At 48.4% G+C, this 57,671-nt stretch carries 56 protein-coding genes, 2 pseudogenes and 2 riboswitches (1 of these 60 running past the window's edge); of the genes and pseudogenes, 43 read left to right on the top strand and 15 right to left on the bottom strand.

What is annotated here, in order from left to right:
- Window positions 1–103 precede the first annotated feature (103 nt).
- The 3 genes from BLT35_RS07710 (at window position 104) to BLT35_RS07700 (ending at window position 1,539) form a co-directional block, all read left to right on the top strand.
- Window positions 104–172, top strand: coding sequence for a ParA family protein (locus tag BLT35_RS07710; RefSeq protein WP_074727469.1), 69 nt, complete (start codon window positions 104–106; stop codon window positions 170–172).
- 273 nt (window positions 173–445) lie between these two features.
- Window positions 446–808, top strand: a complete 363-nt coding sequence (locus tag BLT35_RS07705; protein ID WP_054820355.1) for a PadR family transcriptional regulator — start codon at window positions 446–448, stop codon at window positions 806–808.
- Window positions 769–1,539: a VanZ family protein gene (locus BLT35_RS07700; RefSeq protein ID WP_062410540.1), complete on the top strand. Its 771-nt coding sequence runs from the start codon at window positions 769–771 to the stop codon at window positions 1,537–1,539. Before BLT35_RS07705 ends, BLT35_RS07700 begins: the two co-directional genes overlap by 40 nt.
- Before the next feature lie 2 nt (window positions 1,540–1,541).
- Here BLT35_RS07700 and BLT35_RS26420 read toward each other — a convergent pair.
- The 3 genes and pseudogenes from BLT35_RS26420 to BLT35_RS07685 form a co-directional block, all read right to left on the bottom strand.
- Window positions 1,542–1,682: pseudogene (locus tag BLT35_RS26420) on the bottom strand (transposase); the annotation flags it as partial.
- A gap of 246 nt (window positions 1,683–1,928) precedes the next feature.
- Window positions 1,929–2,738, bottom strand: coding sequence for a pentapeptide repeat-containing protein (locus BLT35_RS07690; RefSeq protein ID WP_054820286.1), 810 nt, complete (start codon window positions 2,736–2,738; stop codon window positions 1,929–1,931).
- Window positions 2,739–3,047: 309 nt separating this feature from the next.
- Window positions 3,048–3,132: riboswitch (cyclic di-GMP riboswitch) on the bottom strand.
- A gap of 139 nt (window positions 3,133–3,271) precedes the next feature.
- Complete coding sequence (locus BLT35_RS07685; protein ID WP_074727450.1) at window positions 3,272–4,210, bottom strand: tyrosine-type recombinase/integrase; 939 nt, start codon at window positions 4,208–4,210, stop codon at window positions 3,272–3,274.
- Between the two features lie 103 nt (window positions 4,211–4,313).
- On the opposite strand from BLT35_RS07685, the gene BLT35_RS07680 reads away from it, so the two are divergent.
- The 9 genes from BLT35_RS07680 (at window position 4,314) to BLT35_RS27790 (ending at window position 13,083) form a co-directional block, all read left to right on the top strand.
- The gene (locus tag BLT35_RS07680; RefSeq protein WP_074727449.1) at window positions 4,314–4,967 is read left to right on the top strand and encodes an HD-GYP domain-containing protein; all 654 of its coding nucleotides are present in this window, start codon (window positions 4,314–4,316) and stop codon (window positions 4,965–4,967) included.
- Between the two features lie 23 nt (window positions 4,968–4,990).
- Complete coding sequence (locus BLT35_RS07675; RefSeq protein ID WP_171005960.1) at window positions 4,991–5,416, top strand: chemotaxis protein CheW; 426 nt, start codon at window positions 4,991–4,993, stop codon at window positions 5,414–5,416.
- A gap of 13 nt (window positions 5,417–5,429) precedes the next feature.
- The gene (locus BLT35_RS07670; RefSeq protein ID WP_062410542.1) at window positions 5,430–7,442 is read left to right on the top strand and encodes a chemotaxis protein CheA; all 2,013 of its coding nucleotides are present in this window, start codon (window positions 5,430–5,432) and stop codon (window positions 7,440–7,442) included.
- A gap of 36 nt (window positions 7,443–7,478) precedes the next feature.
- Window positions 7,479–7,964, top strand: coding sequence for a chemotaxis protein CheW (locus BLT35_RS07665; RefSeq protein WP_062410543.1), 486 nt, complete (start codon window positions 7,479–7,481; stop codon window positions 7,962–7,964).
- On the top strand, window positions 7,961–10,711 hold the full coding sequence (locus tag BLT35_RS07660) for a methyl-accepting chemotaxis protein (RefSeq protein WP_254777523.1): 2,751 nt from the start codon (window positions 7,961–7,963) through the stop codon (window positions 10,709–10,711). Before BLT35_RS07665 ends, BLT35_RS07660 begins: the two co-directional genes overlap by 4 nt.
- A gap of 90 nt (window positions 10,712–10,801) precedes the next feature.
- Window positions 10,802–11,650: a CheR family methyltransferase gene (locus BLT35_RS07655; protein WP_254777522.1), complete on the top strand. Its 849-nt coding sequence runs from the start codon at window positions 10,802–10,804 to the stop codon at window positions 11,648–11,650.
- On the top strand, window positions 11,647–12,750 hold the full coding sequence (locus BLT35_RS07650) for a protein-glutamate methylesterase/protein-glutamine glutaminase (protein WP_254777521.1): 1,104 nt from the start codon (window positions 11,647–11,649) through the stop codon (window positions 12,748–12,750). Before BLT35_RS07655 ends, BLT35_RS07650 begins: the two co-directional genes overlap by 4 nt.
- A complete protein-coding gene (locus BLT35_RS27315) occupies window positions 12,751–12,936 on the top strand; it encodes a hypothetical protein (RefSeq protein WP_074727447.1) in 186 nt (61 codons plus the stop codon).
- Between the two features lie 18 nt (window positions 12,937–12,954).
- Window positions 12,955–13,083 (top strand): hypothetical protein, encoded by a 129-nt coding sequence (locus BLT35_RS27790; protein ID WP_256380576.1) that lies wholly within the window; start codon window positions 12,955–12,957, stop codon window positions 13,081–13,083.
- An 8-nt stretch (window positions 13,084–13,091) separates the two neighbouring features.
- Here BLT35_RS27790 and BLT35_RS07640 read toward each other — a convergent pair.
- The 4 genes and pseudogenes from BLT35_RS07640 to BLT35_RS07625 form a co-directional block, all read right to left on the bottom strand.
- Window positions 13,092–13,274: pseudogene (locus BLT35_RS07640) on the bottom strand (IS256 family transposase); the annotation flags it as partial.
- Window positions 13,275–13,360: 86 nt separating this feature from the next.
- Window positions 13,361–14,716, bottom strand: a complete 1,356-nt coding sequence (locus tag BLT35_RS07635) for an extracellular solute-binding protein (RefSeq protein ID WP_074727446.1) — start codon at window positions 14,714–14,716, stop codon at window positions 13,361–13,363.
- Window positions 14,717–14,924: 208 nt separating this feature from the next.
- On the bottom strand, window positions 14,925–16,022 hold the full coding sequence (locus BLT35_RS07630) for an alcohol dehydrogenase catalytic domain-containing protein (RefSeq protein WP_074727445.1): 1,098 nt from the start codon (window positions 16,020–16,022) through the stop codon (window positions 14,925–14,927).
- Window positions 16,023–16,134: 112 nt separating this feature from the next.
- Complete coding sequence (locus BLT35_RS07625) at window positions 16,135–16,896, bottom strand: DeoR/GlpR family DNA-binding transcription regulator (protein WP_062410547.1); 762 nt, start codon at window positions 16,894–16,896, stop codon at window positions 16,135–16,137.
- 377 nt (window positions 16,897–17,273) lie between these two features.
- Here BLT35_RS07625 and BLT35_RS07620 point away from each other — a divergent pair, with 377 nt between their 5' ends.
- The 20 genes from BLT35_RS07620 to cysI all read left to right on the top strand — a co-directional run bounded on the left by BLT35_RS07620 (window position 17,274) and on the right by cysI (window position 41,072).
- Entirely contained in the window at window positions 17,274–18,203 is a 930-nt protein-coding gene (locus BLT35_RS07620; RefSeq protein WP_074727444.1) for a carbohydrate ABC transporter permease, read from the top strand.
- Window positions 18,200–19,018: a carbohydrate ABC transporter permease gene (locus BLT35_RS07615; RefSeq protein ID WP_054819817.1), complete on the top strand. Its 819-nt coding sequence runs from the start codon at window positions 18,200–18,202 to the stop codon at window positions 19,016–19,018. The genes BLT35_RS07620 and BLT35_RS07615 overlap by 4 nt, the downstream gene beginning before the upstream one ends.
- A 17-nt stretch (window positions 19,019–19,035) precedes the next feature.
- The gene (locus tag BLT35_RS07610) at window positions 19,036–20,703 is read left to right on the top strand and encodes a ribulokinase (protein ID WP_074727443.1); all 1,668 of its coding nucleotides are present in this window, start codon (window positions 19,036–19,038) and stop codon (window positions 20,701–20,703) included.
- Window positions 20,704–21,052: 349 nt separating this feature from the next.
- On the top strand, window positions 21,053–22,255 hold the full coding sequence (locus BLT35_RS07605) for an acyl-CoA dehydrogenase family protein (protein WP_074727442.1): 1,203 nt from the start codon (window positions 21,053–21,055) through the stop codon (window positions 22,253–22,255).
- A 59-nt stretch (window positions 22,256–22,314) separates the two neighbouring features.
- Window positions 22,315–23,298 carry a catechol 2,3-dioxygenase gene (locus BLT35_RS07600; RefSeq protein WP_062410551.1) on the top strand — a complete coding sequence of 328 codons (984 nt, stop codon included), beginning with the start codon at window positions 22,315–22,317 and terminating at the stop codon, window positions 23,296–23,298.
- Between the two features lie 82 nt (window positions 23,299–23,380).
- Window positions 23,381–23,869, top strand: a complete 489-nt coding sequence (locus tag BLT35_RS07595; protein WP_074727441.1) for a flavin reductase family protein — start codon at window positions 23,381–23,383, stop codon at window positions 23,867–23,869.
- 12 nt (window positions 23,870–23,881) lie between these two features.
- Window positions 23,882–24,526, top strand: coding sequence for an alpha/beta hydrolase (locus BLT35_RS07590; RefSeq protein WP_062410553.1), 645 nt, complete (start codon window positions 23,882–23,884; stop codon window positions 24,524–24,526).
- Between the two features lie 294 nt (window positions 24,527–24,820).
- Window positions 24,821–26,677 carry a XylR N-terminal domain-containing protein gene (locus BLT35_RS07585; protein WP_062410554.1) on the top strand — a complete coding sequence of 619 codons (1,857 nt, stop codon included), beginning with the start codon at window positions 24,821–24,823 and terminating at the stop codon, window positions 26,675–26,677.
- Between the two features lie 198 nt (window positions 26,678–26,875).
- On the top strand, window positions 26,876–27,664 hold the full coding sequence (locus BLT35_RS07580; RefSeq protein WP_062410555.1) for a 2-keto-4-pentenoate hydratase: 789 nt from the start codon (window positions 26,876–26,878) through the stop codon (window positions 27,662–27,664).
- Between the two features lie 14 nt (window positions 27,665–27,678).
- On the top strand, window positions 27,679–28,566 hold the full coding sequence (locus tag BLT35_RS07575; protein ID WP_054819824.1) for an acetaldehyde dehydrogenase (acetylating): 888 nt from the start codon (window positions 27,679–27,681) through the stop codon (window positions 28,564–28,566).
- Window positions 28,567–28,592: 26 nt separating this feature from the next.
- Window positions 28,593–29,618, top strand: a complete 1,026-nt coding sequence (dmpG, locus tag BLT35_RS07570) for a 4-hydroxy-2-oxovalerate aldolase (RefSeq protein WP_235594211.1) — start codon at window positions 28,593–28,595, stop codon at window positions 29,616–29,618.
- A gap of 15 nt (window positions 29,619–29,633) precedes the next feature.
- Entirely contained in the window at window positions 29,634–30,416 is a 783-nt protein-coding gene (locus BLT35_RS07565; protein WP_054819826.1) for a 2-keto-4-pentenoate hydratase, read from the top strand.
- A gap of 43 nt (window positions 30,417–30,459) precedes the next feature.
- Window positions 30,460–31,278, top strand: a complete 819-nt coding sequence (locus BLT35_RS07560; protein WP_062410558.1) for an alpha/beta fold hydrolase — start codon at window positions 30,460–30,462, stop codon at window positions 31,276–31,278.
- Between the two features lie 345 nt (window positions 31,279–31,623).
- A riboswitch (cyclic di-GMP riboswitch) is annotated at window positions 31,624–31,707 on the top strand.
- Between the two features lie 91 nt (window positions 31,708–31,798).
- A complete protein-coding gene (locus BLT35_RS07555; protein ID WP_074727440.1) occupies window positions 31,799–33,949 on the top strand; it encodes a sensor domain-containing protein in 2,151 nt (716 codons plus the stop codon).
- 170 nt (window positions 33,950–34,119) lie between these two features.
- Entirely contained in the window at window positions 34,120–34,650 is a 531-nt protein-coding gene (locus tag BLT35_RS07550; protein ID WP_074727439.1) for a sigma-70 family RNA polymerase sigma factor, read from the top strand.
- Window positions 34,640–35,365 (top strand): hypothetical protein, encoded by a 726-nt coding sequence (locus BLT35_RS07545; protein ID WP_074727438.1) that lies wholly within the window; start codon window positions 34,640–34,642, stop codon window positions 35,363–35,365. Before BLT35_RS07550 ends, BLT35_RS07545 begins: the two co-directional genes overlap by 11 nt.
- 373 nt (window positions 35,366–35,738) lie before the next feature.
- Window positions 35,739–35,837 (top strand): integrase core domain-containing protein, encoded by a 99-nt coding sequence (locus tag BLT35_RS26825; protein WP_160327404.1) that lies wholly within the window; start codon window positions 35,739–35,741, stop codon window positions 35,835–35,837.
- Window positions 35,834–37,147, top strand: coding sequence for an MFS transporter (locus BLT35_RS07535; protein ID WP_074727437.1), 1,314 nt, complete (start codon window positions 35,834–35,836; stop codon window positions 37,145–37,147). Before BLT35_RS26825 ends, BLT35_RS07535 begins: the two co-directional genes overlap by 4 nt.
- A 338-nt stretch (window positions 37,148–37,485) precedes the next feature.
- Window positions 37,486–39,309, top strand: a complete 1,824-nt coding sequence (locus BLT35_RS07525) for an assimilatory sulfite reductase (NADPH) flavoprotein subunit (RefSeq protein ID WP_074727435.1) — start codon at window positions 37,486–37,488, stop codon at window positions 39,307–39,309.
- 38 nt (window positions 39,310–39,347) lie between these two features.
- Entirely contained in the window at window positions 39,348–41,072 is a 1,725-nt protein-coding gene (gene cysI / locus BLT35_RS07520) for an assimilatory sulfite reductase (NADPH) hemoprotein subunit (protein WP_074727434.1), read from the top strand.
- A gap of 114 nt (window positions 41,073–41,186) precedes the next feature.
- On the opposite strand, the gene BLT35_RS07515 is transcribed toward cysI, so the two are convergent.
- Window positions 41,187–43,172: a TolB family protein gene (locus BLT35_RS07515; RefSeq protein WP_074727433.1), complete on the bottom strand. Its 1,986-nt coding sequence runs from the start codon at window positions 43,170–43,172 to the stop codon at window positions 41,187–41,189.
- Window positions 43,165–43,674 (bottom strand): RNA polymerase sigma factor, encoded by a 510-nt coding sequence (locus tag BLT35_RS07510; RefSeq protein WP_074727432.1) that lies wholly within the window; start codon window positions 43,672–43,674, stop codon window positions 43,165–43,167. The genes BLT35_RS07515 and BLT35_RS07510 overlap by 8 nt, the downstream gene beginning before the upstream one ends.
- A gap of 358 nt (window positions 43,675–44,032) precedes the next feature.
- On the opposite strand from BLT35_RS07510, the gene BLT35_RS07505 reads away from it, so the two are divergent.
- On the top strand, window positions 44,033–44,524 hold the full coding sequence (locus BLT35_RS07505) for a hypothetical protein (protein WP_074727431.1): 492 nt from the start codon (window positions 44,033–44,035) through the stop codon (window positions 44,522–44,524).
- A 274-nt stretch (window positions 44,525–44,798) separates the two neighbouring features.
- Entirely contained in the window at window positions 44,799–46,346 is a 1,548-nt protein-coding gene (gene ggt, locus BLT35_RS07500) for a gamma-glutamyltransferase (RefSeq protein ID WP_083351227.1), read from the top strand.
- Window positions 46,347–46,419: 73 nt separating this feature from the next.
- Here the strand turns inward: ggt and BLT35_RS07495 are convergent, their stop codons facing one another.
- From BLT35_RS07495 to BLT35_RS07485, 3 genes are read right to left on the bottom strand one after another with little or no spacing between them, the layout of a single operon-like run.
- Window positions 46,420–46,851: a VOC family protein gene (locus BLT35_RS07495; RefSeq protein ID WP_074727429.1), complete on the bottom strand. Its 432-nt coding sequence runs from the start codon at window positions 46,849–46,851 to the stop codon at window positions 46,420–46,422.
- Window positions 46,852–46,873: 22 nt separating this feature from the next.
- The gene (locus BLT35_RS07490) at window positions 46,874–47,326 is read right to left on the bottom strand and encodes a pyridoxamine 5'-phosphate oxidase family protein (RefSeq protein WP_074727428.1); all 453 of its coding nucleotides are present in this window, start codon (window positions 47,324–47,326) and stop codon (window positions 46,874–46,876) included.
- A 19-nt stretch (window positions 47,327–47,345) separates the two neighbouring features.
- On the bottom strand, window positions 47,346–48,530 hold the full coding sequence (locus tag BLT35_RS07485; RefSeq protein WP_074727427.1) for an acyl-CoA dehydrogenase family protein: 1,185 nt from the start codon (window positions 48,528–48,530) through the stop codon (window positions 47,346–47,348).
- Window positions 48,531–48,646: 116 nt separating this feature from the next.
- On the opposite strand from BLT35_RS07485, the gene BLT35_RS26820 reads away from it, so the two are divergent.
- The 4 genes from BLT35_RS26820 (at window position 48,647) to BLT35_RS07470 (ending at window position 51,319) form a co-directional block, all read left to right on the top strand.
- A complete protein-coding gene (locus tag BLT35_RS26820; RefSeq protein WP_175471949.1) occupies window positions 48,647–48,823 on the top strand; it encodes a hypothetical protein in 177 nt (58 codons plus the stop codon).
- 78 nt (window positions 48,824–48,901) lie between these two features.
- Window positions 48,902–49,345: a DMT family transporter gene (locus BLT35_RS07480; protein WP_074727426.1), complete on the top strand. Its 444-nt coding sequence runs from the start codon at window positions 48,902–48,904 to the stop codon at window positions 49,343–49,345.
- Between the two features lie 38 nt (window positions 49,346–49,383).
- On the top strand, window positions 49,384–49,770 hold the full coding sequence (locus tag BLT35_RS07475; protein ID WP_074727425.1) for a VOC family protein: 387 nt from the start codon (window positions 49,384–49,386) through the stop codon (window positions 49,768–49,770).
- Between the two features lie 136 nt (window positions 49,771–49,906).
- Complete coding sequence (locus BLT35_RS07470; RefSeq protein ID WP_074727424.1) at window positions 49,907–51,319, top strand: sigma-54 interaction domain-containing protein; 1,413 nt, start codon at window positions 49,907–49,909, stop codon at window positions 51,317–51,319.
- A 119-nt stretch (window positions 51,320–51,438) separates the two neighbouring features.
- Here the strand turns inward: BLT35_RS07470 and BLT35_RS07465 are convergent, their stop codons facing one another.
- The 3 genes from BLT35_RS07465 to BLT35_RS07455 all read right to left on the bottom strand — a co-directional run bounded on the left by BLT35_RS07465 (window position 51,439) and on the right by BLT35_RS07455 (window position 54,117).
- Window positions 51,439–52,542 carry a PAS domain-containing sensor histidine kinase gene (locus BLT35_RS07465; RefSeq protein WP_235594213.1) on the bottom strand — a complete coding sequence of 368 codons (1,104 nt, stop codon included), beginning with the start codon at window positions 52,540–52,542 and terminating at the stop codon, window positions 51,439–51,441.
- Window positions 52,543–52,684: 142 nt separating this feature from the next.
- Complete coding sequence (locus BLT35_RS07460; protein ID WP_074727423.1) at window positions 52,685–53,230, bottom strand: DoxX family protein; 546 nt, start codon at window positions 53,228–53,230, stop codon at window positions 52,685–52,687.
- 146 nt (window positions 53,231–53,376) lie between these two features.
- On the bottom strand, window positions 53,377–54,117 hold the full coding sequence (locus tag BLT35_RS07455) for a Crp/Fnr family transcriptional regulator (protein WP_083351225.1): 741 nt from the start codon (window positions 54,115–54,117) through the stop codon (window positions 53,377–53,379).
- A gap of 239 nt (window positions 54,118–54,356) precedes the next feature.
- On the opposite strand from BLT35_RS07455, the gene BLT35_RS07450 reads away from it, so the two are divergent.
- The 5 genes from BLT35_RS07450 to BLT35_RS07430 form a co-directional block, all read left to right on the top strand.
- On the top strand, window positions 54,357–54,800 hold the full coding sequence (locus BLT35_RS07450) for a GAF domain-containing protein (RefSeq protein ID WP_074727422.1): 444 nt from the start codon (window positions 54,357–54,359) through the stop codon (window positions 54,798–54,800).
- 31 nt (window positions 54,801–54,831) lie between these two features.
- A complete protein-coding gene (locus BLT35_RS07445; RefSeq protein WP_074727421.1) occupies window positions 54,832–55,485 on the top strand; it encodes a response regulator in 654 nt (217 codons plus the stop codon).
- A 150-nt stretch (window positions 55,486–55,635) separates the two neighbouring features.
- A complete protein-coding gene (locus tag BLT35_RS07440; protein ID WP_074727420.1) occupies window positions 55,636–56,181 on the top strand; it encodes a hemerythrin domain-containing protein in 546 nt (181 codons plus the stop codon).
- A 20-nt stretch (window positions 56,182–56,201) separates the two neighbouring features.
- Window positions 56,202–56,795, top strand: coding sequence for a molybdenum cofactor guanylyltransferase (gene mobA, locus BLT35_RS07435; protein ID WP_074727419.1), 594 nt, complete (start codon window positions 56,202–56,204; stop codon window positions 56,793–56,795).
- 59 nt (window positions 56,796–56,854) lie between these two features.
- A protein-coding gene (locus tag BLT35_RS07430) for a globin-coupled sensor protein (protein WP_062410577.1) crosses the window boundary here: on the top strand, window positions 56,855–57,671 show its 5' portion. It continues 185 nt past the right edge of the window; the window shows 817 of its 1,002 coding nt (coding positions 1–817); the start codon lies at window positions 56,855–56,857; its stop codon lies beyond the right edge, outside the window.

Below are 57,671 nucleotides of genomic sequence, written 5' to 3'. Positions count from 1 at the left end.
CTACATAAAACATGGATTTGAATACAAAGAGCATATTTTTCAAAGAGCCGGTTGCCTCAAATATAAAGGTAACCGGCTTTTTGCATGAAGGTAGGAAAGTCAAGTGCCGAAGGTGATTGCTCTGGCCAACCAGAAAGGTGGAGTGGGAAAGACCACAACGGCGATCAATTAAGAAATCGGACTGGCTACTGAAGCGTGCATGTCCTGCAGGGCAACGCTCAGTCATTTTATAAAAATTCCCTTATAATTGGTAAGTCAGGAGGACGGGCTTCACGAGCACGGCCGCGAGGGATACCGGTTCCGCAAATTGCAAACCATCCAAAAAGACGATCAAACGGATTCAGTTCATTCGGGTGCTTAGATCGAATTTCTTTACTCAACCTTGTAATGCGATGTATTATTGTGATACGATGTAATCGGTTGATTTTGAAGGTGAGGTGCAGGTATGGACAAAGAGATCATGAAAGGCAGTATTGATATTTTGCTTTTGTCACTCCTAGATAAACGGGACATGTACGGTTATGAAATCGTAAAGATATTGAAGGAAAATAGTAATGAACTGTACAACATGAGTGAGGGAACGCTGTATCCCGCCTTAAAAAGATTAGAGAATAAAGAATGGCTGCAATCGTATTGGGGAAATTCCGAGAGCGGCGGGAGAAGAAAATATTACAGAATTACACAAGATGGAAAGAAAGAATTGGAAAAGAAATTAAAAGAATGGAATCAAATCAATCATTTAATAAAAGTATGTTCGGAGGGAATCGCGTGGATAAAAAAATCGAAACCTATATTGATAAAATTGTAAGCGAATTAAATTGCGGCGAGGAACAAAAAAGGGAAATCATTGATGAAATGAGGGATCATCTATACTTATTGAAAAATGAATATATAGAACAAGGTTTTACAAATGAAGAAGCGACGCAAAAAGCACTGGAAAATTTCGGGGAACAAAAACAATTGATAAATGGTTTACAAGAGTCGTTATTTCCCTTTTATAAGGTATTCAAGATGGGAACATGGATTTTATTTGGTCTGTACTCCTTGATCATTCTGTTTAAGCTGCTATTTCAGAGAATGATTATACGTATTACAGATTATGCAAACGGTTTTGCGAACCCCTATTATGTTTTTATTCCACCGAATTCAGAAGGATATTTTGATTTGGAAGCTTTAAAGTTTAATTCGAATATCATCCCTTTTAAAAATACGATGGAATACATAACTGGATATGACCGGTTTAACTTAGATATAATCATCAATAACACATTAGGGAATATTTTAATTTTTCTACCATTAGGAATTTTTCTTCCTCTGTTATTTAAAAAATACCAAACCTTCACGAAAGTATTTGCTGCGTCAATTCTAATCAGCTTTTCAATCGAATTCTTACAACTTGTTCTTAAAATTGGACAGTTTGATATCGATGATATCATTTTAAATGTCACCGGTAGTATCATCGGTTTTTTACTTATAGGGACAATAAAGAGTATGATCCATTTACCGAAAGGAAGTATATTCCGAAAAACAACAAATTAATTGCTTTTTCCCTTGGTTGCCTTCCGCAGCTGCTGGTGGTAGCTCTCGATCATATTGGTCGTGTAGATCAGCTTGCACAGATCAGGTGGATACTTAAAGAAGGTAGCGAGCTCGTCCCAGTTGCTGCACCATGAACGGATAATGTTGTGGAGTGCTGCTCACTGTTAGTCAGGAAAGACTAAGAGTTGAGATGTATTGGCGGATATCGTAACGGAGCGGGAGAATGCCCGCTTCTTTTTTTGAACTTATTATGATAGGGGCGGCTAAGGAAGACGCTCTTCTTCTACATACCCCCTCAGTGCCGAATGATTGACTTTTTTGTCGTTGTAACCCTTAACTTAAGCATAATTTTCCTTCGTTTGTTTAAAACCATTTCCATTATTTAATTACTAATGTTTTAACCAATGAGCAGGAACTTTTAAGTAACGAGGTAATCTGGTCTCTTTATTACCTTTAGCCGAGTTAACCTGAGCTTGAGTAAGAAAAATACTTCCGGTAAGATTTGCACCTGATAAATCAGCATCTCTTAAGTCTGAACCAATAAAATCCACTTTTCTTAAGTCAGCGCCCCTCAAATTAGATGCAATCAACAATGCCCCTCTTAAATTCATACCTCGTAGGTTAGCACCTTTTAAATTCGCACCTATAAAATCCTTGCGTATCTTGCTTTCCTTATTACTTTGAATGAATTCTTTTCGAATGAATTCACTTGTTTTGAGTAATAAATGATTCACGATTTCTCTATGAGCCGGTACATCTAAATTAAGAATATCTTTCGGATTAAGATTAGTTAGAGATAAAGTTTTATCGAAAACGCTTTGCAATTCATTCCGGATGGGTTGAGTTTCTTCTAAATCTAAAGCTTGACTTAAGTAGCAAAGCATCTCATGCAACTGTTGAACAATAGGAAATACTGCAAACATTTCCTTTGATAACTCTGGATTCTTTCTCCAATCTTTACCTTTAAAAATTTCTTGTGAAACATGTTGTCCAGCACCAAAACATTCATAGGAAACACACCCATGAAAACCTTGATCTCTTAGATGTTCATGTATGCTGCAACGATGATCTGGACACAAGTTACGACAAGGGACTCCGCCTTCTTTATTAAAAGCAAAATCTGCTGATTTTGTATAGGGTAAGGCCACACAACATAACCCAAAGCAATTTTCACAGTCAGACTGCAATTTACTATTCAAAAAATCACTTCCTAAATTAATTTGACCCGCTTGCCCGTCGCCAGCGGCGAAAAGCCAAGGTAAGCGTTCCATTTGGTTCATCGAATCATTCTTCTTGATACGTGACCATATAACATCATAATGGATGCTGTTCCATTTGTCACGCCGGCACAAATGTAGGGGCTCTCAACAATGAAACGTCTATATTGTCTAATCTATGAGATCTATCCCCAGCCCCTGGGGGACTACCCCAAGCTTGCGACTATCATAGTGCATAGATAGACAGGCAAAACAAAAAAACTACCCATTGCAGTAAGGTAGGTCTTATTTCTCAGCAACCTGGCGATCATATCACTGGGTATTTAGACCCATGGATTTGCGTCCCTATTTTTCGATAGGTTTGCCTTGTGTATAAATTTTATTGAAAAAAAATGTGCAACCTTCCATACTGGTCGTACAATGTTGATTATTCGACAATTTATTTATTGTACAATTATAGTCCTAAGGAACTCCATTTGCAACCATTTCCAATAAAATTCCTTATGCCAATAGGCCTATAAAATGTCCGCGAAACATTCCTCTACGTAATCAGGAGCAGCTTTGTTCAATTGTTCAATCGTATGTAAATACCTTTGAGTCGTATTAATGTGAGCGTGACCCAGATTTTCCTGAACTTGCTGCAAAGAGGCACCGTTAAGAAGAGCAAGCGTTGCATTCGTGTGTCGAAGCCAATGTGGGGTTGGTTCCTTTCTCAGATCGCTTTGTTTACGAACTTTCTGCATAATTCTTTCGACCTGCCTGACCGTTAGGGGAAACAGACGTTGTTCCGGTCGATAGTGGGAAAAACGTTCTGCATAGATCATCCAGAGTTTTTTGGGAACCTTCACTTCTCTTTGTTTACCCCCTTTGCCGTCAACGACGGTTAACCACATGGAAATGCCAGCGGGATCCGAGTGGAAATGCCCCCATTCGATTGCAACCAGTTCCGATACTCGTAATCCCATTAATATTAAAGATAGGCCAATCAAATAGTTGCGTTCACCTGATTTTTTTAGCTCGATTAGGAGATGTATTGCTTCCTTTTTCGTCAGATAATGATTTTTGCTGGTTACCGGTACTTTGGGGGAGCGGATGCAAGTTGTTGGATTTACCGTAAATAGACCAATATTCGGATCACTCCCCCATTTGTATAGCGAACGAATAGGAGCAAGGAAATTTGCTACTGAAGCAGGGGATAAGGGCTTTTTACTAGGACTGCAAAGCCCCTCAGATAAACTGATCTTGAATACCTCGACCTCTTTCCATGTTACTTCACGAAGCGGCTTGAAGGATAGAAATTGACGAAATAATTGGATCGCTCTGCTGTAATTTCTCAAGGTGAATTCAGATTCCGTGCAAGTCATTTTTAGGAACATAGACACGATTTGGTCATCTGTGTACGTTCGATTTTTCTGCTCTGTTTGTTGTTCCGGTAATACCATAACTTGATTCATCTTGGTTGTTTCTCCTCCATGATGTCGAATAATCAACATTGTGCGACATTGTACATCGTGTTTCGCATTATTTGCAATATGTTCTAAACGGAGGGACACCACATTGAATCAACGAATCGCAAGTTGGCTGTCCAAATTGCGGTTACACGATTCGTCTACCTATCATCACAGTATTCGCGTTAGTAATATGGCAAGACGAATAGCCGCAGAATTAAATTTAAATCAAGAGCAAACCCAAAAACTTGTGCTGGGATGCATTTTACACGACATCGGTAAAATTTTCGTTCCAAAATCGATTTTAGGAAAATCCTCCGTACTGACCCACAATGAATGGGTCTTGATGAAGCAACATCCGATCTGGGGAAACGATTTTTTACGGAATGAGGGCATTACCGATCAGGATGTTACCGGCGCGGTTCTCTATCATCATGAACGTCCGGATGGAACGGGCTATCCATTCGGTTTGGCTGCCGGTGACATTCCATTCTGCGCCAGAATTTGTGCCATATTGGATGCGTTCGACTGCATGGTTTCGGGCCGACCCTACCGTAAAAGCATCACGTTCGCGGATGCCAAAATCGAGCTATGGGAAAATAGAAACAAACAATTTGATCCGTATGTTTTGACCGTATTTTTACAGATGAGTGAATCGTACTTTATTGAACTGCACCATACCATGAATTCAGAATATGACAGACAGTATCTTTCCCAGAACGATCCGCCGTATCTTTTATCCGAATCCGCATTCCTTGGTTGAGTGAATATCTAGGGGGTGAAATAGTGGAAGTTTTACAGCAAGACCAGTATATCGTGATTGAACTGGGCACAGAAGAATACGCTCTAAAGATTTCTGAAGTTTATGAAATTATCAAAATGCAAAAAATAACAGCAATACCTAACAGTAGGGCTTTTTTGGAAGGTGTTACGAACATTCGGGGTAAAATTGTGCCGATCATCAGTTTGCGTAAAAGATTTCAATTGGGAGAGACGTCCGTAATTCATAAAGCGAGAATCGTAGTGGTGAATCATAACGAAGAAATGATCGGCATCGTTGTAGATGGAGTTAATCAAGTGATCAAATTTTCCGATATACAGCCCTCTACCGAAATTGTTTCTGGAGTTGATGGCAGTTATTTTCAAGGGATTGGCCAGTCGGAAGAAGGACTTATCGGCATTTTAAATCTAGAACATGTTCTTGTAGGGTAAGGGGGAAACCCATATGAATCGTTCGGAATTGATGGGAGTTTTCTTGTCTGAAGCGGAAGAATTGCTTCAATTACTGGAAATAGAGATCCTGAATTTGGAACAGCAAGGCGATTCCCCGCAAATCATACATAATATTTTTCGGATTGCTCATACATTAAAAGGTTCATCCGCTGCGATGGGTTTCGAGGAAATAAAACAATTGACCCACGAAATGGAAAATATTTTTGACAAGATTCGAAATCAACTTCTACCGGTGACGCAGCAGGTTGTAGATATCCTATTTCAATGTTTGGATCATTTAAACTGGTTGAAAAGAGAAATTGAACAAGAAGGTGTTACAAAAACAAATATCGATTCCATCGTGCATCAATTGCGGCAATTGGAAAAGAGGACGGAAGAGAACTTCGAATCGAATAGTAAGTTGTTTGAAGACAAAAAACAGAAATTAAAAAAGTGGAGATGTAAAGTTCGTTTATCCGAACATTGTGAGATGAAGCTTCCTCGGGCCCATATTGTGTTAAATCATCTTAAGAAGTGGGGATCCGTTATGTCGTCGGAACCGGAATTGGACAGCGTCATCGAAGAAACAAACCTCAATGAAATTTCCTATATCGTCAAGACGAACGCGGATTCCGATGCCCTTCAACATTTGCTGAGCCAGCTTATTGATGTTGAAGATGCCGAAGTGGTGCCTTTTTCAAACGACAATTTGGTTGATGCTTTCGTGCCATTGACAGATGCCAATAAGGACTCGGAGCCGGACAACCCGATCCCAAACCAGGGCAGAAAAGAAGAAAAGAAAATAGGACAAACGATTCGCGTCGATGTGGAACACTTGGACAGCATTATGAATTTGGTTGGTGAATTGGTCATCGACCAGACAAGAATCGCCCAAGTCGGAAATTTGTTGCGCGATCGTTACTCTACGGATGAAACGATCGATGATTTGGAGCGAATTTCCAATCATTTCAGCCGAATCATTGGGGAACTTCAAGAATCCGTGATGAAGACGCGAATGCTTCCCGTCGAGCGATTATTCAACCGATTTCCAAGAATGGTACGAGATTTAGCCCGGACGTTAAACAAGGAAGTCAATCTGCTGCTTGAAGGGAAAGAAACTGAACTGGATCGGACAGTCATAGAGGAAATTAGCGATCCGTTGATTCATCTGATCCGGAATGCCATAGACCACGGTATAGAAGAAGTAGAAGTTAGAAAAAAACGGGGAAAATCCCTTAAAGGTACGATAAAGATTAGGGCGTCCCATCAAGAAAATCAAGTGGTGCTGACGGTAGAGGATGACGGGGCGGGAATTAACGCGGAGAAAGTAAAAGAATCCGCCATACGCAAACAATTGATTACTGCGCAAGATGCCGAAATGATGTCGGAACAGGAATGGATTCAACTTATTTTTCTTCCTGGTTTTTCGACAGCCCAATCCGTAAGTGATATATCGGGACGCGGAGTCGGGATGGACATTGTCCGAAATCATATCGAGAAATTAAACGGATTGATCGATGTAGAAACCCGTTTGGGCGAAGGGACGAAGTTCACGATTAAATTGCCTTTAACTTTAGCTATTCTTCGAGGACTTCTGATCAAGTTGCAGGAAACAACTTATGCCTTGCCCATGAACAGTGTGATCGAAATCGTCCGTATATCGAAAAAAGAAATCCACTCCGTTAAGGGACAAGCTGTTGTAAAAATCAGAGAAAAAATTCTTCCACTCATCGGTCTTCACGATCTTTTTAGAATGTCCTGCGGCAAAAGAAAAACAAAGCATGTATTTATCGTGGTTGTCGGACTGGCAGAAAAACGGCTCGGTTTGGTTGTCGATGAATTGATCGGCAGCCAAGAAATTGTAGTAAAATCCATCGGTTCCTATATCGGACAGGTCGAAGGCGTTTCGGGGGCCACGATTCTGGGCGATGGAAGCGTAGCGCTGATCTTGGATGTAACCGGAGTATTCAAATTGGCAAATAACCTTAAGTCTATCGAATCCGAAGTAATGGATGATGTGGTCTAACCATATCCATTTTTCACAGTAAGGAGGGACTCATCGTTGACATCTGCCCAAGCCATCAAGCAGTTGGTTACCTTTCGGATAGAAACGGAGGAATTCGGGCTTCCCATTACAGATGTATATGAAATTATATTTGTTCCTCAAGTCACATCGATCGCAAAAGCACCCGAATCCATAGTCGGAGTTATCAATCTTCGCGGGGAAATCATACCGGTAATCGATCTTAGAATTCAATTTTTGAAAGAACCGATTAAGTCCAAAAAACAGCGCATTATTATAACCCGCTCCCAAGGAAGAGTTATCGGATTATTGGTCGACGAAGTGAAAGAAGTGCTGCGAATCGATGAAAACAGCTTGGAACCGGTTCCTGATACGATCGTTACTACACAAACGGCTTATATGGGAGCAATCTGTAAAATGGACAATCGTCTCATTATATTGCTTCATCTCGATCACTTGTTAAACAAGCTGGAAATAAATTTCATCATCAACGAAGTTGAAAAAAGGGAGGAAAACATTCCATGAGCACTTTGACGAAAAAACTTGCTCACAAATTTATGAAAGCTGCAGGAGTTTCCGAAACCATTGAAGCGGCTATAACCGATTCAAAAAGATTAGAGCAAAATCTGAAGGAACTTGCCGTCATGACGGAACAGATTTCTCATGGGACCAGCCAGCAGTCTTCAGCCATTGAATCCACATCCGACATTGTTGAAGAGATATCGAAATCCATTGAAGGGGTAAGCAAAAATTCAGATCGTCTGGCTGCTTCCGCCAGTGAAATATCGGAAGTCATCCAAGAAATGGTCGCTTCCGTTCAACAGGTTGCTGGCAATAGCCAAAGTACGGCAAGTTCTGTGGAGCAGATTTCCGCTTCCATTGAAGAAATAGGGCAATCGATCCAAGGCGTAGCCGATAATGCGGCGAGCCTGACCGCCTCGGCGGAAGAAGCTTCGAATGCCATCCAGGAGATGGTGGCTTCCATTCAACAGGTTGCCGGAAATAGCCAAAGTACGGCAAGTTCTGTGGAGCAGATCTCCGCTTCCATTGAAGAAATGGGGAAGTCGATCCAAGGCGTAGCCGATAATGCGGCGAGCTTGACCGCCTCGGCGGAAGAAACTTCGAATGCCATCCAGGAGATGGTGGCTTCCATTCAGCAGGTTGCCGGTAATAGCCAAAGTACGGCAAGTTCTGTGGAGCAGATTTCCGCTTCCATTGAAGAAATGGGGCAATCGATCAAAGGCGTAGCCGATAATGCGGCGAGCTTGACCGCCTCGGCGGAAGAAACTTCGAATGCCATCCAGGAGATGGTGGCTTCCATTCAACAGGTTGCCGGAAATAGCCAAAGTACAGCGAGTTCTGTGGAGCAGATTTCCGCTTCCATTGAAGAAATGGGGCAATCGATCCAAGGCGTAGCCGATAATGCGGCGAGCTTGACCGCCTCGGCGGAAGAAACTTTGAATGCTATCCAGGAGATGGTGGCTTCCATTCAACAGGTTGCCGGAAATGCTGAAAGCACAGCCAGTTCGGTTGAACAAATCTCCGCATCCATTGAGCAGATGGGAAAATCGATTCGCGGCATTGCTGCCAATGCAGACCAATTGCAGAAAATCGCCGGCGATACCTCTGCTTCGATTCAGCAAATAGCGGCTTCGATTGAACAGGTGGCTAAAAATGCGCAAAATGTGAATTCACTTGCGGACCAGGTTCAAACGGATGCCAAAGATGGACAAAAGGCGGTTAGTCAGTCCCTCACGGGAATGAAAGAAATTGCGGATGTCGTAAAACAGGCCTCTGGCGTCATAACTAATCTGGGGAAAAGCTCGGAAGAAATCGGAAGCATTATTGAAGTCATCGACGACATTGCCGAGCAAACCAACCTTTTGGCACTTAACGCCGCAATTGAAGCTGCAAGGGCTGGTGAACACGGAAAAGGGTTCGCCGTTGTTGCCGATGAAGTGAGGAAGCTCGCCGAAAGAAGCGCAAAAGCCACCAAAGAAATTGCCCAATTAATTAAAGGGATCCAAAGCGAAACAACTGATGCCATCAAAGCCATCGAGATCGGTATGGTAAAAGTCGAACAAGGAAACAAATTGGCGGATGAAACAGGTATAGCCATCGAAAAAATAGTAACCGGAGTCGACAAAATTACGAATGAAATCAGACAGATCACTTCAGCTACGGTTGAACAGGCTAAGGGAAGCGAACAAATCGTGATGGCCGTAGGCGCATTAACCACTCAGGCAGAAATGATGACTCAGGCGACGAAGGAACAAGCCGCCGGCGTCGAAGAAGTCATCAAGGGTGTAGTGAATGCCCGCGAACAAGTGCGTCAAATCACCATAGCAACTGGTGAACAGGCAAAGCAAGGCGAAAATATCGTAAGGGCGGTAGAAAATGTAACCAAACAGGCCGCGATGGTGACTCAGGCGACGAAGGAGCAGGCCGCCGCCGTCGAAGAAGTCGTTAAGGGCGTAGCGAATGCTCGTGAACAGGTGCGTCAAATCACCGTAGCAACTGGTGAACAGGCAAAGCAAGGCGAAAATATCGTAAGGGCAGTAGAAAATGTAACCAAACAGGCCGCGATGGTGACTCAGGCGACGAAGGAACAGGCCGCCGCCGTCGAAGAAGTCGTTAAGGGTGTAGCGAATGCTCGTGAACAGGTACGTCAAATCACCATAGCAACTGGTGAACAGGCAAAGCAAGGCGAAAATATCGTAAGGGCGGTAGAGAATGTAACCAAACAGGCCGCGATGGTGACTCAGGCGACAAAGGAGCAGGCCGCCGCCGTCGAAGAAGTCGTTAAGGGTGTAGTGAATGCCAGTGAACAGGTGCGTCAAATCACCGTAGCAACTGGTGAACAGGCAAAGCAAGGCGAAAATATCGTAAAGGCGGTAGAAAATGTAACCAAACAGGCCGCTATGGTGGCTCAGGCGACGAATGAACAGGCCGCCGGTGTCGAAGAAGTCGTTAAGGGTGTAGCGAATGCCCGGGAACAGGTGCGTCAGATTACTGCGGCCACAGTGGAACAAGCAAAACACGGAAAGGATATTGTAAAAGTCGTCGAAAATGTAACCAAACAGGCTGCCGAAGTAACAGAAGCGATAAAATTTCAAGTGAAAGAAAGGGACAAACTCGAAAAGGCGATATCCGATACGGAACGTGTTGTCCAACAGAATATTCAAGACGTGGAAGGGATGGTTGTGGTTGCGCGAGAATTGTCAGACCGATCCGCAACAATCAAAAATTCACTTCGAATATTGCAAGCCTAGCATCCGTCCGACGGAAAGCATCAGTTCTTTATTATTCTCTAATGCGAACCTTTGAGAGAGCTTTGAGGACCTTGTTAATGCGCTGCTCATATGGGAGATGTAACATTAATGAATATGGAGTTCATAAACGAAATTCAGGATAATGATATGTGCTTAAAAGATTTGGGGCAAATGATTTATGACTTTTGCGGACTGAATTACTTGGACAATCTTTCGTTGCTCGCCTCGAAGGTCTCGAAGAGACTATCCATTCTGAATATGACGTTCGGGGAGTACACCGAATTCTTAACAAGGAACCAGCAAGAATGGAATCACCTTGTTGAACTCATTACTAACAACGAAACCTATTTTTTTCGTGAAGAGAGTCAGCTAAATGAATTAAGCAATGCGATTCTTCCCCAATTGCGGAATAAGAAATGGATTCGGATTTGGAGTGCCGCTTGCTCAACGGGAGAAGAACCTTACAGCTTGGCGATGACAATCGCAGAATCAGGGATTGTACCGCTGGAATCTGTACATATCATTGCAACCGACATTAATAAAAAAGTTCTGCAAATCGCGAATCGTGGGTGGTACCATAAAAATTCGCTATGCTTCCGCCGGACTCCTAAGGAAATGTTGGATAAGTACTTTTTTCCGCAAGATGAAGGATTTCAAATCAAGAGCTTCATAAAAGACAGGATTGAATTCCGGCATTCGAATCTTTTACATGATGAGGATATGGCGGCGGTCGAAAAAGTCGATATCATTTTTTGCAGAAATGTGCTTATTTATTTCGATTCCGTAACTACAAGCCGGGTCATTGCGAAATTTTATCATCGTTTAAATCCAGGCGGATTTTTATTTCTGGGACATGCCGAAACGATAACGGGCTTGAACACCAATTTCGAAACCATAAATGCTCGTGCGACATTTTATTTCCGAAAAGGGGGACGTTGAGAGTTCGCAATATTGAAGAGAAGCCAGCTTCAGAAACTATTCTCATAAGGAGGCAAAGCCAATTGAGTCGGTACGGTGTGCTGATCGTCGATGATTCTGCATTCATGAGGAGGGCCATCAGCCTCTTAATTGAGAAGGATCCGGATTTTTTTATCGTGGGTATCGCCCGCAATGGCCTGGAGGCAATTGAAAAGATAAAGCGGTTCAAACCGGATGTCGTTACGATGGATGTAGAAATGCCGGAAATGGACGGAATAACCGCCTTGGAACAAATCATGAAATATCATCCGGTTGCCGTCGTAATGCTGAGCACATTAACAGGCGAAGGAGCGGAAGCCACTCTAACGGCATTACAATTAGGTGCGGTAGATTTCTTTCCAAAAAGCTCCTTGATGAAGGATCCTGCGGAACCTAAAATAATAGACGATTTTTTGATGAGGGTAAAGGCCGCCGCTAGTGCAAAATTACCCTTACGAAAAAATGTTGTATCTGTGAAAGAAGCAGTGGAAGAAAATAAGAAAAGAGGTTCCGCTTCCGTTGATCTGCTCATTATCGGGTGTTCCACAGGCGGACCGTCGGCCATACAATCCATACTTCCTCGATTTACACCCGACTTTCCTGCAGGAATTGTTGTTCTACAGCATATGCCGCCCGGATTTACCAAACCATTGGCAGACCGTTTCGATAACCTATGCAATTTGAAAGTGAAAGAAGCGGAAGATGGCGATGTCGTAATGCCAGGAGTCATTTATGTTGCTCCTGCAGGATATCAGACCTTGTTTCAAAAAACAAATGACGGGAAGACGACGTTCAAAATCGTGGTAGACGAGAGCAAATTGTACAAGCCATCCATTGATGTTTCGCTTCAGTCCGGATCTTCGATTTATCGCGATCGTTTATTGGTCGTTATTCTTACTGGAATGGGGACAGATGGGTTAATCGGTTGCGGTGAAGTGAAGCGGCAGCGGGGTCATGTGATCGTTGAATCTGAAGAATCATGTATCGTATATGGTATGCCAAAAGCGGTTTATGAGGCGGGATATGCTGATCGGCAAGTATCTTTACCCAATATATATCAAGAGATCCTATCATTTATTTAGATGCGGGCGATCGTTTTTTTGGATACCCAACCAACATTTGCTGGCGAAGGGGATCCTCTTGCCCCTTTCATGCTTTTCATTGTTGAATACAAAATCCAAACGTTTTCAGACAAAGAGGAGATTGCGGCATCTTCACAAGTTGCTTGTTTCAATTGGCAGATGATCTCTATAATTTGGTATCCATGATTGCAAGGAGGCTCTAAAATGGAGAAAGAAAAGGAAATCCTCACTCCGGAAGAAATCGAGGAACTCATCCGCAAATTGGAAGTTGAATATCCAGAATTGGTAAATCCCAGACAAACCGAAAAATCAGATAAGGCGAGAGAAGTGTAATTGAATTGTTAAATATTCATCAAGCCGTGGAGAAGGATTTGTCTCCAGTTCCGGACACGATCCGTCCCTTTCATTGTCACATCCATCGTAGCCAAATAGAGCATCTTGGGCAATGCTTCATCAGTTGGGAAGATGCTCTTGCCTTTGGTTACTTTCCGGAGCTGGCGATGATAGCTCTTGATCGGATTCGTATAAATGAAAGCCACGAGAGCCGCTATCAGAGCGGCCTTCGTGGCTTTGGTATTAACGTACAGCCTTACATTCCATTCTTGATTCACTATTTAATCGTATATCCGCTTTGAATCAGCAATTTTTTCACATCATCATTTGCTTTCTTCATGGCCTGTTCAACGGGCATCTGGCCACTAACCGCTTGAGAGATTGCGTTCCCGATGGTATCGATAATTTGGAAGCTTTCCGGAATCCGAGGGCGGCAATCGGCGTAAGCTTTCTCGGCGGATTGGGCCAACGTATCAATCCAGTGGAACTTTTGTTTGATCTCGTTGTCGTTCAATTCGGATAAACGGGAAGGAGGTCCGCCTTGAAGAACAAATTTCTTATGGTTCTCTTTGTTGTTGGCCCATTTAATGAAATCCCAAGCGGCCTCTTTATTTTTACTGTATTTGTTAATGCTCATCACCCATCCGCCAAGAGGAGCCACCGGATCTTTGCCGGAAACACCAGGTACAAGGGCTGTAGCAAATTTATCTGAAACTTGAGAACGGCTTGGATCCAAAAGACCGGGGGTCACAACCGACCATGCGGCCATCATAGCTACTTTGCCCTGTGCAAAGGCTTGAGTACGATCATCCCAAGCGAAGTTGAGCGCGCCATCAGGCTGGTATTGCAGGAGCTCCTTGAACATGTTGACTATTTTAATACTTTCAGGCGAATCTATTCTCGGCGTCATGTCGGCATAGGCATCTTTGCTGCCTGGATAGTTGCTTTCAAAAGGCTTATCTACGTTAAAAATGTACTCAAACCAAGCCTGGCCTGCAGGCGCTCCTTTGGCATTATTCATGGCAATCCCGGACATTCCGGGATAGTTCGGATTGTTTGTAAAACGTTTGGCGATGGCCACCATTTCATCATAGGTTTTTGGAGGCTGAAGACCTTCCTTTTCAAAGAGATCTTTGCGATAGTGAAGCATCACGTAATAAGGCGCGAAAGGAACTCCGACAATTTGTCCCTTCCACTCGGCAACTTGGCGGAATGAAGGGATATAATCATCCCACTCGAGATCAGGCGTTGCTTCAATTCTTGCTTTCAAGTCCTCTGTAATTTGTCCTTCGGCAAATTCGCCAATCCAAGGGGAATCCAGGACTATGACGTCTGCAGCGTCCGACTTTTGGGTTCCTAACAGGACTTCTTTTTGGTGTGTTTGATCGTAGGAATAGGAATCGATTTGGACTTTGATTCCAGTGGCTTTCTCATATTCCGCCCCGAAGTTTTTCATTACGTCAACCCAGGGGTCGGCAATCATAATAATTTTCAAGGATTTTGGGGTTCCGTTGTTCGTATTTTCAGCCGCGGTTGAACCTTCCGGCTTGTCATTAGAGCAGGCGCTAGTAAGAAGCAGGGTACCGGCTAAAACGGCGGGTAGAGCTTTTTTCAGGTAATGTATAGATTTCATAGGAAGCCTCCTTGAATTTTTAGAAATCGCTTACACAAGTGTTGCAATGGAGTGCAGTCCTGTTCGTTCATAAAATGCCATGAGCGAAAATAGGGACTGCACGAAGGATAGGGATTAGCTTTTATTTATCTTGTATCGTATCTTTTTTTTATTATATAATATAAGTTGTATAGTTTTTTTCTTTCGGTACTGTAGTTTCTTTTGGTTGTTACCATTGGAAATTCAGTACTGTTTTTTTCCATCCTCGATGTTCCGCAGCTTCTTTCATTACAGCGGCAAAGTCCTCTGAGGTTCGAATGGTGACATTCTGGTCAGGAAGCAATCTGCGCAAGGTGGTTTGAAAGCCGATATCTTTCATAGCAGAAATCAAAGGATGGTAATCGGAATAGGAGCTTCGACTGCTTCCGATGACCAATAAGCCCTTCTCCAATATATCCCTCGTATTCATTGGAACTCTCTCTTCGGTAACCCCCATTAATAATAAAGCACCGCCAGGACTCATAATATCAATCGCCTGATTAATGGCACTTTCGGAGAAGCGACCGCCTGTGCATTCAACCGCAATATCGAATGAAGCCGAATGGGTAAAATCGTATTCCTGCACCAACGCTCTGGAAGCGAATTGGAATTGCTCAAGCTTCTCTGGAATCGCACCAAGTACGTGCAGCCGGTCTTTTGTAACCCCGAAAACATGATGCAAAACTGCGGCGGTCAAGTAACCTACGGGTCCGTCGCCGAACACGGCGACACGACTTGCGGGTAATCGGTCGGCAATGCGGCTGGCTGCCTGATAGGAGACGGAACACAGTTCCGCCAATACGGCAATTTCGTCAGGAACCTCGTCCGGAATCGGTATGGCACATGCGGCCGGAAGGACGAGATGACTTTGAGCAATGCCGTCGAAACCGCTTCCCAAAAATTTGCCGTAATGGCAATAGTTTTCCCCCAATCCTTTTTGGCAGGCTGGACAGCAAAACTGCGGAGAAATGTTTCGAAGCAAATATCCTGGTAAATTAGGAACAATGATAACCCGCTGTCCCATTTGGATATCCGGCGAAGTGCTTTCAACAACGGTTCCGATGCCTTCATGGATCAAGGCCATCGGTAATTTTTTGGCCAGTGCTTCAGGCCGTCGTTGACCGGTAAAATACCTTAGGTCTGCATGACAGATGCTGCCCATGGACGGTTGAACAACAATTTCCCCATCGCGTATCTCGTGTTCAAGGGTCACCTCACTGATTTCTCCCGGTTTAAGTAATCTGTACGCGCGGGACTGAACGGATGTCTTGTTCTTGAGTGGTTGCAATGAAAATCAATACCTCCCTATAAGGATATGAATGATATAAGAAATTTCTTGCAGCCCTCTTCTGAGGCAGAGATCCGGAATGCAAGAAATGTCCTAACGCATGGCATTTTATTTAAACCGTAATCAACTGAATCCCTGAATCCTTAAATTGCTTTCGGACGGATTCGGATATGTCGTTACCGGTAATTATCGAATGAATCGATTCGATCGGAGCAACCGTATGAAGCGACACCTTGCCTACTTTCGATTGATCGGCGACCACAATGACCTCTTGAGCCGCTCGAATCATACCTTGCTTCGTGGGAACAAGCTGGGCCTCGGGATGAGTAAGCCCAAACTTAGGATGAATAGCCGGTGTCCCGATAAATGCTTTTTGCACATGTAAAGTATGAAGTACCTGATCTGTGAACATGCCGTTGAGCATAAAACTCGATTTATATAAAAGCCCCCCCGTAACGATAACCGTAACCCCCGGAGAGTCGCGCAGCTCACTGGCCACATTAATGTCATTGGTCACTAAGGTAATGTTGTTACGGTGAGTAAGATGCTTTGCGATATGAATCGTTGTTGTACCGGAATCCAGAATGACATGATCGCCGTCTTCAATCATTTCAGCCGCCTTTTTGCCGATCCGGATTTTTTCTTCTATCTGATCGATAGCCCGCTCGGAAAAGGATGGCTCAAAATTGGCCCCCTTATCCAAAACGACTCCACCGTGTGTACGACGTAACAGGCCTTCCTGTTCGATTTCAATCAAGTCTCTGCGGATCGTTGCCTCATGAACATGAAAATGTTTGGCAAGAGCGGCTACAGTGGCAGTATGTCGTTGTTTTACATATTCAACAATAAGATGCTTTCTTTCGGCAGCAAGCATAGTCGATGACCTCCACTGTTTGAAATTGCTCGTTTGTTTTCATAATTGCTTGATATAAGCTTATTATCGAACACGATGTTTTGTCAAGAGCTTATCATTTCAGCTAAAACCGTAAGATTACCTTTATGTTAAAACGAAATCACGAAGGTTACTTACTAAAAATCAAGCTTATTAATGTTTATATATGTTCGATAATGCGTATAAATTTTCGTTTTGTTGAAAATTAATCTTGATTTAACGGAAAGAAATCATTTAAAATAAACTCATAAATTCGAGTAATCGCTTTCAACTAGGAATGATGAATTGGGTATGCGCGAAAATGTTCATTTTTACGTGAATGACTTTGCGTGAATAAACAACATGTTAGGAGTGGTCATATGCAGGCGAAATATATGGAGGGAGACATTAAGTTGCTAGCCAAAAAGAAAGAACTGGGGCGATCCCATTTGACTGGCTGGATCATGCTGTTGCCGGCACTGATTTATTTGCTGGTCTGGAATGTGTATCCGTTGGTTTATGCGCTTTACGTCAGTTTTAGCAATTTGAATCTGACCAGAATCAACGCTGCAAAGTTTATTGGATTCACGAATTACACGGTGTTGTTAAAAGATAAGACCTTTTATACCGCCGTTGGAAATACGTTGCTGCTTACCGTTTCGACGATTGCCATTGAACTCATTATAGGTTATTTCATTGCCAAGCTCTTTACGGCTGCCGATGGAGTAAAGGGAACCGGTATTCTTAGGACATTGTTTATGATTCCGATTATGGTGACGCCTTTAATTATAGGTTTACTTTGGTCGTACATTTTGAATCCTACCCTTGGAGTGATGAACTATATATTGGACTTGCTCCATTTGCCGACTCTGGCGTGGTTTGGCGACCCAAAAGTTGCCCTGTATTCCATTTTGGGTATCAATGTATGGCAATGGGCGCCTTTTATGATGCTTCTAATTATTGCCGGATTAAACAGCATACCGAAAGATTTAACGGAAGTAGCTCAAATAGAAGGCGCCGGTTTTTGGTCCAGGCTGAAAAATATTGAAGCTCCATTTATATGGCATGTTGTCGTTCTTGGTATTTTTATCAGGGTGATGGAAAGCTTGAAAATGTTTGATGTAGTCTATGTAACTACTAACGGTGGCCCTGGAACCGCTACAGAATTGATGAGCTTGATGGCGTACCGGCAATCCTTCTTGTACTACCAGACGGGGAGCGGAGCCGCTGTTGCCATAATCATTTTGATAATAAGTACTGTGATTGTTCAGATGCTGTTTAAATACTTATGGAAGAGAGATGTGGTATGAACCGTAACTTAGTTAGAAATGCTGCCGGCGTATCGGTCTATTTGGTAACTGCTGTTTATATACTTCCGTTGATTTGGCTTCTGCTTGCCGCGTTCAAATCAAGAGCTGAAATGTTTACTATGCCTCCGTCTATTTTGCCAAAATCATTAAATTTTAATAACTTTGCCGTCGTTCTTTCCGAAACGTGGCCGTACTTTATTAATTCCTTTACCGCCGGTGTATTTTCAACCGTGATTGCCCTGCTGCTTGGCATACCTGCGGCTTATGCGTTAGCGCGATATACTCTTCGCGGCTCGAAACATATCGAATTATGGATCTTGAGCACGAAAATGATGCCCCCGATTGCCGTTATTATTCCACTATTTATTATTTTTCAAAAAGTTGAGCTTTTTGATACGCGCATGGGGCTGGTTTTGCTTTATACGGCATTCAACTTGCCTTTTGCCGTTTGGATGCTGGTCTCTTTCATTAAGAAAATGCCAAAAGAAATTGAAGAGGCTGCATTGATTGACGGGTGCAATCTGATGCAGACGCTGCTGTTCATCGTACTGCCATTAATTCGCTCCGGCATTGCTGTAGTGGTGATCTTCTCTTTTATTTGGACTTGGAACGACTTGTTGTTCGGGCTTATCATGACGCAGGATGCGGCCAAAACATTGCCGGTCGCATTGACCTCCTATACGAGTCAACTCGATATTAAATGGGAGTTGATGGCGGCATTATCTGTTTTACAAACGATTCCTATCGTCTTGTTTACATTCTTTAGCCAACGTCATATTGTTTCTGGACTGACATTTGGCGGTGTTGAAAAATAATTACGGAGGCTATTGTCATGAATACTCCAACATGTTCGCTGGGAATTGATTTTGGCACGGAGTCCGGTCGTGCGGTTCTTGTGGATGTGTCGAATGGCGAAGTGCTTGCAAGCCATGTAACGCCGTATGCTCACGGGGTGATTACAGAACGTTTGCCTCATGCAGAATCCAACTCGTTTGTTCCCCCGGATTGGGCTTTACAGCATCCCCAGGATTACCTGGAGGTGCTTTACCGTTCCATTCCGGCTGTCCTTCAGGCGGCCGGCGTATCGGCGGAGCAGGTGATTGGGTTAGGAATTGATTTCACTTCATGCACGATGCTGCCGGTCGATGCTGCTTTTGAGCCGCTCTGTCTCAAAGCGGAATATTCGAATCATCCCCACGCTTGGGTTAAGTTATGGAAGCATCATAGTACCCAAGAGGAAACGGACTTATTAAATCGTATCACTCTGGAACGCAATGAACCTTGGTTAAAACGATATGGGGGGAAGATCTCCTCGGAATGGATGCTGCCCAAATGTCTTCAAATACTCCATGAAGCCCCTGAGATTTACCGGGATGCAGCTTATTTTATTGAAGCGGGAGATTGGATTGTCGCCAAGCTGATTGGTCAGTTGAAACGCAGCGGCTGTATGGCCGGATTCAAGTCGTTTTGGCATGAGGCCGAAGGGTATCCGGCTCCCGATTTTTTTGCGGCAGTAGACCCTCGCCTCCAATCGATTACCGATACCAAATTAAGCGGTGAAGTAGTGCCGCTAGGAAATCAGGCGGGGACGCTTCTGCCTCATATGGCTGCAAGACTTGGGTTAACTCCCGACCTTCCGGTAGCCATATCGATGATTGATGCCCACGCGGCGGTTCTGGGCACCGGAGTATGCACCCCCGGGAAATTAGTTATGGTCATGGGTACTTCAACTTGTCACTTAATGTTATCGGAGAAGGAAATCTGTGTTCCAGGCATCAGCGGTGTTGTTAAAGATAGTATCATTCCAGGTCTTTACGGGTATGAAGCGGGCCAATCGGCTGTAGGCGATATATTTGCTTGGTTTATGAAACAAGGGATTCCGGTTCAAATCATCGAAGAGGCTGCAAAAGCACAAATGTCCGTTCAGGATTGGATGGAGCGGCTGGCGTCTGAACTGAAGCCTGGAGAAAGCGGGATTCTTGCGCTGGACTGGCATAACGGCAATCGTTCTCCGCTGGATGATGCTGAGTTAACAGGTGCGATATTCGGTATGACGCTGCGCACTCGACCTCATGAAATTTACCGGGCGCTGCTTGAAGCGACGGCATTCGGTGCACGCAGCATCATGGAAACATTTCGAAACAATGAATTGCCGGTCCATGAGCTTTATGCCGCCGGGGGCATACCTCAGCGCAACCGATTGCTAATGCAAATTTATTCCGATGTGATGAACATGGAAATCAAGGTGGCCGACTCTCCGTTTACACCGGCCATTGGCGCGGCTATTCTGGGCTCCGTAGCAGCAGGAGAGGCCAGGGGCGGATATAAAACCATTCAGGACGCAACGGCGGTCATGGGGAAAACGAAAAGCGGGGTGTTCAAGCCGATTCCCGAGCATGTTTCCATTTACGAGGCGCTTTATAAGGAATACAGCACACTGAAGACATATTTTGGCGAGGGCGGCAATGACGTGTTAAAGCGTCTGAAAAGGATGAAATGATTGTCGCAAGTACGGGCATGGCTGCATTCGAGCACGCCTTGCACGGACAAGCCAATCCGTCATCGTAGCGCAAGCCTTCTTTCTGCGAAAGCGGGGAGGGGCTTTTTCTTTTTCATACGATTCATATGAATTTACGTTCGGTTTCGTCTCGTTATTGAGCATATGTGTCTGCATCCCGCAGGCAAATAATTATTTATGATAATACCATAGCAGCGAGAAAGACGAGTGTAAGAAGGAGGCATGTAAAGTGAAAATAATGGGGACTTGAGACTGCTTGGGCGGAGACGAAGGGGACGCAACTTTTTTGAAATCGAATTGTAAGCGTTTTAATTAAAGGAGGTATGTACAGATGGCGCTTAGCAAAATCCAGGTCGAACAGCATTCCAAAATTCAAGCGCTTCTCGCAAGCGCGGAAACGATCGGAAAGATCGCGGAAGCGGAAGCCATTGAGGCGGATCGCAATGCCCGCTTCTCCCCACGCGTGGCGAAGGCGATCGAGGAAGCCGGGTTTCACAAGATCATGCGGCCCAAAAAGTACGGAGGGCTGCAGATCGATCTCAAGACGTACGCGAAGATCATTCGAACCGTGTCCCGTTACAGCGTGCCTGCGGGGTGGCTCGTTTACTTCTACTCCGTCCATGAGCTTTGGGCCGCGTATCTTCCTCCGAATGGCAGGGACGAGATTTTGGGTGGCGGAGAACTGCTGGCCGATGTTGTCGCTCCCATCGGACGCGTGGAGAAGGATGGAGAAGGATTCCGCCTATACGGGCAGTGGAATTTTTGCAGCGGGGTGCTCTGGAGCGGTTGGATCGGGCTCGGAGCCATGATGGAACTGCCGGACGGACAGGGACCCGAATATTGCTTGCTGGCGCTTCCGAAGTCGGATGTCAAAATCGTTGAGAATTGGGACACGATCGGTCTTCGTTCCTCGGGCAGCAACGGAGTTTTAGTGGACGGCGCTTATGTGCCGCCGCATCGCATTTTTCCTGCCGGACGGGTCATGGCCTCCGGAACGCCGGCCGGCGGCGAATACGATCCGAACGATCCGGTGTATCGCATGCCGTTTATGCCGCTTTTTCTCCTGGGATTCCCTATTGTCGCTCTGGGCGGCCTGGATCGGATTTTGTCTCTCTTTTACGAACGCACGGAGAAACGTGTCCGCGTCTTCAAGTTGGGAGCGAAGGAGAAGGAGTCTTCCGGCAGCCAGCGGTTTCTGGCCGAGATGAAGATGCAGCACCACGCACTGGAGGGAATCGTGGACAGTTACGTCCGTCAGTTGGAAGAATGTCAGGTGGAAGGAAAAACGGTCATGAACGATGAAGAACGGGAGCGGATGTTCGCCATGCGGGGTTACGTCGCGAGGTCCGTTTCTGAATTAACGCTTCGGGCGATGCTCACCTTGGGCGGAACATCCATCTTCAAGGGCGATCCGGTGGAGCTGTTTACAAGAGATCTGATTGCGTTGGCGGCTCACCCGAATCATTTGTATGAGGATGCCATGGCCGCTTACGGACGAACCATGTTCGGCCTGCCGGGGGACCCGGTCTGGTAATAAGCGTCTTACTGTCGAAGGCAGACACTTACTATATATAAAACAAGGAGGCAATTCAAATGCAAAAAGAACCTATGTTTGATGTCCATCAGTTGGCCCATGTGGAAATTTTCAGCCCGAAGCCGGATGAAACGTTGTGGTTTTTCAAGGAACTTCTCGGGATGGAAGAGACCGTACGCAAAGGCCAGTCCGTATACTTGAGAGCCTATGAAGATTTCTATCACCATACGCTGAAAATTACGGAAGCGAAGGAACCCGGACTCGGTCACGTCGCATGGAGAACGTCCTCGCCTCAGGCGCTGGAGCGCCGCGTTAAAGCGATTCAGGCGACTGGACTTGGCAAAGGCTGGTTGGAAGACGAAGAAGGCCACGGAGCCGCGTATCAATTCATAACGCCGGACGGGCATAAGATGGAACTTCTATGGGAGGTAGAGTACTGGCAGGCGCCCGAGCATCTGAAGACGCCGCTTCTTAACCGTCCGCAAAAGCGTCCGACCCGCGGCGTGCCGGTACGCCGCCTCGACCACGTAAACTTAATGGCGCACGAAATGAAGCCGAACGTAGATTTTTTGATGGATCAGCTTGGCTTCAATCTGCGAGAGCATATCCGTCTGAACAACGGTAACGATGCCGCGGCCTGGCTGAGCGTGAGTCCGCTTGTGCATGAGATTGCGATGATGGGAGACCCGCTTGGCGGCAAAGCGCGCATGCACCATATATGCTACTGGTACGGGTTCCCGCAAAACATTTCGGATATTTGCGACGTATTCATCGAGAACGGCATAAAGATCGATGCGGGACCGGGTAAACACGGGATCAGCCAAGCGTATTTCTTGTATGTAATTGAACCGGGCGGAAACCGCGTGGAGCTGTTTGGCGATCCGGGTTACTTGATTTTCGATCCGGCCTGGAAGCCGATCACCTGGAAGGAAGAGGATTTGGCCAAGGGCATCATCTGGTTCGGCTCTCAGCTTCCGCAGGAATTCTTCATGTACGGCACGCCTGTCATTGACAACACACAAGAAGTGGCCAGCACGAAATAAATCTTCCGATCCGAAAAGCATTGCCGCTGCGTGGTAATGCTTTTCGGTCATCAGACTACCTTAATTGAAGGAGTTGAACGGTATGGATGATCGCTCGTTTCGGAACGCTATGGGCCAATTCGTAACCGGGGTTACTGTTATTACGACGAACGTCGGGGATGAAACGCACGGCATGACGGCCAACGCATTTCTGTCCGTTTCTTTAAACCCGAAGCTGGTTCTCGTATCGATCGGAGAGAAGGCCAAGATGCTTCAAAAAATCAAGGACGCGGGACATTACGCGGTCAATTTCCTGGCGGAGGACCATCAGGAAATCTCCATGTTGTTTGCAGGACAAATCAAAGACGGGCGCTCCGTCGATTTCGAATGGCTGAACGGAATGCCGGTCATTCCCGGAGCGATCGGACGGGTCACATGCCAAGTCGTAAACGAATATGTCGTTGGCGATCATACGTTTTTTGTCGGTGAGGTTACAGGCATCGAACTGAACGACGGCGCCCCCCTGATTTATTTCCAAGGCAAGTACCGCGAGCTTGCGTCGATGAATGAAAACGAAACATTGCGAATATAAAGGAGGTTAGAGATGGCTGCTCCATTCGAATACACGGTGATTCCCCCGAAAGCGATCGAATCGGGGAAGACGTATCCGGCCGTTTTCGCTCTTCACGGGATTGGTTATACCGAGAAAGATATGCTGTCCGTTATTGAGCCGCTGAAAGGCGAGCTGTTCTTGATCGGCATTCGCGGTCATCTACCTTACGAGGCGGGACACGCCTATTATTATTTGAAGAGCTTCGGCAATCCGGAGCGTGACTTGTTTGACCGCAGCGTGGAAATGCTGCAGCACTTCATAGACGATGCCGTCCGTCGCTTTCCTATCGACCCGAGACAAGTCTATTTGATCGGCTTCAGCCAAGGAGCCATCTTGAGCTTGACCTTGGCTCTAACGCTCGGCAGTAAAGTCAAAGGCGTGATTGCAATGAACGGGTACATTCCATCCTTCGTAAAGGAGGAGTACGTTATTCTGCCGGCCGGTCATCTGTCCGTCTTTCTTTCTGACGGCGATTGCGATCCGATCTTTCCCCCTTCAGTAGGAGCGGAGAGTCATCAATACCTCAAAGACAAAGTCGAACGCATCCAGTATGTAACGTATTCCGCGGCACACGAAATTACCGACCGGAATAAAGCGGACGTCGTGGCCTGGATTGAGAAGGAGATTGCGCGTTAGGCGAATTAGGCGGCCCTCATCGGAGGGCCGTTTTCGTTAATGATTGTCCTGGCTATGGCTTTGGCCGGCGTGCGATGGAGTTTCGTACGATTCGTACGGAAAGATCATCTGCAGCCCCGGTATTCCCGCACAAATCGGCGTATTTTCAAGAACGGAGATGGTGTATAATTCGCCAGAGAATCAAAAACGTAGTACAATGATTATTGAATACGCTTACAATGGGAAAGCATCAAATGCTTTCCATCGTAAACATGCAGAATCATCATTGCCAACTTTCAGTAAGGTGGGGAGATTATGAGGTCTGCTGATTTAAAGTTAAACGAGTTTTACAAAACGTCCTTCGATGCCGATCCCCGTTACGAGAAGATGATATCGATCCCAACGTCGGCGATCGGCACGCTGCGCAAGGAATTGATCGAAACGATCGGTCCGGAACGAATGAAAGGCTTTTTGATGCGATATGGCTGGCATTGCGGCGTCAGCGATGCACTGAAAATGAAGCAATTGGCTTGGGACGACCCGGCCGAAGCGCTGCTTGCCGGACCCAGGATGCACATTTTGCACGGGAACCTGGAAGAAGTGATCATTCTGCAGAACGACTTCGATTTCGAGAAAAAGGCGATGCATATGGAAGCGCTCTGGCGGAACTCCTATGAGGCCAAGGAGCATCTTGAGAAATTCGGGAAGGGCGGTCATCCGCAATGCCACACTCTGGTCGGCTATGCCAGCGGGTATTTGTCCACCATTATAGGCGAGAAAGTCATCGTCATCGAGCAAAGCTGTCAAGCCATGGGGAACGACTGCTGCTTCCCGATTTGCAAGACCGTGAAAGAGTGGAACGGCAAAGCGGACGACGTGTTGAAATATTATGAGCCTGACAGCTTGATCAACGAATTGGACCGGATGTTCGAGAAGCTGAGGATTGAACGGGACAATTTGAACAGAACGTACCAAGTGCACGAAAAATTAATGAATGAAGTGCTGCGGGAGAAGGATCTGTCGTCGATTGCCAAGGTGCTGTTTCAAACGACGGGCATTCCCGTGCTGATCGAGGATAAGCATCAAACGGTATTGGCGATGTCCGGGATTGAACAGCATGAGTTAGCGGAGCGTCAAATCAAAGGCTTGTCGGGTATTACGCGGACGGAATGTTTGTCGGTGAAGAATACGTGTTACCTGGTGACGCCTATTTTTTTGCAGCGGAATATTGTGGGGTATTGCTATTTTCTTTACGACAACGGACTGCCCCAGGAAGTCGATTGGATGATTCTGGAGCGTGCCGCCGTCACGTGTTCCATGTATCTGTTAAATGAGCGAACCCGCTTGATGGCGGAGCAGCGGATGAAGGGCAGTTTTCTGGATGAGATGATCTCCGGTCATCTCTGCCGGGAAGAATTCATGCGCCGGGCGCAATATTTCGAATTTGATGTGCGGCCTCCGTTTTTTATGGTGACGCTGCACGAGAAATCGAAAAAGCTGTCCTCAAGATATCCCCTTGATTTCAACGACGAGCTTGTAAACAGCTTATACAACTTCTGCAGAGACCGCCAAATCAACAACCTCATAGCAGATAAGTCCGGGAAGACAGCGCTGCTGTTCTCGGAAACGGCCTTAACGGAACGAGGGTATACGAAACGCGATGTAAGCAAAAAAATCGTGGAGTGTTTGCAGCAAAAGTATCCTCATTTGGACTTTAAGGCGGGCGTAAGCTCCTCCTCGGAACGGCTGGAAGAAATCGGGCAGCTTTTTGAAGAAAGCTTGGCCGCGCTGAAAATTACGAACCCGAAATCGTGCGTCGTTCATTACGACAGCCTGGGCATCGAGGGGGTCTTGTTCCAGGCCAGCAACGTGAATTTGATCGAGAAATTCGTCGACAAAAGACTGGGCAAGCTGATCCGGGAAGATCGGCATAAGGACATGGAACTGACGAAGACACTGTACCATTACGTCAGCAACGGCTGCAACGTCCACAAGACGTCCCGCAAGATGAATATTTCTATCAGCGGATTGAGATATCGCCTTCAACGGTTGAACGAGATTCTGGAGTGCGACATCAACCGGCCGGCCGTTACGTATCAAATCTATTTAGCGCTTCAATCGATGATTGCATTAGGAGAATTGGATATGAACCTGGAGCTTGAAGAATTGTGAATCGCTTTTAGCCCGGCCGATCGCGTCGTGATTGTTTTTTCGGGAAGGTTGTCGCCGGCGCGTTCGTACCTTTCATACGAAGAATGCCGCGATTTGGGCGGAAATCCAATAGGAATCGTCTGCTTACTTTGATCACGCCCTGTATTATGATCGGATTGTACGCACCGACGATGATTTTCATTAAAAGGGGGACGATACATGGTGCATTCCTTTGCAAAAGCGGCCGCGTATGCGGACCACCTGGCTGCTGCGGAACAAACGTTAGCCGGCGCCGCGCCGCTGACGGAGCTGGATCCGGAGCTTACGGTCGAGCAGGCGTATCTGGTGCAGCTGGAGACGATCGGGCGAAGAGTGGCCGGCGGAGCGAAAATCGTCGGCAAGAAGATCGGGCTGACCTCGCTTGCCATGCAGAAGCTGCTGGGCGTCGATCAACCGGACTACGGCCATTTGTTAGACGATATGGCCGTTGAGAATAACGGAGACATCCCGGCGGGACGGCTGCTGCAGCCGAAGGTGGAGGCGGAGATCGCGTTTGTTTTAAAAAAAGACCTGGCGGGCCCGAACGTAACGGCTGCCGATGTGCTGCTCGCCACCCAATACGTCTTGCCCGCTTTGGAAATCGTGGACAGCCGCATCGCGGATTGGAAGATCAAGCTGCAGGATACGGTGGCGGATAATGCTTCCTCGGGGCTGTTTGTGCTTGGCGGCAAGCCGGTGAGGGTCGATGAAGTCGATTTGCCGCGTCTCGGGATGGCGTTGTACAAGAACGGCAGCCTCGTCAATACGGGGGTCGGCGCGGCGGCGCTGGGGAATCCGGCATACTGCGCCGCTTGGTTGGCCAACAAGCTGCATGAGTTCGGGATTACGCTGAAGGCGGGAGAGGTGATTTTATCCGGAGCCCTCTCGGCCGCTGTGAACGCGGAGCCCGGGGATACGTTCTCCGCGAGGATTGCCTGTCTCGGACAAGTCGGCGTTTCATTTCGATGATCGGGGGATGGGATATGACAAAACTGAAAGCGGCTATTCTGGGTTCCGGCAATATTGGGACTGATCTTATGATGAAGCTGAGAAGCTCGCCTGTGCTGGAATTGACGGCCATGATCGGGATCGATCCGCTGTCGGACGGTTTAAAACGGGCGCAGGAACGAGGATACGCCACCTTTAGCAGGGGCTTGAAAGCGTTTCTTGAAGAGGCTCCGGATATGGCGGATATCGTCTTTGACGCCACCTCCGCCAAAGCGCACATTCGGCACGCCAGGATGCTTAAGGAAATGGGGAAAATCGCCATTAATTTGACGCCTGCCGCGGTGGGATCTTATGTCATCCCGTCTGTCAATCTGACTGAGCATCTGAAGGCGGAGAACATCAATTTGATCACCTGCGGCGGGCAAGCGACGATTCCGATTATTCATGCGATCGGCAAAGTCGTTCCGGTCAGCTACGGAGAGATCGTGGCAACCATCTCTTCCCGGAGCGCGGGTCCGGGGACAAGGGCCAATATCGACGAGTTTACGGAGACGACCTCTCATGGCATTCAGCTCATCGGAGGGGCAAAGCGCGGAAAGGCCATTATCATCCTAAATCCCGCCGAACCGCCGGTCATGATGCGGGACACCGTCTATGCGCTGGTCGAAGGGCAGGCGGACGCGTCGGCGATCGCCGCTTCCATTGCCGAAACGGTCGACTATATCCGGTCGTACGTGCCCGGCTATCGGCTGAGAACCGAGCCCATCATTGACGGCAATAAGGTATCGGTGTTTCTCGAGGTCGAGGGCGCGGGGGATTATTTGCCTTCCTATTCCGGCAATCTCGATATTATGACGGCGTCGGCTGTGAAGGTTGCGGAGGAAGTGGCGAAGAACCGGCTGTCCGAAGCCGCCGTATCATGAATCCGGGTCCGAGGGAGGAAGAGGGATTGAAGACGAATCAACGGATTACGATCACCGAGGTGGCGCTTCGCGACGGCAGCCATGCGATCAACCATCAATATACGGCAGATCAAGTGATCAGCATAGCGAAAGCGCTCGATGAAGCGAACGTTCCTTATATTGAAATATCCCACGGCGACGGACTTGCCGGGTCATCGCTGCAATACGGATTGTCGCGGACGAACGAGATGGAATTGATCGAAGCGGCCGTTTCTGTTTGTACCGCGTCGAAGATCGGAGTGCTGCTGCTCCCGGGGATCGGAACGATTCGCCATTTGAACGAGGCGGCGAAGTTGGGGATCGGCATGGCACGCATCGCCACCCACGTCACGGAGGCGGACATTTCCGCACAGCATATCGCAAGGTCTAAGGAGCTCGGGCTGCACACCGTCGGCTTTCTCATGATGTCGCATATGGCCCCGCCCCGGTTGCTCGCCGAACAAGCGAAATTAATGGAAAGCTACGGGGCGGATACCGTCTACGTGGTCGATTCGGCCGGAGCGCTGCTGCCCCATCAGGTGACGGAGCGAATCCGCGCGCTCACGCAGTCGCTCTCCGTTCCGGTTGGGTTTCACGGGCATAATAATTTGTCCCTTGCGATGGGAAATACGCTGGCGGCGATTGAGGCGGGCGCGACCTGGATTGACGGCAGCGTCCGCTGTCTCGGCGCAGGCGCCGGCAATACCCAGACGGAAGTGCTGGTCGCGGTGCTGGACCGTTTGGGCATCGAAACCGGCATCGACGTTTATAAAATCATGGATTTGGCGGAGGAGATCGTTGCGCCGATTCTGCTGAAGCCGCAGGAAATTACAAGAGGCAGTCTTATCCTCGGTTATGCGGGGGTGTACTCCAGCTTCCTGCTTCATGCGGAACGGGCGGCGGAGAAATTCGGGCTTGATGCCAGAGACATTCTGTTGGAAATCGGAAGACACAAGGCGGTAGGCGGGCAGGAGGATATGATTATGAGCGTTGCGGCCGAACTGGCGAAAGGAAAGCGGGAAGCGCCGGTTTAGGATGGGGGGATGTCCATGAATCCAAGTGGTTATGAGGAAATGGCCTTGTTTTTAATCGAGTCGGAGGTCGGCAAACGAGAAGTCGAGCGGTTTACCAAGCGGCGGCCCGAATTGACGGTGGAAGACGGCTACCGCATTCAGGAAGCGCTCATCGCCCGAAAGCTGGAGCAGGGCTATCGGGTGATCGGGCCCAAGATGGGGCTGACGAGCCGGGCGAAGATGAAGCAAATGAACGTTGAAGAGCCGATTTACGGATTCATTTTTGATTATATGGTCGTGGAAGGCGATGTGCTTCGACTCGATGAGCTGATCCATCCGAAGGTGGAAGCGGAAATCGCGTTTGTGCTGGCAGCGGACGTACAGGGACCGGGAGTGACGGCTGCGCAGGTGTTGGCGGCGACGGAATATGTCGTGCCTGCGCTGGAGATCATTGACAGCCGATATGAGGACTTCCAGTTTGCGCTGCCGGATGTCGTAGCGGACAACGCTTCGTCGTCTCGCGTGTTTATCGGCTCGGGCTTCAGAAGTCCCGTCGGCTTGGAGCTCGATTTGATCGGCGTTACGTTATCGATCAACGGAGAATGGAAGGACGCCGGAGCGGGAGCGGAAGTATTGGGCCATCCGGCCGAATCGGTGGCGATGCTGGCCAATATGTTATCCCGCAGAGGTCAGTCGTTAAAGGCGGGTCAGGTCATCCTGAGCGGCGGCATAACGGGTGCGCACACTTTGAAAGCCGGGGATACGGTCACGGCGATCTGGGACCGGCTGGGAACGATGCAATTCAGGGTGCAAGGTTGAAGTGCCGGCTTACATTCATATTATTTATCGGGGAGGTTGGCGTATGCAGGAGCAAGGATTGTATGACACGATCGGCGGTCATCGCGTGTATTATCATGAAGCCGGACAAGGGGAGCCGCTGCTTTTGATTCACGGTTCCGGGCCTGGGGTTTCGGCTTGGGCGAATTGGCGTTTGGTGTATCCGATTTTATCGAAGCATTATCACGTATACGCTCCGGATCTGATCGGCTTCGGCTCGTCGGAAAAACCCCCTTCGGCTCAATACGGGGTGGACGCGTGGGTGGAGCAGCTGATCGCATTCATTGAAGCGAAGCATATCGGGCCGACGTCGATCGTCGGTAATTCCCTCGGCGGCTGTCTTGCTCTGCATTTGGCCTATCGAAGGCCGGATCTGGTGAAAAAGCTGGTGCTAATGGGGAGCGTAGGTGTTTCCTTCCCTCTGACGGAAGGTCTGGACCGTGTGTGGGGCTATACGCCGGATCCGGAAACAATGAGACAGTTGATCCAAATTTTTTCCTATGACAAAAGCTTTGCCGAAAACAGCGATCTGGTGCATATGCGTTATCAAGCCACTTTGAACGAAGAAAACCAGTCGGCCTTCGCTTCGATGTTCCCCGCCCCGCGGCAGCGCCATATCGATGCGATGGCTTTAAAGGAGGATCAAATCAAACGGATCGATTGTCCGGTGCTGCTCGTGCACGGTCGGGAAGACGAAGTGATTCCGGTCGAACAGACCAGCTGGAAATTGGCGCAGCTGCTGCCGAATGCGGAGTTTCATATGTTTTCAACATGCGGACATTGGACGCAGATCGAAAAGACGAATTCGTTCTGCACATTGGTGGAATATTTTTTGCAAAAATAGATGCTTTATAACGGAAAAGAAGCCGCGCCGCAGGCTGCCGCGGGCGGCTTCATGGCGTGATCGCCCGTCCGTTGAATTGAAAAAAGGAAATGTGCAGTGTGAAGATCAGGCTGGGGCCCTGGTCTTTTTTTCGTTCCCGGCGGATCATTTTACAATCAAGATATTGGAAATTAATTTTCGATCGTTTATAATAAAAACCAGGTCCGTCGTCCTAGAAACAGGAGCGCGCGAGAAGCGGACTATTCCTCTTCATGAGGCCGAAAGGCTACCCGTCAGTCCCGGCAGCCGGCCCGGATAAGGGTGTCTTTCTTGGAGTATTGTGAACGCAATGATGATCATAACCCCCATCTTTGTGGAAGCCATGATCAGCCATTCTCAACTGGGCACTTGAATGGCTGGGAGCGAGTAGTGCAACCGACCCCATAATCTATAGGGTCGGTTTATTTTTTACAATGAATTTCGGTGGAGCCGAACCATTCCGGCGGCATCCTTCCAAATCAAATTTAACGGGTGATGAGAGATGAGAAATCAAGGTTCAAATCGTGTGTCCGTTTCACCAACATATCCTTTTTTGGAAAGCCCATTATTCGAAAAGGACGAGAAATTGAAAAATATTTTAAAGGAATTGGCCGATATCAGGCATGCTTTGGACCAGTCCTCCATTGTGGCCATAACCGACCCGCGCGGGATCATACTCTACGTTAATGAACAGTTTTGCAGAATCTCCCGATATGAAAGGGAAGAATTGCTTGGTCAGGACCATCGGATACTTAATTCCGGGTATCACTCCCGTGATTTTTTTAAGAACATGTGGGCCACCATCGGATCCGGAGATATTTGGCGGGGGGAAATACGGAATAAAGCCAAAGACGGATCATTCTATTGGGTAGATACGACCATCGTTCCTTTTTTAAATGAACAAGGAAGACCGTATCAATATGTTTCGATTCGAAATGATATCAGCCTCCGAAAACAAATGGAAGAAGAGATCAGGAAAAGCGAGGAAAGATACCGTTTAATCACCGAAAATTCGTCGGACCTGATTTCAATCATTGATGCGGAGGGGAATTTTTTGTATGTGTCTCCTTCCCACGAAAGCTTGTTAGGACACGATTTGGCTGATTTTGAATCCAGCCAAATCCTTCAATGGGTGCATGAAGAAGACCGCGAGACGGTCGTTGATGCGATTGAGAGCCGGCTGGCCGCAAGAAAAGAGTCTCCGCCGCTGGAGTTCCGGGTCCGTACGAGGGGCGGCAGCTATTGCTATATGGAAACCAAGATCAATCCGATCCTCAACCAATCGGGCGAAGTCAACAGCCTGACTCTGATTATGCGGGATATCACCGAACGGAAAAAGTCGGAACAAACGATTTACCATTTAGCTTACCACGATACATTGACGGATTTGCCGAACCGGAGATTATTTATGGATCGGTTGCGTAAAGAAGTCCATCAAGCTAAGCGCCGTCATTCGCAATTGGCCGTCATATTTCTTGACTTGGATCGGTTTAAATATATTAATGATTCGCTCGGTCATGAGGCCGGAGATCTTTTTCTCATCGAAGCAGCCAAAAGAATCAGTCATTGCATTCGTTCGAATGATATGGTCGCCCGATTGGGGGGCGATGAGTTTATCGTATTATTGACGAACCTGTCGAGTTCGGCGGAGGTCGAATCCATATCTCAAAGGATCCAAACCAGCCTCCAGGAACCGATCGAGCTGTTCGGGCAGCGCCATTGTATTTCTTGCAGCATGGGTATCGCCCTCTTTCCATCGGATGGGAGGGACCCGGATGAATTGTTAAAACGAGCGGATATGGCTCTATATGCTGTGAAGGATAGCGGCAGGAATGGAGTTTCATTCTTTCATTCGGATATGGAAGAGCGTTCTTTGGAACGCATCCTGTTGGAAAATGAACTGAAAAAGGCCATTCAATATGAGCAATTTCGTATTGATTATCAGCCCAAACTTGACCTTGCGACAGGGAAAGTAACCGGCATGGAAGCGCTTGTTCGTTGGGATCATCCCGAATTAGGGAGGATCGCGCCGAATAAATTCATACCTATAGCCGAAGAAACCGGATTAATCATTCCTTTGGGAGAATGGGTTCTTCGCCGAGGATGTGAGCAAAATAAACATTGGCAGGATCAAGGATACCCTCCGTTAAAAGTTTCCGTGAATTTGTCTGCCCGACAATTCTATCAACCTGACCTGTTGGACATGATCAGCAGGATATTGAAGGATACCGGACTGGAACCGCAATGGCTGGAACTTGAGGTTACAGAAAGTATTTTTGCGGACATAGACAATGCGGCAGCGATTCTGCAGGAAATCAGGAATTTAGGCGTTCATACGTCTATCGATGATTTTGGAACGGGATACAGTTCATTCAGTTATATCAAGAATCTTCCCATAGACACCTTGAAAATCGATGCTTCTTTCATCCGGGATATTCACCGGAATAAGGAAAGCCATGCGATTGTAAAGGCGATACTGACCATTGCCCAAACGTTAAATCTAAGCGTGATTGCCGAGGGAGTTGAAATTCCGGAGCAGCTGGCCGTTTTGAATGAGGACGGATGCGGTCACGGGCAGGGCTTTCTATTCAGCAAACCGTTGTCCAGTCAGGATTTTGAGAACTATTTGAAAGATTTGCCGATAACCACTTAGGCATTGTACCTATTTCTCCCCTATGCGGGTGAACAGGTCAAAGAGACCAAGAAAACGAATGCATTGGCCGAAGAGGGGATTCCCCTCTTTTTTGTTTTCATCGTATTTTTTAAAGCCAAATGAGGGACTGGGGTGTCTAATAAGTGAAACCGGGAGGAGGGAGACGACATTTGGATACCATCAACCTTGTCCAAAAGGCGCAAAAGGGTGATGAAACGGCCTATTTGGAACTTTTTAGGCAGTATGAGGAACGGATTTACCGCATGGCTTTTGTCTATGTGAAAAATCAGGAAGATGCTTTGGATGTAGTCCAGGAAACGGCTTATCGCTCATTTAAATCGATAAAGACTTTAAAGCAACCGCAATATTTTAAGACCTGGCTTACAAAAATCGCCATTCGTTGTTCTTTAGACTTACTACGCCAGCGAACCAAGGTGATTCACTTTGAACCGCGGAAATGGGATTGCGTACGGACGGAAAACGAAGATGATGTAACGATCTCCATTATGCTGGATGATGTCATCGAGAAATTGGATGAAACGGAAAAAAGCATCATCTTGTTAAGATTCTATCAGGATTACACCATCAAGGATGCAGCAGAGATGCTGGAGCTTCCATTAGGAACAGCCAAAACGGTTTTGTATCGGGCATTGGATAAACTTCGCGGGATGTGCGGGGAGGCGGAAGCGAATGGGAAATAACATCAAGAAGGAAATGGATAAAATAGAAATCCCGGCGGAGCTTCATCAAAGAAGTGTACTCGGTGTTCAAAAAGCAAAGCAGGAACTTGCCGGGCAAAGAGATGGGAGCGGTATGGGAATGAAACGGTTATGGCAAGGAATTGGGGGCGTCATCGCCGCTTCCGCCTTGGTCTTTGCATTAATGATGGCAGTTGAACCCGGCCTTGCATCATCCGTTAAGGGATACTTTAAAGATATAGTAAACGGGAGAGGGGCAGTAACGGGTACGGAATATAGGCAAGCGACCGATGAAATCAAGGTTGAACTTGGCGAGCCTGATATGAATGCAGAGAACGCCGTTGTGCCGCTGACCGTAACCATACTTCACGGAACCAGTGTACCTTATCGTGAGATCGAGGTGGTCTCGTTGGGGGAATTCACGATTGTCGGAAGCTCGGGTGAAATGTTGGATGACAAGGAAGTGACCGTTCAAGCGATAACGGATCAGGACTACAGCTTCGAGATCCGGGATTCCAGTAAACTTTTATCGGAAGCTGTACCCGACGACAATAGCAGTAAAAAATTTCAAGCCCGTCTGATCATACCAAGAGATATTTTTGAACGAAATGATCATCTTGCGTTAAGAATTCATTCTTTTTATGGGCATAAAAAGGGCGATGCGCCGTTGGAAATAAAGGGGGAGTGGGAAGCGCAAATTAAATTACAGGAGTCATAACAGGGATGATGATTTCGCTAATAAAGGCAATCGTTTAACGGAATGAGTTAATCCATAAGGCTTTGGACTGTGCACTTAACAATGGTTAGGAAATCATTGAGATGTAAAGAGGGGAATACCCCTCTTTTTTGTTTGGATTGTTCATGCCGTCAAACGTTTGGAATATCGTGTCAACTCGAGGATATTTGATGTTCCCAGTGAACAAAATAAAACAATCAGGTAATGGGGCTCGAAGCGGTCTATCCGAAGCGAACCTGAGCAAGCGTCTCCACGCCACCTATACTCGCCCCTACCTGCTCTTCTGCAAGCCGGAAATCATGAACAGCGACCAGGGCTCTCACTTCACATAAACGAATTCGAAGACCCTCGCGCGTTGCGTCAAGGGATAGCTCGTTATATCCAATTTTACAACGGGGAACGTCCTCACCAGTCCCTCGGCGAGGCAAGGCCCATAAGGAGGTTTTCACCATGACTCAATCGATTGAGCGTGCAAACATGCGACGCATCACAAGCAACATCTTCAAAGGATCGGTTGGAAATCTGATCGAATGGTACGACTGGTACGTATATGCAGCTTTCGCCGTGTATTTCTCGTCTGAGTTCTTCCCGAAGGGAGACCCGACCAGCCAACTGCTCAACACGGCGGCAATCTTCGCCGTCGGCTTCCTGATGCGCCCATTAGGGAGCCTGCTGCTGGGCCGCTACGCCGATCGTTATGGCCGCCGTGCCGCGCTGACGCTTTCCATCACCGTCATGGCCAGTGGCTCCCTGATCATTGCCTGTACTCCAAGCTATGGCACCATTGGCGTGCTGGCCCCCATTATTCTGGTGCTTGCACGCTTGCTCCAAGGGTTGTCGCTGGGCGGAGAATATGGAACCTCGGCAACCTACCTGTCCGAGATGGCCAGCAGCGGCCGCCGCGGCTTCTACTCGAGCTTCCAGTACGTCACGCTTATTGCCGGACAGCTGGTGGCGCTGGGCGTCCAGATCATCCTCCAGCAAATACTCAGCGAACCCGATATGAAATCCTGGGGCTGGCGTATTCCCTTCTTCATCGGAGCCGTTGGAGCATTAGCCGTATTGTGGCTGCGCCGCACGATGGACGAATCGGAGCAATTCTCCAAAATGGGATCTGAAAGCAGGCAGCGTGCCGGAACCATTCGGACCCTGATGAAACACCCCAAGGCGGTGTTGACAGTGGTCGGACTAACGCTTGGAGGAACCGTCGCTTTCTATACCTATACGACGTATTTGCAGAAGTTCATGGTGAATACGGTGGGCCTCAGCAAGGAGGTCGTCAGCTGGATCAACTTTATTGCCCTGCTGGTATTCGTCGTGCTTCAACCGCTCGCGGGCCTGCTATCGGACCGGATCGGCCGGCGCCCGCTATTGATTAGTTTCGGTATCCTCGGAACGCTGCTGACCGTGCCGCTGTTCCTGATCTTGGAGCAGATGAAGAACCCTATCGGAGCATTTTTCCTCATGCTGGCAGGTCTCATCATTGTCACCGGCTATACTTCCATCAATGCGATCGTGAAAGCCGAACTGTTCCCGACCGAAATCCGCGCCCTTGGCGTGGGATTCCCTTACGCAATTACCGTTGCGGTGTTCGGAGGGACGGCGGAGTTCATCGCGTTATGGTTCAAGAGCATTGGAGCCGAGTCGCTTTTCTATTTCTACGTAGCCGCCTGCATTTTCGTGAGCTTCATCGTCTACTGGCGTATGGATGAGTCTTCCAAACATTCCCGTATCGAAGCTGAGCTCGACGGTAAAAGGGGCTAGCTGTCCGCGAACCTGGCTCAGGCACTCTGAAGCTACAATAAGTGGGCTCAAAGCGCCCCGTCAAAGGCCAGCCTTTTATTTTCTTAAAGACATTCAAAGCAGTCGCCGCGGCGGCTGCTTTTTCAGTGAAAGAAAAGACGGCGATTCCGGTGACCGGATGCTTCCCGGGGCAGATTCTTCTAGAATTTATGCATTTATTAATATATCTGATCAATCTTATAAGGTTATTCTAATTGACCTGCACCGCCAGCTGTGATAGGTTCAGAATAGTAGGAAATTATTAAGATGTGTATACTGGGAATTTCATATCATTTGGAAGCTTTGCGAGGTGGATATTGTTGAAACTGGAAGTAACAAACAGCCCTTTTAATCAGGAGCAAGTAGAACTGCTCAATCGCGTTCTGCCTCTGCTGACGGAAGCACAGCGTATCTGGCTGAGCGGATATCTTACGGCTCTTCAAGGTTCGGCGGCCGCAGTGACGCCTGTTCCTGCGCCGCTGGCGGCTTTGCCGGCGAATGAAGCGGTCGTTTCCAAGGAGGTTACCGTACTCTTCGGATCGCAGACAGGCAACAGTCAAGGATTGGCGAAGAAGCTGTCCAAGAAACTGGAAGAGCGGGGCTTTCAGGTATCGCTCTCTTCGATGGCCGACTTCAAGCCGAATAGCTTAAAGAAGGTCCAAAACCTGCTCATTGTGGTGAGCACCCACGGGGAAGGAGAGCCGCCGGATAACGCGATTGCTTTCTATGAGTTCCTTTACAGCAAGAGAGCGCCCCAATTGGAGGGCACGCAGTTTTCCGTGCTCGCGCTCGGAGATACGTCCTATGAATTTTTCTGTCAAACGGGCAAGGATTTCGACAAGCGCCTGGAAGAGCTGGGCGCAAGGCGGCTTACCCCGCGCGTCGACTGCGACGTGGACTTTGAAGAGCCTGCAGCAGAGTGGATGAACCGCGTCCTGGAATCCCTCAGCGGTGCATCGGCGGCCCCGGCCGTCGCAAGTGCAGCCGGCGCGGCGGTCGTGAGCGGGACGGAAACGGAATATTCGAGATCGAATCCGTTCCATGCCGAGGTTCTTGAAAATTTGAATCTGAACGGCCGCGGATCGGAGCGGGAAACTCGCCACGTTGAGCTGTCCCTTGAGGGATCCAATCTTCAGTATGAACCGGGCGACAGCCTGGGCATCTATCCGGAGAATCATCCCCGCCTTGTGGATGAATTGATCGAAGCGATGGGCTGGAAGGCAGAGGAGCCCGTTGCCATTAATAAGAATGGCGAGGAGCGGCCATTGCGGGAGGCGCTGCTTCGTAATTATGAAATCACCGTTCTGACCAAGCCGTTGCTGGAGCAAGCGGCAAAGCTGACTTCGAACCAGGAGCTGAAAAAGCTTCTGGAGGCGGGACGCGAACAAGAGCTCAGAGCGTATCTCAACGGGCGGGATCTGTTGGATCTGGTACAGGATTACTCGCTTAAAGGTGTGCCTGCGGGCGAATTCGTATCGATCCTTCGGAAGATGCCTGCCCGTCTGTACTCGATCGCGAGCAGCCCGAAAGCGTACCCGGGTGAGGTACACCTGACGGTCCGCGCGGTTCGCTACGAGGCTCATGGACGAAACCGGTACGGCGTCTGCTCCGTTCAGCTTGCTGAGCGGGTACAGCCGGGGGATACGCTGCCTGTGTACATTCAGCATAACCCGAACTTCAAGCTTCCGGAGAATCCGGATACGCCGATCATTATGATTGGACCGGGTACCGGGGTCGCTCCGTTCAGGGCCTTCCTCGGAGAACGGGAGGAGATCGGAGCCGAAGGCAAAACATGGCTGTTCTACGGCGATCAGCATTTCTCCACGGACTTCCTTTATCAGATCGAATGGCAGCGTTGGCTGAAGGAGGGCGTGCTGACACGTATGGATGTCGCGTTCTCCCGCGATACCGACAAGAAGGTGTACGTACAGCACCGTATGCTTGAAAAGAGCCGGGACCTCTACCAATGGCTTGAGGAAGGAGCCTGTGTGTATGTCTGTGGCGACGAGAAGAAGATGGCGCATGACGTCCATGCGGCTCTGATCACGATCCTCGAAAAAGAGGGAGGCTTGGGCCCTGAGGAAGCCGCGGAATATTTGACCCGTATGCAACAGCAGAAACGTTATCAGCGGGATGTTTATTAAGTCCGAGTCCCGAAGATCGCGAGAGGAGAAAATCCAACATGTCAGAAAATAATTTACTATCACCGAACAGTGCGCCGCACAGTGATGTAGAGGAAATTAAGAAAAGAAGCAATTATTTGCGGGGAAGCCTTGCAGAAACGCTGGAAGATGTGATCACAGGCTCCATACCCGAAGACGATAACCGGTTGATGAAATTTCATGGCAGCTACATGCAGGACGACAGGGATTTGCGCAACGAACGGCAGAAGCAGAAACTGGAGCCGGCTTATCAGTTCATGGTGCGCGTGCGTGCGCCAGGCGGGGTGGTTACGTCTGATCAGTGGTTGATGATGGACCGCATCGCGCAGAAATATGCGAACGGAACGATTCGATTGACGACGCGTCAGTCCTTCCAGCTGCATGGCGTACTCAAATGGAACATGAAGAATACGATACGGGAAGTCAACGATGCGCTGCTGAGCACGCTAGCCGCTTGCGGCGACGTAAACCGCAACGTCATGTGCAACCCGAATCCGTACCAGTCGGCGGTTCACTCCGAAGTATACGAGTGGGCCCGCCGGATCAGCGAGCACCTCAATCCCCGGACCAGAGCCTACCACGAGATCTGGCTTGACGGGGAAAAAGTGGTGGATAGCCGGGATAACGGGGGAGAGCAGGAGCCGATATACGGGCCTGTCTATCTGCCCCGGAAGTTTAAAATCGGCATAGCCGTCCCGCCTTCCAACGATGTAGACGTATTCTCTCAGGATTTGGGCTTTATCGCGATTGTCGAAGATGGACGCCTGAAGGGCTTCAACGTCACGGTAGGCGGAGGCATGGGGATGACGCACGGCGATCCGAACACCTATCCCCAGATCGGTCAAGTGATCGGGTTCTGCTCGCCGGAGCAAGTCATCTACGTTGCGGAGAAGACGGTCACGATCCAACGGGATTACGGCGATCGCTCGGTCCGTAAGCACGCGCGGTTCAAGTACACGATCGACGACCGCGGCATCGACTGGTTCATCAATGAGCTAACCGAACGTCTAGGGTGGAAGCTTGAGGGAGCGCGTCCTTACCATTTTGACCACAACGGGGACCGCTATGGCTGGGTAAAGGGAACCAACGGAAAATGGCACTTCACGCTCTTTATCCAGAACGGCCGGGTCAAAGACGATGGCGGCTATCTTCTGATGACGGGTCTGCGGGAAATCGCCAAGGTGCATTCCGGAGATTTCCGGCTCACTCCGAACCAGAACCTGATCATCGGCAACGTAAGCAGCCAGAAGAAGAAAAAGATTGAGGAACTGATCAAGCAATACGGGCTTACCGACGGGGCCCACTATACCGCATTGCGGAGAAATTCCATGGCCTGTGTGGCGCTGCCGACCTGTGGATTGGCGATGGCCGAATCGGAGCGCTACCTTCCTACGCTGCTGGATAAGATCGAGCCGATGCTGGAGGAAGCGGGCTTGCGCGACGAGGAGATCGTCATTCGCATGACCGGCTGTCCGAATGGCTGCGCCCGACCGATGTTGGCGGAAATCGCGTTTATCGGCAAGGCGCCCGGCAAATACAACATGTACTTGGGAGGCGGCTTTGCCGGAAACCGGCTGAATAAGCTGTACAAGGAAAACATCGGCGAAGCGGAAATTCTGGAGTCGTTAAAACCGATTCTTACTCATTATGCAAAGGAACGGCGGGAAGGCGAGCACTTCGGCGATTTTGTCATCCGCGCCGGCTATGTCAAGGAAGTTCGTTCCGGTCAGGATTTCCATTCGTAAGTAAACCTGCGTTTGGATTAAATGCATCATAGGGCAAGACCAACAGGAGCAGTCTGAAGCTGTCATTGCAGCTTTAGACTGCTCCTTGCTTATCTCGCGGAGAGGCGATGAGGATTAAGGAAGCTCGACGACTTGAGCCGCCGCGTTCCATTGATAATGCATCTGCTGCCCATGGCTGGTGAGGATGAAATGCAGCCGGTTCCGATCCCAGAAGTAAGTGTGCGTTCCTTCCACTTTTGTGGCGGAGAGCGCATCTTCGAGCATGGATGCGGTACCTTGTTCGATGTCCAATAGAAGAACATGGGATTGGAACTGCTTATCATCGTCCGAGAAAAGATCCAGCGCTGCGTACCGGCCGTCCGGCGATACGATGATTCCTTCTACACCAACATTCTTCATGCCGTTCATGGCGGTGACATGCTCCAATAGCTTGAACGTTCCGTTGGCTATGTCATAAGTAACGACCTTCACGGAGGACGCCTGACCGATGCCCGGATCCTGTAAAACCTGGAGAGAGAAAATAACCTGATTCTGCTTCGAAAGGTAGGCTAACGACGAAATACGAAAATTTCCTTCGGGCCGAAGCTCGTTTGGAAGGGAATCAGCTGAAAAGAGCCTTTGCTTCGAGCCGTCATCCTTTTCCATCACGATGAATCCGTCCGGCTGCTGAAGTATCGATCCCCCTCCCGGCAGGTCCTTCGTTTCATCAATAAGATAACCTTGTTCTTTTGGCGTAAGATAGTATCGGACGTGGCTGAAGGAATAATACGGATTAGCGGTATAGGCCCAATGTTCTTCCACATCCACATAAGGCCTGTTATTCTCCGTTCCCGAACCTGTAATGGTATAGCTCACTTGGTGCGGATTGGAAACGATGAGGAAGTCCTGATGATCTTTCAAGAGACTCCGGGCAAAATCAAGGTCGCGCAGAATCTTCGCCTGATTAAAAGCACGGACCGTTTCTTCTTCCTGCAGCGCCTTTTTCGAGAAATCAATGCGCATCACACTCATGGTCGAGCCTTCCGAGTTCTTGCTTTTCAAAGCAAACAAGCTTTGGGAATCGCTGCTCCAAACGGGATGATAATAGCTGTACAAGCCTGTAACCTTGAGCACTTGCGGCGTATCGCCCGGCTTAAGTCCTTTAGGCAGGTCCTGTTCATGGGTTTGGCGGTTTGGCGTATTGGAAGTTACCACTCGCTTGGTTTTGCCGTCAATATCGGAAATCCGGATTTGGTCTACCGTATCCTCCGCATACACATGGGATTGCAGCTCACGTCGGTTGTTCTCGGATGTAATATAGGCGATATATTTTCCATTGGGAGAAACGGCGGGATTCCGCCCTTCATCAATCACGGTCTCTTGGCCGCTGGCTAAATCTTTGAAGACCACTTCAGACCGGGTGTCTGCCGTTTTTTCAAATACGATGGCTTTCTCTCCGTTAACATAGGAGGGAGATGCTCCATCGCCAAGCTTTGTCGGCGCCAGGCTGTCCAGAGTCATTTCGTAGATGCCGGATTCTTTCACTGTAAATCCATGCTCTTGTTGTTCCAGCACTTTTTTGACATACAGGATGGTTTGATGATCCTTCCAGGAAGGCTGTTCATAGAATACCGCAGAACCATCGCCTTTAAGGAGCTCTGTATACTTCTTTTGCGCAACATCATAAACGCCCAGCGTGCCGCCGGTTTGCAGAATCAGCTTGCTTCCGTCCTGATTGATTTTGGCCTCGTTGACTTCCTGCTGAAGCAGCTGGTGAAATCCGCTTTGGTCATAGGCGAACAAGCCCTTTCCGGCAACCGGGAGGTATACCGTTCCTTTGTACTCGGAAACTCCTAACGGGCTTCCGGAGCCTATATCGATAAAGGATATCTGGTTTTGCACATGCAGCTCCTGAGCCTGAACCGTTTGCAGCCCTCCCGGGCCCTGAAGCATAAATGTCCCTGCCAACAACAGGAGCGCCGCGGCAAGACCCCATTTTTGCAAAGTTCGCTGTCTTTGCCGCCGTTTGAACGCTTTTCCAAGCCGTTGTTTGAGTTCCATATTGACAGGTATCCGTTTTTTTAATTCTTTTAAAGCTTGCTCGACTTGATGATCATCCACCGATTTTCTCTCCTTCCAAACATTGCTTAACAAGCACGCCCAGCTTTTTGATTAAACGATAGACACGCGTCTTGATGGTTTCCTCCGACTTACCTGCAATCTCCGTCATCTCTTTGTACTTTAATTCTGCAAAATATCTTAGCTGAATGAGTTCCTGGTCTTCTTCGGAGAGAGAGGACAATGCTTTTTGCAGGCATTCCATATCCTCTTTAAGCTCTACCTGTTCTTCAAAGGAGAACGGCTGAATCAGCCTATCCATTCCCTCGCCGATGAACGTATCCTTCTTCTTGCGGTAAAAATCGATGATGGTATTGCGGGCGATCGTAATAAGCCATGCTTTCGCACTCGACTGCTCCTGAAGTGAAGCATAGCGTTCAAAAGCCTTGCGGAAAATATCGCTTACGATGTCGTCGGTATCCCATTTGTTGCCTAATTTCATGTAAACATACCGGTAAATATCACTAAAAAAACGATCGTATATCTCGATAAAAGGTTCTTTCATCGGGGCCCCACCTCTCACACTAAATAACGAAGCCAAACGAAAAAAGGAACACGTTGGTTCAAAATAAAATATTAATTGGAATACAAAACAACAGGTTTTCGCTGTAAAAGTAAGAGGATGGAGTGCCGCGGCAAGGAATATGCAAATTTTTCTTGATCCCTTGGATCATCCGACGATACAATCATGATAGATCGTAACGCGTTAAGGCGTTATCGCGCGGCTAATCCCGCTTATGATTCATCATGCGGCCCATCATCATACCATGCCGTTGATGTTATTCAATTTATAATTCACCTTATGAAAAATGGAACAAATAAACCGGAGCATATCCTATGCGGAAGCGGTTGAGAGGATGTTTATGAAGACAAAATCCATTTATTTTCTGTTTGGCGTGTTCGCCAGTGCTTTCCTCAAATCGTTGTTTATGGCAGTAACCTATCCATCGAAGAGCGATTATATCCTTTTTCACAGCGAAGGGAAACCGCATTTGTTTTTCATTTTTCTGGGAACGCTGCTTCTTCTGGATGCGCTTGTGATTTGGCTCATACTGAGGCCTAAAGCAATCGGGTTTTGGTTAGCCCTCGCAAGTATCGCCGTATCCAAATTGGAGGAGTTTACCGCACTGCAAATCGCACTGAGGAATAATGATCTCATTAAACAACTGTTCATTGAACAAAGAGAAGCCAGGGGCCGGCTGATGGACGATAACGCGTTGCGGATGACCGACGTTCTCTTTTCGCCAACGGGGTTGTATGCAGGCTTCTTTTTGATGCTTGCAGGCTCACTTCTGGTGCTGCTCGTACTTTGGCGGAATAGGGATTACTTCTTTAAAAGCTATATATGGCGCTAAAGAGACAACCGTTTCCGGATTTGGTTATACGAATGACCTTAGATGCAAGGACCTGGCCGCAATAAAAAGACACAGATGAAAGGATAGCGGAGAATATGTATAATTACATATACATGGAAACCTCATTAGGTGGAATGTTCTCCTCGCCAATTATATCATAAAATATAAGCTTCCTTAACTTTATTGGAATGGGGGAAAGCCCTTGACAGTAACCTACGACGCTCACTATTATCCGTATCCTTCCCGGCGAAATGTGGTCTATGGACGAAAAGGGATGGTGGCCGCCTCTCAGCCGCTGGCAGCGCAGGCCGGTTTGCAAATCTTGAAAGCAGGCGGGAATGCCATTGATGCAGCCATTGCGACGGCAGCCTGCTTAACGGTAGTCGAGCCGACATCGAACGGAATCGGCTCGGACGCTTTTGCGCTTGTCTGGGTTAATGGAAGGCTGCATGGCCTCAACGCCTCGGGTCCAGCCCCCAAAAAGCTGACGATGGAAGCCGTCAAAGCGGCTGGTTATGATCATGAGATGCCTAAGCGCGGCATGATTCCTGTTACGGTCCCCGGGGCTGTCGGCGCTTGGGCCGAACTGTCGAGGAAGTACGGAAAGCTGCCTTTGACGCAGGTGCTGGCCCCGGCTATCGACTATGCCGAAAGCGGTTACCCTGTTTCCCCGACGCTGGCAAAGTTTTGGCAGCTTTATTATGAGGACTATAAAGAAAGCTTTAAAGGGGAAGAGTTCCGGCCCTGGTTCGATACCTTTGCACCAGGAGGCAGAGCCCCGAAGGCGGGGGAGATCTGGCGGTCGACCGGACATGGGGCGACCCTGCGGCTGATTGCCGAAACGAATGGAGAAGCCTTCTACCGCGGGGAGCTTGCCGAACGGATCGATGCCTTCTTTCAAAAGCATGGCGGATTTTTGCGGAAGGAAGATTTAGCGGAATATGCCCCGGAATGGGTGGACCCCATTAAGGTCAATTACCGGGGGTATGATGTGTGGGAGATCCCGCCTAACGGGCAAGGCCTGGTTGCGCTCCATGCCTTGAATATCCTGAAGGGATTCGATTTCCCGGAGAAAGAGAGCGTGCAAACCTATCACAGGCAAATCGAGGCCATGAAGCTCGCTTTTGCCGATGGAAGGAAGTATATTACCCAGCCTTCAGACATGAAGGTCACGGCAGAGGAACTGTTAAGTGAACAGTACGCGGCGGAACGCCGCGCCCTGATTGGTGAAGAGGCTCTTGCGCCCGAACCCGGACATCCGCCGAGGGGAGGAACCGTTTATCTGGCCGCTGCGGATGGGGAAGGGAATATGGTATCCTTTATTCAAAGCAATTATATGGGATTTGGATCAGGTATCGTCGTTCCGGGTACAGGCATAGCGCTGCAAAACCGCGGCCATACCTTTTCCTTGAACCCGGATCATGCCAATGTGTTAAAACCGGGCAAGAAAACCTACCATACGATTATTCCGGGGTTTCTGACAAAGGGCGGTCAACCGGTCGGCCCATTCGGTGTAATGGGCGGATTCATGCAGCCTCAGGGTCATGTTCAGGTCATTATGAATACGATTGACTTCCATTTAAATCCCCAGGCTTCCCTGGATGCACCGCGTTGGTTATGGACCAGGGATAAAACGGTGGAGGTTGAAGCGGGCTTCTCCAGCGAGATAGCCAGAGCATTAATACGCAAGGGGCATCAGGTGAATGTCGTATTAAAAGAGGATGGCTTTGGCCGGGGACAAATCATTTGGCGTGATCCTGAAACCGGCGTTTTATCCGGAGCTACCGATCCGAGGACGGATGGAGAAGTGGCCGCGTGGTAGGCCTGTTCCCAAAAAACGTCTGACGACCGCATGATCGTCAGACGTTCTTCGTGCTTCGCTTTATCGATGAGCATCACACATAATATTTCAAATAGACCGATTCGTAGTAAGGGCTTGCAGGATTGGGGGTGACAATTTCGATCATATGTCCGTCAGGGTCTTTAAAGAAGACCTGACGCAATCCGCTGGGGGCGTTTTCCAGCTCATACCAGGGAATATTTTCGGATTCGACTTTTTGGATAACCTTTTGGAGTTCTTCTTCATTGTCAACAAAAAAAGCAACATGGGCGTCCTGTGCGGACAATTTCGCCCGATCAACATGCTCGGGCTGATCTGGCTGTTGAATGATATGAATCATAATATCGCCTAATTTATACCATATTCCGGGGAAGCTGAAATTGGGCCTTGAAATTTCCGGCAAGCCCAAGATCCGGCTGTAAAAATCCTTTGATTTCACGGCATCCTTCACGGACAAAGCTACATGATCAATTCGGGATAATTTCATTATGCATCGCTCCTTTTTGGTTTTAAACCGGTTTACGTAAGGCCGTATAAACAGCCGTGTCCAATTTTAGGGACAAATCGGCAGCATACGTTTTGATATACTTGGGCTCGGAGGTAACCTTACCCCCGTAGAACATAATGTCGTCCGCTCTGTCAATGGCCAATTCCACACAAAGCATGGGAAACGGCATATCGGGAATGGGATCGGGCAGAACACGGGCAGTTCCCGTAACGGCTAACGTATGCTCCGGAATGGAAAATAAAATTTGCATCCTTGGACGCTCATTCACGTTGCGGATCAAGGGTGACTTGGGCGAAACCGCAAAGCGAATCAGATGGGGATTGACGGCCGCCAACCAGGAGATCGCCGTCGAATAGATTTCGTTGTCCGCATTGGTGGTGACCGCAAACGCCAATTTTTCTCCTTGAAGCTGATCGACGACCGCTTGAGGCAAAAGCGTGGTATCGGTTTTCATAAGTTAACTCCTTTCTTAATTATGATTTTTTTTCCAACCAGCCCGCGTTCACATCAAGGCCCAGGCTTGCCTTTCCGATAATTTCCAAGCATTTGTCATTATTCGGCGGCATGACCATCCCGGCGCGGGCATCGCGGTGGATTCTTTCCAGAGGGAATTTTTTCATGTAAGCTCTGCCTCCGCATACACGAATGGCTAAATCAGTTACTTTGACGGAAACCTCTGTTCCGACATATTTGGCGATCGTTACAGGCAGAACCCGGTCTTCTGCGGTACCGTAATCACGTGCGTCCGCAGCTTGATAAAGCAGCTGCTTCGCAGCTTCAATTTCCAGAGCCATTTCAGCGACACGATGCTGAATCGTAGGATAATGGCTGATCGGATGAATTTCCGGTTTAAATGTGGTGTTTTGGGCATAACTGACGGTAAAATCCAAAGCGGCCTCCGCCAGACCTATGCCGACGGCAGCGAAGCCAAAGGCATAACCGTCACTCACATTTTTACGAACGGCATCCCCGGGTTCTCCGATCGCATTCGCTTCTTCTACAAAGCACTCTTTAAAATGAATGGTATGGCTGGCCGTTCCCCGCATCCCCATGGCATTCCAGGTATCTTCAATCGTTACCCCCGGAGTGCTGCTGGGGATTGTCAGCATGATAAGGCCGTCTTCCACCGAGGTGGTGCCTTCGATTTGACACAGCGTATTGAAATAGTCCGCCGCAGAGCTTAACGAGGCGAAATGCTTTACCCCGGATACTACGTAACCGCCATCGACCTTGCGGGCGATGGTGCTTGGCTTGAAATTCCCCCTTAAACTGCTTGTAGGTTCACTGGTAACAGATGCGAACAATTTCCCATGCTCAACCACTTCCCTGAACAATCGCTGCTTTTGCTCCTCATTTGCCATTTCCTTCAAAATATTGATGACCGTACAATGCATATTAAATGTATTTGCGGTGGAACCGCACGCTTTCGCCAGTTCTTTAAGAACTTCCCCCATTAACCGGGAATTGGCTCCAAGCCCCCCATACCGCTCGGGGACCATGAGGGAGAGAATCCCGTGCTCCCGTAAATCCTGATAGTTTTCATAAGGAAAACGGCTTTCAAGATCGTATTGGCTTGCACGGGCGGCGAAGTTTTCTTTCGCCAATTGCTTTACCACACCGAGAATATGGCGGGCTTCCTTGCTATGTGTTAATTGCATGAGCATCCTCCTCGAATTTTACGTGTCAATGATATACACAGCATTTTCCATGCCAAACTTGGCTCCAATCAAAAATCATCGTCAACCTCAAGCCTTTCGTGCGTATTTCCCCGCATATGATGAAAAAGTTTGATCCTTCGGAAGCAAGAGGCTGCATGTTTCAATCCGTTTTTGGTGTTTTTTTGCACCGAATGGTGGTGAATTGCACCGATGGTGAAGGAGGCCGCACCAGCGAATTGGAAGTGAAGGATGGGAATACTCCATTGATTCAGGAAAGAAGGTCAAAAAAGTAAAGCTGGCATGAAAATTGCTCTTTAAATGCTAATAGGTGATGGAAATGAAGCCGCAGAGAGTAAATGGAGGCCGAACGGATGACGCAATTTTGGTTTTTCCTGTTGACGATTGTTGGAGGAGCGATATGGGGAGCCCAGGCTTCCATCAACAGTGCTTTAGGTAAAAAAATAGGCACGTTGGAAGGCGCTTTTGTCAATTTTGCAGTGGGTACGTTACTTTTGGCGATCATTGTTTTATTTTTTGGCAGGGGAAACCTCCTTCAGGCAGTGACGGTTCCGAAATGGCAGCTGGTTGGAGGACTTATGGGAGCGGCGGTCATTTTCACGACGATCATCAGCGTACCCCGGATCGGAGCGGCATCGATGCTTCTGGCCATGATTAGCGGACAAATCGTCATCAGCATGATCATCGATCATTTCGGTTTTTTCGGTGTTCCGCGAATCGCTTTTGATTGGCAGAGGCTTCTGGCCTTATTGTTAATGAGCGGCTCCTTATTTTTAATTTTCAGAAGCAGTATTTAAATGTATATTCATTATTGACACGAGAGGGGGACGGTTAGATGAGTTTTCCGAATCCAATGGACCCTATTCTGGGTATTCGCTTTGTGGTCTCGAGCTCTAACCTCCGGGAGTCCGTCAAATTTTATGGAGAGACTTTGGGTTTGAAGGAGGTTTTCTCCGGTTCAGAATTCACAAGATATGATATCGGTGGAATGATCCTGGATATTATTCCGGGAGCGATCAAAAAAGAAAAGCAAAATCAACTTGCCATCTCCTTGAGTGATCCTCATCTTGTGTTTGAAGTCGACCCTCAACGGTATGAGCGGATGAAATGGCTGTTGATACGGGAGGATATCACGTTATTGGAATTAAGCGACTTGGAAGGGAGGAACAAAATGTTTTTCAAAGACCCGGACGGCAACCTCAACGCGATCTTATCCGGTTAAGGCTTGATAACAAAATGGGCCGCGCCGCATTTCCCGGTAACGTTAAGGGGATGACTTTTATTCTTTCTTTCCATTATAATGAAGGATGTATTTCATAAATTATGGATGAAATCCCCGACATTGGAGGTTGACGAGCATGGAGATGGATGCGTCAAGCCTGCCTTCTGCAAGAGAGAGTGAATGGCATACCATTATAAACGCATTGTTCGATGGAATTTGGGTTGCTGATGGTGATGGCAGAACCGTACTGGTGAATAAAGCCTATGAGAAATTAACCGGGATTCGGATAGATGATGTGATCGGTCAACGCGCCCAGGATTTGGTTGAAGCAGGAGTGCTGTCGCAATCCGCCATTCCCGGTGTTATGGAAACCTTGCAAACCGTCACGATCATAAACAAAGTGAATGGAAAGCGCTTACTCGTCACCGGGGTTCCGGTTTTAAATGATGAAGGGGAATTATGGAGAATCGTATGCAGTGTCAGGGATATTACGAACCTTGCCGAGCTCCAGCAGGAAATCGAACGGAAAAGCGCATTAATTAAACACTATGAAACGGAATTATTAAAACTTCAACAGATCGACAATGGCCCTGTTATTCGCAGCCCGCATATGATCCGGTTGTTTGAATCGGCCAAGCATGTCGCAGCCACATCGTCTACGGTGCTTATTTTAGGAGAATCTGGAGTAGGGAAGGAAGTGTTGGCCAAATGGATTCACCAAATGAGCCAGCGGGTAAACCAACCCTATATGACCGTGAACTGTTCGGCTATCCCTGAAAATCTCATTGAATCCGAGCTTTTCGGGTATGAAAAAGGGGCATTTACAGGCGCACAGCCGACCGGGAAGGCAGGATTATTCGAAATGGCTCATAAAGGGACGATTTTTCTCGACGAAATCGGGGAGCTTCCTTTTGCCATGCAGTCTAAACTGCTCAGGGTGCTGCAGGAAAAAGAAATCCGGCGCATCGGTTCCGGAAAGCCTGTCCCTGTTGATGTGCGGGTGATTGCCGCTACCAATCGATCCTTGGAAAAGATGGTGGCGGAAGGAACGTTTCGAGAGGATTTATATTATCGCATTAATGTCATTCCGTTTACCATACCTCCGCTCAGGGAACGTAAAGAAGATATTCCTATATTAGCCGCACACTTTTTAAATGAATTCAACCAAATCTATGATCGGGATGCAGAAATAGGTCCCGTCGTATTGAACCGCTTGATGGGATATCATTGGCCCGGCAATGTGAGGCAGTTAAAAAATATCATTGAACGCATGATCGTACTGTCCAAAAGCAAAGAAATTACGGCAGACGATTTGCCTGAATTTTTGGGAACGGCCCCCGTACTGCAGCAGAACAGGGATACGATTGTCCCCCTGCGCCAGGCCCGGATGGAGTTTGAAAAGAATCTCATTATCCAAGCGTTGAAAAAAAGCAAGTCGATTCGTCAGACCGCGCAATTGTTGGAGCTGGACCATTCGACCCTGATTAGGAAAATCCAACAGCAGGATATCGATCCTGAGTCCTTCTTGGGACGGGAATGGTCTAACTAAAACGATAAATAACAACAAAACAGTCTGCCATTAGGTGAAACGGCACTCCATTGTTAGACATCGCTAACCCTTGGAGGGCAGTTCGCAAGGTGCAGACTGTTTTGATTATCCATACACGATTATTTGGGAACGATTAAAGTGACCTTGGTTCCTTCACCGGGCTTGGATTGGACGGAAAACTGGCCATGCACGGACCGGGCTCTCTCTTCCATGCTGAAAAGCCCTACGCCTTTGGCGCCGGTTCCACGGATAAAGCCCTTGCCTTGATCCTCAACACTGACTTCAATATAATCATCGAACTCATGAAATCTTACGCGTGCTTCGGCCACATCCGCGTATTTTGCAAGATTGGTTAAAGCCTCTTGAATGACACGGTAAATGGTCGTCTCTTTTTTGGCCTCCAAGCGTCTGCGAAGATTGCAGTCAAAATGAACCTTGATGCCGTAGTGGTTGGAATAGCTGTCGATGTAGGAACGGATGGCCGGAACGACGCCAAGGTCGTCCAGGACGGACGGGCGCAATTCCCACGCTAATCCGCGCACATCCTCGATAATTCCTGCCACTCTGTTTCGCAGGTCGCCCAGCTGCTGCACTCCGGTTTCCCCGATTAAACGGTCAATTTCAATGAGCAGGGAAAAGAGGCTCTGTCCGATCCCGTCATGCAGCTCCCGTGAAAATTTGCGCCGCTCGTCTTCCTGAACCTGCATGACATGCCCCATCATATGCTTCAATTCTTCTTCTACCTTTTTGAGCCGGGTCACCTCGTTGCGAATGGCTAGATACTGGTAAGGACGCCCATTGTCGTCTTGAAACGGCACGATGGTGGTGTTTACCCAATAGTAGGTGCCGTCTTTGGCTTTGTTCTTGATGTCTCCCCGCCACACCAGTCCGGAGGAGATCGTTCTCCACAGCTCTTTCATGAACTCTTTGCTGTGAAAGCCGGAATTGATAATCCGATGGTCCTGACCGATCAGTTCATCGCGGTCATATTTGGAAATTCGGCAAAAATTGTGATTCACATATTGAATGATTCCGCGATGGTCGGTGACGGCAACAATAGAGGATTCGTCCAGTGCAAATTTGACATTCGCCAGCTGGTTTAACGATTGCTTCAGAAGATCGCGAAAGGATGGATCGGCGATATGGGTATCCAGCTGTTTTTGTAATTCAGCGACATTCTGGCCAATGACCTCAGGGTGAGTCTTGCTTGTTTTAGGCTTCAATACAATCCTCCTTCCTGCCGGGTTCATTTCTTATCTTAGCAAAGAAGGAAGAACCGGTACAATGCTCGCGGCGCAAAAAGTGAAACAAATCAAGACCGGCTAAGCTTGCTACTGCCCGGTCTTGATTTGTTTTCCGGATGGATTATTTATGGGCCGGCACCTTCATGCGGCTTTTGGCTATCGGGTTATGCCCGCCGTTCCTATAATTCAGGTGAAACCATTTGCGCAGCAGCGGCAGCAAGTAATAGTCGGCGCCGAATTTGCCGGCATTGGCGCCCGCGACCAACACGATTCCGCCGAGCAGGATCATCCACGGGTTTGTGCTTACCGTTCCGGCGAAAAGAAACATGAAGTTCATCAATAATCCAAAGCCGGCGGCGGCCGTCGTTAAGGCGCCAAGAATCAGACCGAGACCGACCAGCGTTTCTCCCAAAGGGATGATGAAGTTGATCAGTTTCGCGTTAGGCAGTGCGAAATGGTTCAAAAATGCAGTATAGTTAGGATAGATTAATTCGTTTGTCGCTCGATCGAGAACCGGTTTGTTTATTGCGTTGTTCAAAAAGCCTGTCGAGTCAAACTCACCCGTCAGCTTGTGCCAACCTGATGTCAGCCACATCCAGCCAAGATAGATGCGAAGGACAAGAAGCAGGCCGGCGGCATAAACATGCTCTCTTAAAACATTCATCATGGCAACCATCTCCTCAACAGCAGTAGACTTTCCTTTCACGACTTCACTGTACATCAAGCGGTAAAGCTGCGATATGATTCGCATCACAGGATAAGAAAAAGTCTTTGAGTCTGTTGCTCCAAGGAACCTGATCCATACGTTTGGCCTCAAATACGGCAAATATGCTTCGGACAATTTTCACAGTGGCAGATATCGCGCAAATAAGTCAAATCCTTGATAATGAAATAACCGTTAACCATGTCGAGGATGTTTTCCTTTCTCATATCGTTCAGCATCCGGTTGACGCTTTCCCGGGTGGCGCCGATCATTTCGGCCATTTCCGTATTGTTCAGCTTAACCGAGATGCGGCTGTACTCACCGAAGGGCTCCCCGTAGGAATTGTTCAGGCGAATGAGAAGGGAGCAGAGCGCCCCGGGCTTACCGAACATCATCAAATCGCGGAATTTGGTTTGTGTCAGCAGGTGCATCGTCGCCTGCCAGCGCATGAATTCTACCGCAAGATCGCCATGCTGCCAAAGCAGAACCTCCAGATCCTTTTGCTGAATCAGGCCAAGGTCGCAATTCTCAAGCGCTTCTGCGCTGAGGAGGTAAGCCGAGCTCGCCATGCCGTCTCCATAGCCGATCAAGTCTCCGTCGTGGTGCAGATACAAGGTGAACGTACCGCCGTTATCGGCCGATTTGGTGATTTTGACGCGGCCTTGTTTGATGTAATACAAGTATTCGGCTTTATCGCCTTCCCGGAAAAGGCGGGAGCCCTTCTTCACCTTTTTCGAATACATGATACCGGTAAGCCGTTCAACATTCTCTTCCGTAAAATACTGCTGCAGCCCCCGGGTTTGAAACCGAACGGCGTCCGATGTATGATTAACCGGATAATGATGAATCATCCGCGCCTCCTCCTTTTTGCGTTCTTTGTATTTATCTTACCAACTCCAATGACCCGGCGTTATCGGGGAATCCTCTGATATTCAGGGGGGGAAATCCTGAATTGCGGCATATTCCCCGACCGGGAAATCAGGGTATTCCCTGACTTACAAACGAAGCTGCAGCGGTTACAATGAAAAGCATCGGGATATGGATTTCGGTTGGAGAAGTGCACGGATCAGCATGGAGGGAGGCGAGAAGGGTGGACACGGAGCACAACCGGATTCTAAACGAGTTGTGTATGATCCGATCCTTGGTATCAGGAGACTTTGCCGCACTGGCCTTAGGCGTTGGCGATGGCCGTCTGTTTCGCTGGACATTGTTTTCCGGTAATGAGACAGAGCGGAGCGAAACGATGACGTTTCGCTCGGGGCGGGGTGTGGGCGGTTTGACGATTCGGATCGGACGGACGATAGCATGGAACGGTACCGATGAGGCTATGGTCCACCTGTATCGCGAATGTCCCCTTACGCTTGCGGAAAGATTGCGAACCTCCGTCACGGCTCCCGTTGTCGTACAGAGGGAGAGCCGGGGTGTGATATTGGTGGGTTCCCGTACGGGACGTCTGTTTAGCGAAGAGGATATAGCCGCGGTGACGCTGGCGGCGCAGCGGATCGGCAAGCTGATGGAGGATGAGCGGTTTTGAGACCGGGTATGATAAAGAGGAGGGTGATCGTATGATAAAAATCATGGTAGTCGACGACCATGCCGTTGTACGATCGGGGTTGAATTTGCTGCTCCACGGCAAGCATGACATGGAAGTCGTAGGGGAAGCGGCGGACGGCGACGAGGCGATTCGCCTTGCCGGGGAGCTGAACCCCGATGTCGTGCTGATGGATCTAAGCATGCCGCACGGTAAGGACGGCCTGACGGCTGCCGTCGAGCTGAAGCAGAAGCAGCCGGATACGGCGGTGCTGATATTGACCATGCACGATGACGAGGAATATTTGTTCAGGGCGATTCAAGCCGGGGCGTCGGGCTATATTTTGAAAAGCGCGCCGCACGAGGAACTTCTTGCGGCCATTCAATCCGTAGCGGAAGGAAACGCATACTTGTATCCAAGCGCGACCAAACGTTTAATGGGCGAGTATCTGGAACGGCTGAAGCAAGGCGAGAACACAGGCCCTTTCGACACGCTATCCGAACGGGAGAAGGAAGTATTGGCGCTGGTCGCCAAAGGGTATTCCAATAAAGAGATAGCCGATCAATTGATTATCAGCGTCAAGACGGTGGAAACGCACAAAAGCAATGTGATGGAAAAGCTAAAGCTAAAGACGCGCCCGGAGCTTGTGAAATTTGCGCTGAAGAAGGGGCTTTTGAACTTCGAATAAAGACGGGAAATCCAATGAATAAGGAACAGGGGACTGCAGCGGCACGCGTGAAGAGCCGCTGCAGTTTTTTGTCTAAACTGTGACAAAAATCACAGCTTAAATCCGGGGTACGCGATATGCTGAATCCACCACATGAAGGAGGTCTGATTGATGGAACGGGGAAAAGATCGGTTCTTGAATGCTGCACGTCCATCGGATTTGGTTGTCATGTTGGAACGGATGAGGGACGAGCACTTGAAAATGAAACAAACCATAGCAGAGCTCGAAGCGGCGGTGGAACGGGCCGACCGGATGCCGGATGTATTGACGGTGGCGCATGAAATGCGGCGCATCAAGCAGCCGCTGATCGCGTACATGAATGAACTGGAACGCCATGCGACCTGGGAAGAGAAAGAACTGCAGCCTTTGCTCGACGATTATTTTTTTAATAAGCATGCGCCGAAGATCAAGGATTCGATCTGGGCAATGGAAAAAGATCACCAGTTGGGCACCGCCAGCCTTGAAACGTTCCTTCAAAGACTGGACGAATTCGGACTTCGGCCGCACGCAGCTGCGGTGGCGGAAGCGGTAAGCTGTTTTATGCAAGGCTGCGGCCTTCTTAAGAAGCATTTCAGACTCGAGGAGGAAGTCATAATGCCCCTGGTGGAACAAATGCTGAATGATTCGGATGCTGATGGTCATAGCAAACGAAAATGACTGGCAAGGAGGAAATCGCCATGCTGACAGGCCTTATTTTAGCCGGTGGGCCTAATACGCGGATGAACGGCGATCCGAAGGCGCTGCTTCCTTTTGGAGGGGAGACGCTTATTGAGCGGCAGATCAGGGTCATGAGGCAGATTTGCCGGGAAGTCATCGTCGTCACGAGGGAACCGGCTCCGTTACTTCGATTGCTGGACAAGGAGGTCCGCATCATTACCGACTTTTTTGGCGGCAAAGGTCCCCTTGCGGGCATGCATGCCGGATTCAGTTTGGCCAAGTTCGATCAAATTTGGGTGGCGGCCTGCGAGATGCCGTTTCTTTCGGCGAAAGCGGCTGAATTGCTATTGGAATCCAAGAAAAGCGGTTGGAATGCGGTTCTTCCTGAGGTGAACGGCAGTCCATTTCCGCTGCACGCCGTTTATGATAAAGCCTGTGCCGGCCCCATAGCCGTTTTATTGGAGAAAGGGGACTACCGTCTTTCGGAGCTGTTGAAGTCCCTTCATTGGCTGGGGATACCGGAAGCGGCTTTTAGGGAAAAGGGGATTGACCTCCGGTTTACTGTGAGCATAGATACCCTTGAAGATTATCGGCAGGCGCTCCAAAGTGAGTAAGGTTACGGAGGCTACATGCAAGCCCGCATATTGCTAATATTTCACCGCTGGGGGGATGGATGATGGATTTATCGGAAAAACGCAAAAAGCAAATCGACTACTTGGGCATAACGGCGGATGACTTATTCCTTTTAGAAAGTAAAAAGGCGGAATTGACGGCGATCGCTGACGCTCTGGTGGAAGAGCTTTATAACCGCATTATGCTCCGTCCCGAGCTCAGGACCATTATTGAAGCGCACAGCACGATCGAGCGATTGAAAAAAACGCAGAGATGGTACTTTCTTTCACTGACTGACGGGAAAATCGATGAGGCTTTTATCGAAAAAAGACTATTGATCGGGAGCATGCACTCCAAAATCGGCTTAACGACGCAATGGTATTTGGGAACGTATATGCTTTATCTGGATTTGGCGGCCTCCCATCTCCGGCAAGTGCTTCCAAACGAGTGGCTGCCGGTTCTTCATGCGATAACCAAAATGTTTAATTTGGATTCGCAGCTTGTGCTTGAAGCCTATGAAGCCGAAGAGAAGCAGAAAGTGCAAAGACTTGCGGATGAACGCGGCCATCTCTTGGCCGGCATTAACGCGGCTGTGCAGGAGCTGGCCGCGATGATGGTTGAGCTTAGCAGCAGTACGCAATCCGTAGCGGAAACCGCCATCCATACGGCGGAATCCCAGGAAAAGTCGCTTGGTACGGTAAATGAGCTGACCCGGGAAATTCAACACATTCATCATATGGGATCATTCATGGAAGAGATATCGGAGCAAACCCATCTGCTTGGGCTTAACGCGGCCATTGAAGCAGCACGGGCGGGCGAGCATGGCCTCGGTTTTGAAGTGGTGGCCAAGGAAGTCCGCAAGCTCGCCGCCAGATCCA

This window comes from Paenibacillus naphthalenovorans (assembly GCF_900099895.1).
In the GTDB taxonomy this organism is placed as follows: Bacteria; Bacillota; Bacilli; order Paenibacillales; family NBRC-103111; genus Paenibacillus_G; species Paenibacillus_G naphthalenovorans.
This window is presented reverse-complemented; position numbering and strand designations above follow the sequence as displayed.

Coding starts and splice junctions, on each gene's coding strand:
- BLT35_RS07705 (WP_054820355.1), top strand. CDS start 446: ATGGACAAAGAGATCATGAAAGGCAGTATTGATATTTTGCTTTTGTCA.
- BLT35_RS07685 (WP_074727450.1), bottom strand. CDS start 4,210: ATGAATCAAGTTATGGTATTACCGGAACAACAAACAGAGCAGAAAAAT.
- BLT35_RS07670 (WP_062410542.1), top strand. CDS start 5,430: ATGAATCGTTCGGAATTGATGGGAGTTTTCTTGTCTGAAGCGGAAGAA.
- BLT35_RS07660 (WP_254777523.1), top strand. CDS start 7,961: ATGAGCACTTTGACGAAAAAACTTGCTCACAAATTTATGAAAGCTGCA.
- BLT35_RS07655 (WP_254777522.1), top strand. CDS start 10,802: ATGGGAGATGTAACATTAATGAATATGGAGTTCATAAACGAAATTCAG.
- BLT35_RS27315 (WP_074727447.1), top strand. CDS start 12,751: ATGCGGGCGATCGTTTTTTTGGATACCCAACCAACATTTGCTGGCGAA.
- BLT35_RS27790 (WP_256380576.1), top strand. CDS start 12,955: ATGGAGAAAGAAAAGGAAATCCTCACTCCGGAAGAAATCGAGGAACTC.
- BLT35_RS07635 (WP_074727446.1), bottom strand. CDS start 14,716: ATGAAATCTATACATTACCTGAAAAAAGCTCTACCCGCCGTTTTAGCC.
- BLT35_RS07625 (WP_062410547.1), bottom strand. CDS start 16,896: ATGCTTGCTGCCGAAAGAAAGCATCTTATTGTTGAATATGTAAAACAA.
- BLT35_RS07620 (WP_074727444.1), top strand. CDS start 17,274: ATGCAGGCGAAATATATGGAGGGAGACATTAAGTTGCTAGCCAAAAAG.
- BLT35_RS07615 (WP_054819817.1), top strand. CDS start 18,200: ATGAACCGTAACTTAGTTAGAAATGCTGCCGGCGTATCGGTCTATTTG.
- BLT35_RS07610 (WP_074727443.1), top strand. CDS start 19,036: ATGAATACTCCAACATGTTCGCTGGGAATTGATTTTGGCACGGAGTCC.
- BLT35_RS07605 (WP_074727442.1), top strand. CDS start 21,053: ATGGCGCTTAGCAAAATCCAGGTCGAACAGCATTCCAAAATTCAAGCG.
- BLT35_RS07600 (WP_062410551.1), top strand. CDS start 22,315: ATGCAAAAAGAACCTATGTTTGATGTCCATCAGTTGGCCCATGTGGAA.
- BLT35_RS07595 (WP_074727441.1), top strand. CDS start 23,381: ATGGATGATCGCTCGTTTCGGAACGCTATGGGCCAATTCGTAACCGGG.
- BLT35_RS07590 (WP_062410553.1), top strand. CDS start 23,882: ATGGCTGCTCCATTCGAATACACGGTGATTCCCCCGAAAGCGATCGAA.
- BLT35_RS07585 (WP_062410554.1), top strand. CDS start 24,821: ATGAGGTCTGCTGATTTAAAGTTAAACGAGTTTTACAAAACGTCCTTC.
- BLT35_RS07580 (WP_062410555.1), top strand. CDS start 26,876: ATGGTGCATTCCTTTGCAAAAGCGGCCGCGTATGCGGACCACCTGGCT.
- BLT35_RS07575 (WP_054819824.1), top strand. CDS start 27,679: ATGACAAAACTGAAAGCGGCTATTCTGGGTTCCGGCAATATTGGGACT.
- BLT35_RS07565 (WP_054819826.1), top strand. CDS start 29,634: ATGAATCCAAGTGGTTATGAGGAAATGGCCTTGTTTTTAATCGAGTCG.
- BLT35_RS07560 (WP_062410558.1), top strand. CDS start 30,460: ATGCAGGAGCAAGGATTGTATGACACGATCGGCGGTCATCGCGTGTAT.
- BLT35_RS07555 (WP_074727440.1), top strand. CDS start 31,799: ATGAGAAATCAAGGTTCAAATCGTGTGTCCGTTTCACCAACATATCCT.
- BLT35_RS07545 (WP_074727438.1), top strand. CDS start 34,640: ATGGGAAATAACATCAAGAAGGAAATGGATAAAATAGAAATCCCGGCG.
- BLT35_RS07535 (WP_074727437.1), top strand. CDS start 35,834: ATGACTCAATCGATTGAGCGTGCAAACATGCGACGCATCACAAGCAAC.
- cysI (WP_074727434.1), top strand. CDS start 39,348: ATGTCAGAAAATAATTTACTATCACCGAACAGTGCGCCGCACAGTGAT.
- BLT35_RS07510 (WP_074727432.1), bottom strand. CDS start 43,674: ATGAAAGAACCTTTTATCGAGATATACGATCGTTTTTTTAGTGATATT.
- BLT35_RS07505 (WP_074727431.1), top strand. CDS start 44,033: ATGAAGACAAAATCCATTTATTTTCTGTTTGGCGTGTTCGCCAGTGCT.
- ggt (WP_083351227.1), top strand. CDS start 44,799: ATGGTGGCCGCCTCTCAGCCGCTGGCAGCGCAGGCCGGTTTGCAAATC.
- BLT35_RS07495 (WP_074727429.1), bottom strand. CDS start 46,851: ATGAAATTATCCCGAATTGATCATGTAGCTTTGTCCGTGAAGGATGCC.
- BLT35_RS07490 (WP_074727428.1), bottom strand. CDS start 47,326: ATGAAAACCGATACCACGCTTTTGCCTCAAGCGGTCGTCGATCAGCTT.
- BLT35_RS07485 (WP_074727427.1), bottom strand. CDS start 48,530: ATGCAATTAACACATAGCAAGGAAGCCCGCCATATTCTCGGTGTGGTA.
- BLT35_RS26820 (WP_175471949.1), top strand. CDS start 48,647: ATGATGAAAAAGTTTGATCCTTCGGAAGCAAGAGGCTGCATGTTTCAA.
- BLT35_RS07480 (WP_074727426.1), top strand. CDS start 48,902: ATGACGCAATTTTGGTTTTTCCTGTTGACGATTGTTGGAGGAGCGATA.
- BLT35_RS07475 (WP_074727425.1), top strand. CDS start 49,384: ATGAGTTTTCCGAATCCAATGGACCCTATTCTGGGTATTCGCTTTGTG.
- BLT35_RS07470 (WP_074727424.1), top strand. CDS start 49,907: ATGGAGATGGATGCGTCAAGCCTGCCTTCTGCAAGAGAGAGTGAATGG.
- BLT35_RS07460 (WP_074727423.1), bottom strand. CDS start 53,230: ATGATGAATGTTTTAAGAGAGCATGTTTATGCCGCCGGCCTGCTTCTT.
- BLT35_RS07455 (WP_083351225.1), bottom strand. CDS start 54,117: ATGATTCATCATTATCCGGTTAATCATACATCGGACGCCGTTCGGTTT.
- BLT35_RS07445 (WP_074727421.1), top strand. CDS start 54,832: ATGATAAAAATCATGGTAGTCGACGACCATGCCGTTGTACGATCGGGG.
- BLT35_RS07440 (WP_074727420.1), top strand. CDS start 55,636: ATGGAACGGGGAAAAGATCGGTTCTTGAATGCTGCACGTCCATCGGAT.
- mobA (WP_074727419.1), top strand. CDS start 56,202: ATGCTGACAGGCCTTATTTTAGCCGGTGGGCCTAATACGCGGATGAAC.